Here is a 55,927-nt window from a genome sequence, read left to right as displayed (position 1 = left end):
GCAAGCCGGCTGCAAGCACCTCTTCATCCAGTGACAGTGCCGCTGCACCTGCAGCAGCTGCCCCTGCGCCCGCCAATTCCTGAGGCTTACCCACACTATGTCTGCATTGCGCAAGTGGCTGATTGCCGGTTTGCTGGTCATCGTTCCCCTGGTGATCACGCTGGGCGTGCTCAACTGGATCATCGGAACGCTGGATCAGACGCTGGCCATTCTTCCCGAAGCCTGGCAGCCCGACAGATTGCTGGGCATGCATATTCCGGGCTTTGGCGTTATTCTGACCTTGCTGATTCTGCTGCTCGTGGGCGGCATTGCCAGCAATTTCATCGGCCGCAAGCTGGTGGGCTGGGGTGATGCGCTGGTGCGTCGCATTCCCGTGGTGCGCTCCATCTATTCCAGCGTCAAGCAGGTCTCGGACACCGTGTTCTCCGACAGCGGCAACGCTTTTCGCACGGCGGTGCTGGTGCAGTGGCCGCGCGAGGGCGTATGGACCGTGGCTTTCGTCACAGGCCAGCCCAGCGGTGAAGTGGCGGCTTTGCTGCGCGATGAATATGTGAGCGTCTTCGTGCCCACCACGCCCAACCCCACCGGGGGTTACTTCGTGCTGGTGCGCAAGAGCGAATGCATCGAGCTGGAAATGAGTGTGGATGCGGCGCTCAAATACATTGTTTCGATGGGCGTGGTGGCTCCGCCAGACCTCGCCCTGATCGAAGAATCCAAACAAACAACCTTGTCGCACCCCTAAGGTGCAGGAAGAATTTTCATGGCAATGCGTTCTCAATACTGCGGTCTGGTGACCGAAGCCCAAATGGGCGAAACCGTGACCCTGTGCGGCTGGGTGAACCGCCGCCGTGACCATGGTGGCGTGATCTTCATCGACCTGCGCGACCGTGAAGGCTATGTGCAGGTGGTCTGCGACCCCGACCGCGCCGAGATGTTCAAGGTGGCCGAAGACGTGCGCAACGAGTTCTGCGTGCAGGTCAAGGGTGTGGTGCGTGCGCGTCCCGCCGGCACCACCAACGACAAGCTCAAGAGCGGTCAGATCGAAGTGCTGTGCCATGAGCTGAACGTGCTCAACGCTTCCGTCACGCCTCCTTTCCAGCTGGACGACGACAATCTGTCGGAAACCGTGCGCCTCACGAATCGCGTGATGGATCTGCGCCGTCCCGTGATGCAGCGCAATATGATGCTGCGTTACAAGACCGCCATCCAGGTGCGCAACTTCCTCGACAAGGAAGGCTTCATCGACATCGAGACTCCCATGCTGGGCAAGTCCACGCCCGAAGGCGCCCGTGACTACCTCGTGCCCTCGCGTGTGCATGACGGCGAATTCTTCGCGCTGCCCCAGTCGCCCCAGCTGTACAAGCAGATGCTGATGGTCTCGGGCTTCGACCGCTACTACCAGATCACCAAGTGCTTCCGCGACGAAGACCTGCGCGCTGATCGCCAGCCCGAATTCACGCAGATCGACTGCGAAACCTCTTTCCTGAACGAAGAGGAAATCCGCGCCATCTTCCAGCGCATGATCAAGGAAGTGTTCCAGACCCAGCTGAACGTGGATCTGGGCGAGTTCCCCATCATGACTTACCAGGACGCGGCCTTCCGCTTCGGTTCGGACAAGCCCGACCTGCGCGTCAAGCTGGAGTTCACCGAGCTGACCGACATCATGGGCGATGTGGACTTCAAGGTCTTCTCCACCCCCGCCACCACCAAGGGCGGCCGTGTCGTGGCCCTGCGCGTGCCCGGCGGCGCTGCCATCTCGCGTGGCGAGATCGACGGCTACACCGAGTTCGTCAAGATCTACGGTGCCAAGGGCCTGGCCTGGATCAAGGTCAACGAAGTGGCCAAGGGCCGTGAAGGCCTGCAGTCGCCCATCGTCAAGAACCTGCATGATGCTGCGCTGACCGAAATCCTCAAGCGCACCGGCGCCCAGGATGGCGACTTGCTGTTCTTCGGCGCCGACAAGGAAAAGATCGTCAACGACTCCATCGGCGCCCTGCGCCTGAAGGTCGGTCACAGCGAATTCGGCAAGAAGAGCGGCCTGTTCGAAGACAAGTGGGCGCCGCTGTGGGTGGTGGACTTCCCCATGTTCGAACATGACGAGGAATCCGGCCGCTGGGTGGCCGTGCACCACCCCTTCACATCGCCCAAGGACGGTCACGAAGACCTGATGGACACCGATCCCGGCAAGTGCATTGCCAAGGCCTACGACATGGTTCTGAACGGCTGGGAACTGGGCGGCGGCTCGGTGCGTATCCACCGCGCCGACGTGCAGGCCAAGGTGTTTGAAGCCCTGAACATCACGCCCGAGCAGCAACGTGCCAAGTTCGGCTATCTGCTGGACGCGCTGCAGTACGGTGCGCCTCCCCATGGCGGCCTGGCCTTCGGCCTGGATCGTCTGATCACGCTGATGACCGGCTCCGACTCCATCCGCGACGTGATTGCCTTCCCCAAGACACAGCGCGCCCAGGATCTGCTGACCCAGGCTCCCTCGCCCGTGGACGAGAAGCAGCTGCGCGAACTGCACATCAAGCTGCGCAACCCCATGGTGGTCACCACCGAGGCTTGATTGCCAAGCTCCCCGTGAACAGCGCCGGTCGCTGTTCACCGCCGGGCGCCAGTTCGCGAAAGCGGCTGGCGCTTTTTTGTTGCTTTGAAATTGGGAGCTGCTTGCGCCTGTCAATCTTGAAATTCAGATGGTTATCAGTCTGAATTCAATGAATGGAGAGCGGTTAAAGCTATGAATATTGATGGCTATCAAGCAGCAGGGCGACTCAGCCTGCTGTCATGCTGGCCGCGCTAATATGCTGCGATGGAAGTCAGGCCCTACAAGATTCCGCAGTCCGTGCTGGTCGTGATCTACCGTGAAGACGGGCAGGTGTTGCTGCTGCGTCGAAGCATTGCCGCGCCCGAGGGAGAGCCTTTCTGGCAATCCGTCACGGGCAGCAAGGACAGCCTGGACGAGGACTGGCATGAAACCGCCGTGCGCGAGGTGCTTGAGGAAACCGGCATCGATGCGCTGGCGCCGGACTGTTGCCTGACCGACTGGGAACTCGAGAACGTCTACGCCATCTATCCTCAATGGCTGCATCGTTACGCGCCGGGCGTCAGCCATAACCAGGAGCGTGTCTTCGGCCTCCGTGTGCCGCATCACATGACCGTGCACTTGAATCCCAGGGAGCACACCGCACATGATTGGCATGATTGGCGTGAGGCAGCCCAGCGCTGCTTTTCTTCTTCCAACGCAGAAGCTATTTTGCTGTTGCCGCGCTTCGAGCCGGCGCTGGTCGAGCGCCGCTGCAGGCAACAGCCTTGAAACCAACAGTGCCTATGTCTGAAGTTCAGTTGTTTACGCCGGCAGAGCCGCAGATCCTGCGCGTGGCCACCTACAACATTCACAAGGGTGTGCAGGGCCTGGGCCCTGCCAGGAGGCTGGAGATTCACAATCTGGGACTTGCGGTGGAGCAGCTCGATGCGGACATCGTCTGCCTTCAGGAGGTTCGCAAGATGAACCGCAAGGAGGAGCAGTATTTCGACCGCTGGCCCAATGTGCCGCAGGCCGAGTATCTGGCTCCCGAAGGCTACGAGTCCGTCTATCTGACCAATGCCTACACCCGGGACGGCGAGCACGGCAATGCGCTGCTCAGCCGCTGGCCCGTGATCGGCTACCAGCACGAGGACATTTCGGACCATCGCTTCGAGCAGCGCGGCCTGCTGCATGTGGAGCTGGACATCCACGGCAAGCGCGTGCACTCCATCGTCGTGCACCTGGGTCTGATTCCGGGCAGCCGCATTCGCCAGATTGCGTTGCTGCAGCGTTTCATCGAACGCGAGGTGCCGCCCAATGCGCCGCTGGTGGTGGCGGGCGACTTCAATGACTGGGGCAACCAGATCAAGCGCATGCTGGCGGGTTTCGGCCTGTTCGAGTACGAGGAAACGCAGGGCATTCTGACCTACCCTTCGCGGCTGCCGATTGCGCAGCTCGACCATATCTATGTGCGCGGCCTGACCCCGCTGGGGCTGCAGGTGCCCAAGGGGCGCATCTGGTGGCGCATGTCGGATCATCTGCCGCTGATCGCAGAGTTCAAGCTGTAGCAGCCCTGATCCCGGCCCCGCGCCTGCTGCTCGGGTGGGCGCGACAGCCTCGCCGCGCGGCGGCGCTTGCTCGCTGTCTCCGGTCGGGTGCATGCTTATTTTGAGATTACTCCTGAAACCATAGCTTCCAACGCCTTGTAAACATGCATCTGGACGGCAAATCCTTTGTAGCTTCGGGAAGTTGATTCACTGGTACCATTCTTGAATGTTCAGAGATCTCGCCGACATGAAAAAAGACAACTCAGCCGAAGGAACACCCGTTTCGGTCAAGATCCGCGAGCGGCTGCAGGCAGCTAAGAAACGTTTCCACGCCAACGACAACATTGCCGAATTCATCGAGCCCGGCGAGCTGGAGAAGCTGCTGGACGAGGTGCAGGAGAAGATGCAGGGCGTGCTCGACTCCATGGTCATCGACACCGTGCATGACCACAACACGCGCGCCACGGCCCGCCGTGTGGCCAAGATGTATGTGAATGAGGTGTTCCGCGGCCGTTATGTGCATCAGCCGGCCATCACTGAATTCCCCAACGCCGAACACTTGAACGAGCTGATGATCGTCGGCCCGATCACCGTGCGCAGCGCCTGCAGTCACCACCTGTGTCCCGTGATCGGCAAGATCTGGATCGGCGTGCTGCCCAACAAGAACACCAATGTGATCGGTCTGTCCAAGTACGCGCGTCTGGTGGACTGGATCATGGGTCGCCCACAGATCCAGGAAGAGGCCATCATCCAGCTGGCCGACCTGATCATGGACAAGACCCGACCCGACGGGCTGGCTGTGGTCATGGAGGCCTCGCATTTCTGCATGTCCTGGCGCGGCGTGCGCGAGATGGATTCCAAGATGCTGAACTCCGTCATGCGCGGCGCTTTCCTCACCAACTCCGAACTGCGCCGCGAATTCCTGTCGCTCATAGCAGCTAGAAAATAAATGCCCCCTGTGGCGCTTTGCGCCTTCCCCCGAAGGGGGACGACACCTTCGCCGCGAGGCGGCTCTTGCTCGGTGTCTCTGGCCTGGGGCACGCTAGTTTGTGGGTTGTGTTCTGTGTTGAAAACTGATCTTTGGAAGGGCTGCGCATCGCGCGGCCTTTTGCATTTCCGGCTCTCATGTCCCTGCAAGCGTTCACTCTCATCATTCTGGCCGGCCTGATCCATTCGGGCTGGAATATCGTGGCCAAGAAGGCGGGTGGAGATGCCCGTTTTTCGCTCTACACCGCTATCTGCAATGCCGTCATCTGGCTGCCGCTGGGCTGGTGGCTGGGCAAGGATGTGGTGCCGGGCTGGGGCTGGATGGAGTGGGCCTTCGTCACCGCCAGCGCCGTGCTGCATGTGGCTTATTTCGTGGTGCTGCTGCGCGGCTACCGCGTGGCCGATCTCACCGTGGTCTATCCGCTGGCGCGCGGCAGCGGGCCACTGATCTCATCGCTGGTTGCGGTGATGTTTTTGGGGGAACAGATTTCAACGCTGGGGGCTGCCGGCATTGCGGGCGTGGTGCTGGGTGTGTTCCTGATCGCGGGCGGTCCGCGCATGATCGTGGCCATTCGCGACGGACAGGACCTGGAGGCGCGTCAGCGTGTGCTCGCGGGCCTCTACTATGGTCTGCTGACGGGCTTGTTCATTGCCAGCTACACCGTGGTGGACAGCTATGCCGTCAAGATGCTGCTGATGTCGCCGATTCTGGTGGACTATATGGGCAATCTGATCCGGCTGGTGATTCTGGCGCCGCTGGCCGCCCGGGACTGGCCCGAGACCAAGCGCCTGTGGCGTCTGCAATGGCGTTACGCGGCAGTGGTGGCTTTCTTCAGCCCCATTGCCTATGTGCTGGTGCTCTATGCCGTGCAAAGCGCGCCCATCTCTCACGTCGCGCCGGCGCGCGAGGTGTCCATGTTGTTCGCAGCGCTGATCGGCGGCAGGTTGCTGGGCGAGGGCGACCGCGCCTTGCGCATTGCCGGGGCCGTGATGATTGCCCTGGGCGTGACGGCACTGGGGCTGGGTTGAAGTAAGTCGTTTGTCGAAAAGGCCTGTAGCCCTTGCCGATGAATCGCATATAGCTATTGTTTTTGAAGAGAGCTGAAAATGCCGACCTGGGAAGTCCTGATCACATTCTTTGGCGTGGCCTTGCTGCTGGGCCTGAGCCCCGGCCCCGACAACCTGTTTGTGCTGGTGCAATCGGCACAGCGCGGCTGGCGCGTAGGGCTTTGCGTGGTGCTGGGCCTGTGTCTGGGCATTGTCGGACATACGGCCGCCGTGGCACTGGGACTGGCGGCCGTGGTGGCCACATCGCCCATGCTGTTCACGGTGCTCAAGCTCTGCGGCGCTGCCTATCTGGCCTATCTGGCCTGGGGTGCATGGCATGCGCCGGTCAGCGTCGAAGAAAGTGCCAGGGCGCAGGAGCAGCGCGATGTGCTGACTCTGCGCTCCGCCATGGGCTGGGTGGGCAGAGGCGTGGTCATGAACCTGACCAACCCCAAGGTGCTGATCTTCTTTCTGGCCTTTTTGCCCCAGTTCGCCGACCCCGCTCGCGGCAGCGTGCCAGTGCAGATCATGGTGCTGGGCAGCGTCTTCATGGCAGCAGCTTGGCTGGTCTTTGGCTCTATCGCCTGTTTCTCGGGGCTCTTTGGCCAGATCCTGCAGCGCTCCGTGCGCGCCCAGCGCTGGCTGAACCGCATTGCTGCGACCGTTTTCGGTGCGCTCGCACTTCGCCTTGTGATGGTGCAACGTTAGAGGCAAACACTCTTAAAACTGGCGCGCCCCAGCAAAGGGGCAGCGAGCAAGGGCCTGTGCCGGCCGCGCCGCCCCGCAGCGAGGTTTTCGTCCCCTTCAGTCCCTCTCCGTCCCCCTCTCATAGTGTGCGAAGCACGTAGAGAGAGGGGCGCCCGGCTAGGGGGAAGGCGCGTAGCGCCTCAGGGAGAGCTTGTCGTTCTTATCCCCAGGATAGAGCAGACAAGTCATTGACAAACACCGGCATATCCTTCCACAGCCCGCGCAGCTTCTTGTTTGCCACGGTCACCCACTGCGGGGTGTAGAGAAAGCCGTGCACCGAATCATGCGCCAGCAGGCGCTGGGCGTCGCCAAGCAGGCGTGCGCGGTCGGCGGGGCGCGGTGTGTGCTTGATCTTGTCGAAAAGTTCGTTGAATTCCTGGGACTGGTAGCCCCAGTAGTAATCGGGCTTGGCAAAGTTGCCCAGATCAAACGGCTCCACATGCGAAATGATGGTCAGGTCGTAGTTCTTGTTGGTGTAGGTGCCCGACAGCCACTGTGCCCATTCCACATTCTGCAGCTTGAGCTGGATGCCGATCTTGGCCAGCTGGGCTGCAATCAGCTCGCCGCCTTGGCGCGCATAGGGCGCGGGCGGCAGCGTCATGGTCAGGGTCAGCGGGGTCTTGACGCCAGCTTCAGCCATCAGAGCCTTGGCTTTTTCCAGGTCAAAGGGGTTGACACCTGTGGTGTCCACATAGCCAAAGGCCGTGGGCACATAGTAGCTGCCGATGGGCACGCCATAGCCATCGGCGGCACCGGCAATCACGGCCTTGCGATCGATGGCGGCGGCAATGGCACGGCGCACGCGGATATCGCTGAGCGGCTTTCGCGCATTGTTGATGGCCAGAATGGTCTTGGCGCGCGAGTTGCTCACCACCACCTGAAAGCGGGCGTTGGCTTTGAACTGGGGCACGCTGCGCGGCGAGACGCGCGGGAAGGCATCGACATCGCCGGCCAGCAGGGCTGCAACCTGTGCTGCGGGATCGGGGATGAAGCGGAACACGGCGCGCTTGATGCGAATGCTCTGTGCCGAGCGATAGCCGGGCCAGGCGGTCAGCGTGACCGATGCACCCTTGGCCCAGGCCGCCAGCTTGTAGGGGCCGGTGCCCACGGGCTTGCTGGCGTTGGTGGTGGCGCTCTTGGGTTCGACAACGATGGAGGTTGCCTGACCCATCATGAACAGAAAGTCGGGATCGATCTCCTGGTTGGTCAGCACCACCGTATGCTCGTCGGCGACCTTGGTGCTCAGATTGGCAAAGGTGCGCTTGTCCTTGTTGGTGCTTTTGTCGGCGGCCGCGCGGTCGAACGAGAACTTGACGGCGGCAGCGTTGAAGGGCTCTCCGTTCTGGAACTTCACATCTTTGCGCAGGCGAAAGGTATAGGTCTTGAGATCGGACGAGACTTCCCAGCTTTCGGCCAGCAGAGGCGAGACGCTGCCGTCGGAGTTGATCTTGGTCAGCGTCTCAAACACGTTGTAGAGCACGACTTCGGCAATCGAGGAGGCAGCCCCGGCCGTGGGGTCCAGTCCTGGCGGCTCCAGCGTCATGGCCAGCGTGACACTGTCTTTCTTGGCCTGGGCCATGGCAGGCCAGGCAGCGAACAAGGGCAAGCTGGCAGCCGAGCTGGCCAGCAAGGAGCGGCGATTGAGCATCAACAAAGTCTCCGATGGGGGGGCTGGCCGCATGGGGCCATCAAAAGCGCTGCAAGTCATCGCGGGGAGCGGACTTGTTTCATATGCGTTTTTACACCAGTCGGAGCAGTCTTTGCAGTGGTCGCAGGCATATCGCTGCTGCGAGTGTGAACAACTGTTTGCCGGCCCGGTTCAGATGACTCGCGGTGCGGCCTTGACCAAGGCCTGGGTATAGGGGTGCTCGGGGGCGGAGAACAGCTTGCGCGGTGTGCCGCGCTCCACCACTTCACCCTGATGGAGCACTATGACCTGATCGCAGACATGCTGGACCACGGCCAGATCATGGCTGATGAACAGATAGGACAGGCCCAGCTCGCGCTGCAGGTCCTGCATGAGATTGAGCACCTGGGCCTGTACCGAGACATCGAGCGCGCTGACCGGCTCGTCGGCCACGATCAGGCGGGGGCGGGTTATCAGAGCGCGGGCAATGGCGATGCGCTGGCGTTGGCCGCCGGAGAACTCGTGCGGATATTTGTCGGCGTCCTGCGCGCGCAGACCGACCTGGTCGAGCACGCTCAGCACCTGCTGGCGCCTGGCAGGTCGACTGAGCTTCTCATGAGTCGTTCCCAAAGGCTCGCTGACGATGGCTTCCACTGTCATGCGCGGGTCCAGCGACCCATAGGGGTCCTGAAACACCATCTGGAAGTCGCGCCGCGCGGCGCGCAGTTCCTGTTCGGACAGCAGGTGCAGATTGCGGCCCAGCAGTTCCACCCTGCCTTCGCTGGGGCGGTCCAGAGCCATGACCAGACGTGCCAGCGTGGACTTGCCGGAGCCGGATTCGCCGACCACGCCCAGGCTTTGTCCGCCCTGCAGCTCGAAACTCACGCCGCGCAGCGCCTGCAGCGGCTCGGGCTTGTGCCACAGCGATGTACGGGAGCGTGAATATGCGCGTTTCAGGCCGCTAACCCTGAGCAAGATTGCGCTGCTGGTTCCAGCTTCAGAGGTTTCGGCTGGCTCGTTCATGTCCTTGCTCCTGCCGTCAGCACCTGTTCATACAGGCAGCGTGCCACATGGGGCTGGCGCCAGGAAGCGAGAGAGGCAGGTGCCGCCATGCTGGGCTGGTGCAGCGTGCGAGGCTGGGGGCGCTCCACATAGCACTCGTTCTGAGTATGGGCGCAGCGGCCCGCAAACGGGCAGCCTGCGGGCAGGTCCACGAGCTCCGGCACGGCTCCGGCAATGGTGGGCAGATGGACTGTACCTTCTGTGGCGTGGAGTTGCGGGCGTGCAGCAAACAGGCCGCGCGTATAGGGGTGGGCGCGCCTGGCGAACACCGCTTCCGTCATGCCGGATTCGACCACGGTGCCGCCATACATGACCAGCAGCTGCTCCGCATTCTGGGCAATCACACCCAGATCATGGCTGATGAGCACCAGCGCCATGGAATGCTCGGCCACCAGCTCCTGCAGCAGATCCAGAATGCGCTGCTGAACCGTCACATCCAGGGCTGTGGTGGGCTCGTCGGCCACCAGCAGATCGGGACCGCAGGCCAGAGCCATGGCAATCATGATGCGCTGGCGCTGGCCGCCGGAGAACTGGTGCGGATATTCATCGAGCCGCTGCGCAGCCTGTGCAATGCCCACTCTCTCCAGCAGCTCGGTGGCGCGGGCGCGGGCCTGGGCGCGGCTCATTCCCAGATGAAGCCGCAGCGGCTCTGCCACTTGGCGGCCGATGCTGTGCACGGGGTTGAGGGCACTCATGGGTTCCTGAAACACCATGGCCATGCGGTTGCCGCGCAGGGCGCAGAGCTGGCGCTCGCTCAGGCCCAGCAGTTCCTGGCCGTCCAGCTGGATGCTGCCTTCCACCTGTGCGTGTTCGGGCAGCAGGCCCATCAGCGCCAATGCCGTCAGCGATTTACCGCAGCCCGATTCGCCGATCAGGCCCAGTGTGGCACCGCGCTCCAGCGTAAAGCTCACATCGCGCACGGCCTGAGCCCGGCCGCGGTGGGTCTGCAGATTGATGGTGAGGTTGGAGACTTCAAGCAAAGCCATGGTGATTCAACGCTCGCGTGTCAGTCGGGGGTCCAGCAGGTCGCGCAGACCGTCGCCCAGCAGGTTCAGGCCCAGCACCGACAAGGCGATTGCCAGGCCGGGCCAGACGGCCAGCAGCGGCGCCTGGAACATCAGGGTCTGGGCTTCGCTGAGCATGCGTCCCCAGGATGGCTGGGGCGGCTGCGTGCCCAGGCCCAGATAGGATAGGGCGGCCTCGGCCAGAATGGCCAGTGCAAACTGAATGGTAGCCTGCACGACGAGTACGGCCGCAATATTGGGCAGCACATGCTGCAAAGTGATGGCACTTCGGCTTTTGCCGCAGGCGCGCGCGGCCAGCACGTAGTCGCGCGCCCAGATGGCATTGGCCGAGGCGCGGGTGATGCGCGCAAAGGTGGGGATGTTGAAGATGCCGATGGCAATGATGGCATTGACCATGCCGGCTCCAAACACGGCTGTGAGCATGATGGCCGAGAGCAGGGCTGGAAAGGCAAAGGTGAAGTCCGCCAGCCGCATGATGATTTCCTCCACCCAGCCGCGGCGTGCAGCGGCGACCAGGCCCAGCACCACGCCCAGCGTCAGACCTATACCCACGGCGATCAGGCCCACGGCAATCGATGCACGTGAGCCGACCAGAATCTGCGAGGCAATATCGCGCCCGAAGGCATCGGTGCCCAGCCAGTGTCGGCTGCTGCTGGCCTGCAGGGCTGCGTCCATATCCACTTCATAGGCCGAGCCGGGGGTCCAGGCAAAAGACAGCAGCGCGGCGACAATCAGCAAGGTCGTGAGCAGGGCGCCGAGCACAAAGCTGCGGTGCTGCAAGGCGCGTCGGCCAAAGCCTTGGGGCTGTGTGCGCGTGAAGGCGCGTGTCGGGTAGTCGCTCACGCTGGCGCGGGTATCGGTCTGCCTGCTCATATATCGCTGGCCTTGATGCGGGGGTCGATGGCGGCATAAAGCACGTCGACGACAAAATTCACCACCACCACCATGGCGGCCAGCAGCAGCACGCAGTTGCGCACCACGATCACATCTCGGTTGGAAATGGATTGAAAGATCAGCCGGCCCAGGCCCGGCAGATAGAACACGTTCTCCACCACGATGGTGCCTGCCAGAAGATTGGCGAACTGCAGGCCCATGACGGTGACGACGGGAATCATGGCGTTGCGCAGCACATGACGCCAGAGCGCCGCGCCGCGTGAAAGCCCCTTGGCGCGGGCCGTGCGCACAAAGTCCTCGCGCAGCACCTCCAGCACCGCAGAGCGGGTGATGCGTGCCAGGATGGCGGCCTGCACCACGGCCAGCGCAACGGCAGGCAGCAGCAGTGCCTGCAGTGCAGGCCAGAAGCCGCCGCCTGCCTCTTCGCTCCAACCCGGAAAGCCGCCGGCCGAGAACCATTGCAGCTTCACCGAGAACAGCAGGATCAGAAGAATCGCAAACCAGAAGTTGGGGATGGCAATGCCGATCTGGGCCAGGCCCATGAGGCCTGCATCGCCCCAGCGTTTGTGGTTGGCGGCCGCAAACACTCCCGCAGCAATGGCCAGCACGGCGGTGATGCACATGGCCATGACGGCCAGCGGCACGGTGACCGCAAGGCGTTCCCAGACCAGTTCGGCCACGGGCGAGCCATAGACGTAGCTGTCGCCCATGTCGCCGTGCAGCAAGCCGGCTATCCACTGCCAGTAGCGCGTCAGCGCGGGCTGGTCCAGGCCCAGTTGCTGAACCATGGCCGTCACGGTCTCGGGCTCGGCATCGGGGCCCATGAGCATCTGGGCTGCATCGCCGGGCAGGACTTCCAGCACGGCGAAAACCACGATGGAGGCACCGATCAATGTGGCGACCAGCGTAAGCAGGCGTTTGAGCAAGAAGATGCTCATGGCGTGGGGCGTTGTTTCATCGTGAAGTGGGCTCAGACGCGGTGTTTGCGTGCTGCGCAGCATAGTGGCAATTGTGCCGCGTCCGAGAGGGGGCAGCTTTGTCCTGGATGCTGCCATGTCTTGGGGAGCTTGGGATAATGTGGGCCGATACCGAGAACTGCACAGGAGCTGGCACATGGCATTGATGATTACCGATGAATGCATCAACTGTGATGTGTGCGAGCCCGAGTGCCCCAACGATGCCATCTATATGGGTGAGGAGTTCTACGAAATCGACCCGCACAAGTGCACCGAGTGCGTGGGCCACTTTGACGAGCCCCAGTGCGTGCAGATCTGCCCCGTGGCCTGCATACCGGTGAATCCGGAGTACATCGAAAGCCGTGAGGTTCTGTTCAAAAAATATGAGCAGCTTACGCAGGCCAAGAAAGAAAGTTAAGGCTTTTTTAGCCTGAATTACTTGTATATCAATCGCAAATAGCTCCTTATTTAGGAGCTATTTTTCATTCTGCCTCGGGTTCAGGCCTCGCCAGCTGCGGGCTGGGCAGCGTCGGGCGCAGGCTTGCGGGGCGGCTTGGGGCGTGGTGCCTTGGTGGTGTGAATCGCGAGAGTCGCCTTGTCCATCTGGCCGGCCACCATATCGGGCCAGGCCTTGAGCGAATGTGCGATGGCGTCTTCAATCAGCTTGAGCTGGTCGGGGGCCGGCTTTTTGAGTACCCAGCTGGCGACCTCGCCCTTGTGGCCGGGGTGGCCTATGCCTACGCGCAGACGCCAGTAATTGGGCGAGCCCAGCTGGGCATGGATATCGCGCAAGCCGTTGTGGCCGCCATGGCTGCCGCCGAGCTTGAGTTTGACCACGCCGGGCTCGAAGTCCAGCTCGTCATGCACGACCAGGATTTCCTCGGGCTGAATCTTGAAGAAGCGGGCCAGTGTGCCTACCGACTTGCCCGAGAGATTCATGAAGGTCTGCGGCTCCAGCAGCCAGATGCTCTGGCCGTGGATGCTGGTGCGGGCCATCAGTCCCCAGTAGCTGCGTTCGGGAACCAGGTTGACCTTGAGTTCGCGCGCCAGCGCATCAATCCACCAGAAGCCGGCATTGTGCCGGGTGTCTTCATATTCAGGGCCAGGATTGCCGAGGCCGACAAACAGTTTGATCATTGCTCGATTATCTTCTTGCCAGCAAAGCTGGGCGGGCGGGGGCTGTTGTGCATGGACCAAAGAAAAAGCCCACCGAGGTGGGCCTTTTCTTGAAGTACAGCGGCAGGCGCCGTACCGAAGACACAAGAATTACTTCTTGCCCTTCTTGGCGGGAGCAGCTGCGGGAGCAGGTGCGGCGCCTTCGGCAGGAGCCACTTCGGGCAGCTTGATGGAGATCAGCGAAGGGTTCTTGTTGGCGCCACGCACCACAGCCTTCACGCCGTTGGGCAGCTTCAGAGCTTGCAGGCCCAGCACGGACTTGGAAGTCAGGGCGCTCAGGTCCACCTTGATGAACTCGGGCAGGTTTGCGGGTTCGCAGATCACTTGCAGCTCGTGCATCAGAGGAGTCACGGTGCAGTTCTCGACCTTCACGGCGGGGGATTCAGCAGTGCCTTCGAAGTGCAGGGGCACGTTCATGTGCAGCTTGGTGTTGCCGTCCACGCGCTGGAAGTCGATGTGTTGCACCAGCTTCTTGTAGGGGTGGAACTGCACGTCGCGCAGCACGACCTTGGTCACTTGACCGTTGATTTCCATGTCCAGGATGCTGGAGTGGAAAGCTTCCTTGTGCACAGCGTGCCACAGGGCGTTGTGATCGATTTCGATCAGTTGGGCTTCACCAGCACCGTAGACGATACCGGGGGTCTTGCCCGACAGACGCAGACGGCGGCTCGCACCCGTACCTTGCTTGGCGCGCTCAGTAGCGACGAATTGCATAACTAACTCCTAGATGGGCGGACCGCGACCAGTCTCGCCCGATTGATAAAAGAATCTGCACCTTGCAGCAAGGCCGTGGATTCTTGCGGTGGCCTCGAAACGCTCAAACCTCCCGAAGGAGGTTTGCTTGGGCTCAAGGCCGAAAAACCAGAGATTTTAAGCGGTAAACAGACTGCTCACCGAATCACCTGTGGAAATGCGGTGAATTGTCTCGGCAAACAGGCCGGCCACGGACAGCTGGCGAATCTTGCCGCACTGCTGTGCTGCGGGGCTCAGAGGAATGGTGTTGGTCACAACCACTTCGTCCAGAGCGCTGCCGTTGCCGATGCGCTCCAGTGCCGGGCCCGAGAAGATGGGGTGCGAGCAGTAGGCGTACACGTTCTTGGCGCCGCGCTGCTTGAGCACTTCGGCTGCCTTCACCAGCGTGCCGGCAGTGTCGATCATGTCGTCCATGATCACGCAGTTGCGGCCGTCGATATCGCCGATCACGTGCATGACTTCGGACACGTTCGCCTTGGGGCGACGCTTGTCGATGATGGCCAGATCGCAACCCAGTTCCTTGGCCAGGGCGCGAGCACGCACCACACCGCCAACGTCGGGGGAGACGACGATCAGGTCTTCGTAGTTCTTCTGACGCAGGTCACCCAGCAGCACGGGGGTGGCGTAGATGTTGTCCACGGGGATGTCGAAGAAACCCTGAATCTGGTCGGCGTGCAGGTCCATGGTCAGCACGCGTTCGACACCTACGGCCTGCAGCATGTTGGCCACCACCTTGGCGGTGATGGGCACGCGGCTGGAGCGGGGGCGGCGGTCCTGACGGGCATAGCCGAAGTAGGGGATCACGGCGCAGATGCGCTCGGCTGATGCACGCTTGAGGGCATCGACCATGACCAGCAACTCCATCAGGTTGTCGTTGGTCGGAGCGCAGGTGGACTGCACCACGAAAACGTCGCGGGCGCGAACGTTCTGCTTGATCTCGACCGCGACTTCTCCATCGGAGAAGCGGCCAACGTCAGCAGCACCAAGAGAGGTGCCGAGGTGCTTAACAATCTCTTCGGCCATGCCAGCATTGGCATTGCCTGTGAAGACCATGAAATCAGAGTGATGTGAATGCATTGTGCGTCCCAGTGCTGTGGGTTGCTATGACGCAAGAAGATGTTTGGCAGGGGAAGAAGGATTCGAACCTTCGCATGCCGGAATCAAAATCCGGTGCCTTAACCAACTTGGCGACTCCCCTACACAGGCCTTCTGTCGAAAACAAAAAGCCTTATAACTTGTTCTCTGGAATCCAGCTATTAAGTGGGTGTTTTTCCAGATTTCTGCAAATCTTGATCTGCCATGTGCCAGGAGCACAGCTCAAATCAATGCTTTGCGTTATCGGTGCAAATACCGCACTTCCAGAGCCCGTCATTGTAGCATGCAATTTGAGTGATTCGAGCCAGCTTCTGACTTTCATTACCTCGGGCTGCAAGCCTTCAGCGACCGGCTGCAGGTCGTTTCGGCCAAAGCCGAAGTGATTCGCAGCGAAGTCCGCAACTATAGCAGGCTTTGTGTCGCGTTTCAGGAGCTCGCTGGAAAAAATCTTGCCCGTTTCCAGGCCTTGTTCGGGCTTGACCACCAGGAACTGCTGCTCCGGCAAGGCATTGCGGCCTGTCAGCGGGGTGATGATTTCGCCGATGCCGCTGACCCAGGCCGAGTGACCGCAGAGGAAAAAGGGGACATCGGCGCCGAGCTTCAAGCCTATGTTTTGCAGTTCCTGGCGCGAGAGCTTCAGATTCCAGAGGCGGTTCAATGCCATCAGCGTGCTGGCCGCATCGGATGAGCCGCCCCCCATGCCGGCTTGGGCGGGCAGGTGCTTTTCAATCCCTATGCGCACGCCTTGCGTGCAGCCTGTGGCTTGCTGCAGGGCTCGGGCCGCGCGTGTGATCAGATCATCGGCAGGCAGGGCAACGCCGTTGAGGTCTTCACGGCTGATCTGGCTGCTGACCGTGCGCTCGAGATGCAGCACATCATGCCAGTCGATGAGCATGAAGACGGATTCCAGCAGGTGATAGCCGTCAGGCCTGCGGCCGGTAATATGCAAAAAAAGGTTGAGCTTGGCCGGGGCCGGCACGTCATAGAGCGAGTGCATGGCGTGTATGTGTCAGTAAGAGAAAAACGGTGCAACGATAGCACCGGGCTGCCGGCCAGTCAGCGAGCGTCCTGATCGAGAACGATGCGCAAGGAAGCCTCGGGTGGCGGGCTGATGCGGTCGGCACGCAGGCGGCCATCGCTGATGCGCGAAAGATCTGTCTGCCAGCCGGTCACAGCCGTGTTCTTGCCTTGCAGCCAGTCGAACAGCGCGGTGACGGGAATCTCGCTGCCTGTCATGCGGGTGATGAGTTCAGGCAGGGAGTCTGACTGGGTGATCTGATCGCCCTGTTGCAAGGTGGCTCCGGCACGCGTCCATTGCAGGCGGGCCATGATGGATCCCAGCGGGTTGAAGACCAGCAGTGTTCCGCTCTCGGGCTGGCCTTGCAGCTCAAAACCGGCGCTGAAGGATTGCTGCCGGGCATCCTGGACCTGCAGCGCCATGCGGCCGGACCAGTGGTGACTGGCCGTCGCATCGAGCTGCAGCTGCCGTGCCGGTTGGGCGCAGCCGCCGAGCATGGCCACTCCCAGAGCCAGCCCTAGGGCTGGCAGAATTTTCAAGAAAGTCGGCCTGCGCTTCATGGCGTCACTTTGTGGCGTTTGAGGGTTTCCAGCAGAGTGTCATTGCTGCTGTCTGCCTTCATGCCCTGGCGCCAGATGAGTTGGGCGCGGTCTTGCTTGCCTTGGGCCCAGAGAACTTCCCCCAGGTGGGCGGCAATTTCCGCATCCTGGCGCGTGGCATAGGCCTGCTCCAGCAGTTTTTCGGCTTCGTCCAGATTGCCGCGGCGGAAATGCACCCAGGCCAGGCTGTCGGTGATGAATGGATCGCCGGGCTGCATGTCCAGAGCGGTCTGGATCAAGGTCTGAGCTTCTTCCAGCTTGATGCCGCGATCAGCGTAGGAGTACCCCAGTGCGTTGTACGCATGCTTGAAATCGGGTTTGCGCTTGATGATGTCGCGCAGCAGGCGCTCCATCTCGCTGAAGTTTCCGGCTCTTTCCGCGAGCAAGGCGGTGTCGTAGGCCAGCTCCACATCATCGGGTGCCTGGCTCAGCAGCTGAGCTTGCAGCGCATAGGCTTCCTTGTTCAGGCCTGCGTCGCGCAGTAGCTGCACCTCGGCAATCTGCTTGAGGCGCTTCTGGTTGGGACCGTTTGCAGGAATGGCCTGGATCAGGGCGCGAGCTTCCTTCACCTTGCCCTGGCGAGCCAGCAGATCGGCGCGCCGAGCCTGCACGCTGAGCAGGTTGGCGGCATCGGGAATGCGCTGCAGATAGATGTCGGCTTCGTCGTAGCGCTGACGCTTCTCGGCCAGATCGGCCCTGAGCAGATAGAGCTGGGATTCGCCAGCAGCGCGACCCACACCCTCAGGCAGCTTGGGCAGCAGAGCGCTGAACTGTGTCAGGGAAACGTCGGCAGCATCCAGCTCGCCATCCTGCAATTGCAAATTGGCGAGCATGACCCAGGCTTCCGGAAATTCGGGCGCCTCGCGCGTTATGAGCTGCAACTGGGTCTTGGCATCGGCGTTGCGTTTTTGTCCCAGCAGCACGCGGGCATAGGTCAGGCGCAGTTGTGGCGAATGATTCTTTTCAAGATAGCGCTTGACCAGCGGCTCCACTTCGGCGGAACCCGATTCCAGCAGTTCCATGGCCAGCAAGGCGACGGCACCCGATTCAGGACCCAGCTTGGCGCCGTTCTGCAGCGCCTGCAGGGCGGCAGGCTTTTGACCGGCGATCAGGCGCATATGGCCTATGGCGGCCCAGGCCATGGGGCCGTTCTTCGGGTCCTTTAAATCGATTTCCAGCGCTTGCTCGACCACATCGGCGGCCAGAGGCTTGTCCGAGGCATTGTTGTAGAGCTGGGTGATGGCCAGAAAAGTGGTGCTGCGATTGGCTTGAGGGGTCAGCTCGACCTCTCGACGCAGATAGCTGGCCGAGTCTGCAATGCGGTTCATCACCACCAGAATGCGCAGCACTGCGCGGTTGGCATCGCGTGATTCGGGGTAGGCCTCCAGCCAGGCGCGGGCATTGCGCAGTGCGCGGTCGCCCGAGCGGGACTGAATGGCAAGTTCGGTGGCGCGGCGATAGAGCTTTTCGTTGTTGCTGCTGCGCGCAGCCTCCATCATCAGGGCCTGGGCGTCCGTCAGGGCGCCTTCCTGAGCGGCCATCTCTCCCACCAGGATTTCGTAGAACAGCTCGGCAGAGAGGGCTGCTTGCTCATTCTCACGCTCCGCGGCCTGTTCGAGATCGGTGCTTTGCTCGATCTTGTCCTGCTGGGATGGCGGGTCAGCGGTCTGGGCGGATGCGATTGCCGATCCCATGGCCAGAACGGCGGCCACGGCGAGTCCCTGAAAACGTAGAGGATGAACCATCGGCTCATAATAATCCAAGCTTGTTGAACACTTGGCGAAGATGAGATTGCATGCCTGAGTTGCCCGAAGTCGAGGTTACGCGCCGCTCTTTTGCTGACCGCATTGCGGGTGCGCAGATTGAGAAAGCCACCTTGGGAAAGCCCCTGCGCTGGCCTCTGGGGCTGTTGCCGCAGGCACTGGTCGGCAGAGTCGTGCTGGGCGTGCGCAGACGCGGCAAGTATCTGCTGCTGGACCTGAGCGAGGGTCTGCTGCTCATGCACCTGGGCATGTCTGGCAGTCTGCGCTTTGCGGGCCGCGACGAGGAGCCGCTGGGTACTGGCGGAGCGCATGATCACTTCGACCTGCAGACATCGCGCGGCTTGCTGCGTCTGCATGATCCGCGCCGCTTCGGAGCCGTGATCTATGTTCCGGATGAAGGCGATGTCCTGGCGCGCAAGCTGCTTGACCATCTGGGTATGGAGCCGCTGAGCGACGGATTCACGCTGGACGCCTTTCAAGCCGGGCTGGCTGCCAGTCGCTCGCCCATCAAGCAGCTGCTGCTCAGCGGCAGCGTGGTCGTCGGTGTCGGCAATATCTATGCTTCCGAGGTGTTGTTTCTCTCGCGGATTCACCCGACAACACCGGCGCGCGATGTGGGCAGGCGCAAGGTCAAGGTTTTGTATGAGGCCATTCGCTCCGTGCTGGCCTTGGCGGTGGAGAAAGGCAGCACGACCTTGCGCGATTTTTCCGCGGCCAACGGCATGGAAGGGCACTTTCAGCTGGAGGCCCAGGTTTATGGCCGCGATGGCCTGCCGTGCTCGCATTGCGGCGCCGCCATCCAGCTCATGCGCCAGGGGCAGCGCAGCACCTATTACTGCGCCCGCTGCCAGAAGGCCGCGAAAACTCTCTGAATTTGATAGCTAATACCGCAGCTTGAGTATGCGTTCAGGCATGTTTTGACGTCACAATTTCATTTTGATGCTTGATATGCCTCAGAGGCGTCGCCAGTGCCCAGGCATTGGCGCTGTTCTGCGCCGTTGCGCGAAGATACTTGGCGGCTGGAGATATCAGGCCAGCCTCTGGAAGAGCCGTAGATGCTGTCAAGGGGCAATGCTATATATTGATCAGGCGGTCAGCCTTGGCTGACCCGGCGACTCAGACAAACAAGAGGGGTAGATGTGTCAGCTTCATTCAACGAGCAGTTTGGTCAGTATGGCGCATGGCGACGGGGTTTTGCCACCCAACTGCAGGAGCTGCGTGAATGGTTGATTGCCCAGGATCTGCTGGACGCCTCGGTGCAGGAGCGCTTGCAGAGACTGGAAGAGCAGATGCGCACCGACAAGGTCATGGTTGCCTTCGTGGCCGAGTTCTCGCGCGGCAAATCCGAGCTGATCAACGCTGTCTTCTTTGCCCATTACGGCCGCCGGCTGATGCCGGCCAGTGCAGGCCGCACCACCATGTGTCCGGCGGAGCTGGGCTGGGAGCCGGAGCTGCCGCCTTGTCTGCGTCTGCTGCCCATTGATACCAGAGAGTCGCCGGAGAGCCTCGGCCAGTGGCGCATGCGTCCCGACGCCTGGGTGCAGCAGCCGCTGGATATCGCCGATGCGCAGCAGATATCCGACACGCTGGCCAAGGTGGCGGAGGTGCGCAAGGTCTCCATCGATCAGGCCAGGGCCTGGGGCTTTTGGCATGACGACGAGGCTGCCGACAACCCCATGGTCGATGCCGACGGCTGGGTCGAAGTGCCGATGTGGCGCCATGCCTTGATCAATATGCCCCATCCTCTGCTCAAGCAGGGACTGGTGATTCTCGACACGCCTGGTCTGAATGCCGTGGGGGCCGAGCCGGAGCTGACCGTCAATCTGATACCCCAGGCACATGCCGTGGTCTTTGTGCTGGGCGCCGATACCGGCGTGACCAAGTCCGACCTTGCCATCTGGCGTGACCATGTGCTGCCGGCAGGAGCCGGCAAGGCGGGGGGCGATGATGCCCTGGCTGCATCGCGTCTGGTGGTGCTCAACAAGGTGGATACGCTGTGGGACAGTCTGAGTTCCGGCGCGCAGGTGCAGGCCCAGTTGCGCCGTCAGCAGCAGGACTCGGCACAGTTGCTGGGGGTGGCGCTGGAGCGCGTGCTGCCCATCTCCGCCCAGAAGGGGCTGGTCGCCAAGGTGGGGCGTAACGACAGCCTGCTTCAGGCCAGCGGTCTGCCCGCTTTTGAAGATCTTCTGGCCAATGGCATCATGGGGCAGCGCCAGAAAGTGCTGCAGGCCGCTGTGCGCACCAATGTGCAACAACTGCAGTCGCAGGTGGAGCGCGTCATCAATATGCGCCGCGGCGATCTCGACGACCAGTTGGCCGAGCTCTGCGGCCTGCGCGGCAAGAATGCGGCGGTGATTGCCGGCATGCGTGCCCGTATCGAGGCCGAGCACAAGGAATTCGACCAGAGTGCCAGCCGCATCCAGGCCATGCGCAACATCCATATGCGCATGCTCAAGGAGCTTTTCCTGCTTCTGAGCTCGAGCACTTTGAAGGCCGAACTGGCCGAGCTGAAAGAAGCGCTGGATCAGCGTGGGCTCAAACTTGGCCTGCGCAAGGTCTATGAGCAGACTTTCGAGCGCCTGCATGCCGTGGCTGCAAAGGCGCAGGACCAGGCCGATGAGATCCAGGCAATGATGAGCTCCTCGTTCAAGGAGCTCAATGCGGAGTTTGGCTTCTCCCTGCAGACACCGCCGCAACTGGTGCTGTCCGAGCTCAAGGACGACTTGCGCAGCATCGAAGGCAGTTACACCCAGTATCTGGGGCTTGGCAGTGTCATCAGGCTCGGCAGTGTCGACTTTTCGCAGCGCCTGATCAAAGCTCTGGCGCTGCGTCTGCGCACGGTGTTTGAAGCGGCATCGAACGACGTGGATATGTGGAGCAAATCACTGACTGCACCAGTCGATGCACAATTGCGCGAACGTAAACGCAGTTACACGCGCCGCCTGGAGGCTGTGGACCGGATCAGCGGTGCAGCCACTGAGCTGGAGGAGCGCATTGCAGACATGGAAAATGCACAAGCCCGCCTGGGCATGCTGCAGACGCAGCTGATCAGCGCATCGGCACAATTGCTGGATCCGATTGCGGCCGAGCGGCCGCAGGCCGCGTCCATGCCGTTGGACATCAACCTGGTAGCTTGAAATCTTGACTCTCCCTTCGATTGCCGCAGCCGTAGTGCAGTGGCAGGCCAGCCATGGCCGCAATCATCTGCCCTGGCAGCAAACCCGTGACCCTTACCGCGTCTGGCTGTCTGAAATCATGCTGCAGCAGACTCAGGTCAGCACCGTGCTGGGCTACTACCAGCGTTTCCTGGACGCTTTTCCGGATGTGGCCAGCCTGGCGGCTGCACCGCAGGATGCCGTGCTGGCGCTGTGGAGCGGCCTGGGCTACTACAGCCGCGCGCGCAATCTGCATAAATGCGCGCAGACCGTGATGGAGCAGTGGGGCGGGGCTTTTCCGCAAACGGCCGAAGAATTGGCGACCTTGCCAGGCATTGGTCGTTCCACGGCCGGCGCCATTTCATCGTTCTGCTTTTCCGAGCGGGTGCCGATTCTGGATGCCAATGTGCGACGTGTTCTCACAAGGGTGCTGGCGTTCGATGCGGATCTGGCTCAGTCCAGAAATGAAAAGCAGCTGTGGGAACACGCCCAGCAACTGTGCCCCACCGAGAATCTGCACGAAGCCATGCCGCGCTACACCCAGGGCATGATGGATCTGGGCGCCAGCGTCTGCACATCGCGCAAGCCCACCTGCCTGGTGTGCCCTCTGCACTCCGAATGCCGGGCGGCCCGCGCCGGCAACCCGGAGAACTATCCTGTGCGCACGCGCAAGATCAAGCGCAGCGCCGAGTCCTGGTGGCTGCTGCTGGCGGTGGATGCACAGCGTCGCGTATGGCTGCAAAAGCGCCCGCAAGCCGGTATCTGGGCCGGGCTTTACAGCCCGCCGGTCTTTGAAGACTATGCGGCACTGCAAAGCCATGCGCAGGCCGCATGGCCTCAGGACGGGACCCGGAGCTGGCAGGACCTTCCCGGCTTTCTGCATGTGCTGACCCACAAGGATCTGCACCTGCATCCGGTTCTTGTGCCCGTCGATCAGACGCATGCCGCCCTGGTCTCAGAGGCCGATGAATCCTGCTGGGCGGATGCCGCGGCCTGGGCGGAGCTGGGTCTGCCGGCCCCGATCCGCAAGCTGCTCGATGCCGAGCTGGCTTGAACGCCTGCCGCATGAATGAAAAAAGGTGACGGCAGGCGTCACCTTTTTTGATGGCTGAAGATTTCAGAAGCGCAATCTGGGCATCAGCATGGAGCAGCGCAGCCCCATCAAGGCCAGCCACAGGGCCCTGGCCTGAGGGTTGCCGCGCTGTGTCTGCAATTGCCGGCCCGCGGCCACCACCTGCTGGCGCAGGACTTGCTGCGCCTTGCGGTCGCCTTGGCTTTGTGCGCTCAGCCAGAGTTGCTGGTACTGCTGCACGCTGAGCTGGCAAGGCTCGCCAAGCAGATGGCGCGACGAAGTGTTCAGCAAGGCCTGAGCCTGCGGAGTGTGTCGTGACTGGTTCATGCTGCCTCCTCTTGTTTCGAAGACTTGCTTGGCGCTTCGCTCTCGCTGCGTCCAAAGGCGTACCAGTCCACATGACGGGTACAGATCATAACCAGGGCCAGCACGCCGAACAGGGCGATGGAGCCGACGACCAGAGCGGTCTGCTCCAGCTGCAGCAGCACATACAGCAGGCCGTACAGGGCCGAGATGGCAATCGCGAACGGCAGGCCGCGTCTGATGCTGCCCAGAATGTGGCTGGCATAAAAGGCCAGCAGAGCCACGCAGGAGCTGGCCGCAATCGCATAGGCCGTGGCAAAGCCCAGATGCTCGGACAGGCTGATCAGCAACAGGAAGAAGCTGCACAAGGCCGAGCCGACCAGCAGGTACTGCACGGGGTGAACGCGCAGCTTTTTCATGACTTCGAACAGGCCGACCGCGACAAAGGTCAGGATCACAAAAAGAATGCCGTACTTGGTGGCGCGCTCGCTCAGCGAATAGACATTGACGGGATTGACGAACTCCGTGTCCATGGTTTCGAGGCAGGGGCCGCTGTCGTCATGACTGCGGGCTGCGGAGGCGGCATAGGTTTCCGAGCTGCCCCAGTAGCCAGGGCTGCAAAGACGTTGCTGGCGGGTGAAGGCCGTGCTGGCAGAGGTGGCCAGCGAGGACAGCTCCCAGCTGGCGGTAAAGCCGCTGTCCGTCACTTCGCGTCGGCTGGGTAGAAAGCTGCCGCCAAACGAGGGATGAGGCCAGTCGGCCGTCAGCGTGACCTTGCTTTCCGTGGCGATGGGGCTGAAGGCGAGCTGCTCCGTGCCCAGCAACTGCAGCTTGAGGTCCAGATTCAGGGCTTGGCCTTTTTTCAGCAGGCTGGCGTCAATCTCCGCCTGGATGCCCTTGCCGTAGCGCTCCAGCGGAGTGCCGGATTCGACCGCCAGGTCCTGGCCGTTGGCCTGCAGCGTCGCGCTGCGGATGCCGCGGGGGTCGCTGAGCGCGAATGCCGCAAAGACTTTCTTGCAGCGCACCACGGCGTTGGGCTCGCTGGGTTTGGGCAGCTCCGCATACTGCGCGGCATTGGCAAAACCGGCCGATATCTGGTCGTGCAGCACATAGGTGTTGATGTGGTGCAGGCCGCGTGAGCGCTCTTCCATTTTTGCGTTGGCATCGTGGTTGAGCGTGTCGGGCAGCAGCATGCGCTGGAATTCGCGGGTGCTGTACTCGATTTTCTTGCCATTGGTAGTGCTGGTGGTTTCGGTGCAGTTCTGTACCAGGGCCGGGCCGATCAGCGTCTGCGTGCCGGCCAGGCTGGAGACCACGCTTTGCACGGCGTAGTCGCGGTTTCGGATGCGGTCTTTCACCACATCCTGAATCATGGACAGGCCGGCCATGAGCAAGGCCAGAACGATCAGCAGTGAGACTGTCTTGAACAGCAGTCGGTTTTTCATGCGTGCTCCTGAATGAGGGGTTTCAGGACGCAGTGTCGGCAGCGACTGTGTGGGCGCAATGAAGTCTGTGAAGCGGGCGTGAAGTCCTGCTCGAAAGCCTTGGCTGCTCAGCTTTGGGGAGCGAAATCCAGTGTCACGGCAAGGCCGGGGTGACGATTGCGGACATGCATGCTGCCGCCATGAAGATGCATGATGCGGGTGACGATGGACAGGCCCAGCCCGGTGCCGCTGCGCTCTCCGTTGGGTCTGGGGGTCGTGAAGAAGCGCTCGCCCAGGCGGGCCAGCAAGGGCTCGGCCACGCCCGGGCCCTGATCGCTGATGGTGATGCGGTGCGGGGCCAGCTCAAGCTCGATCACGCTGTTCTCTGCAGAGAAATCCAGGGCGTTCTGCAGCAGATTGCTGATCGCCAGAGTGACCAGGCCGGCCTCCCAGGGGCCGCTGCTGTCCACACCGCTCAGGCGCATGGCCATGCCGCGTTGCTCTGCATGGCTTTGCAGGGAGTCCATGGCTTGCCGGGCACATTCCATCAGGCTGCAGCCATGGCTGGTGTCCAGTTGCTGGCGCTGCTCGAGGCGGCTGAGCTGGAGCAGCTGGTCGATCAGGTTTTGCAGACGCAGGCTCTGGTCCACCACCTGTCCGGCAAACATGGCCCGGTCCTGGGGCGGCAGCTCTTCCTGCAGCAACTCGCCCGCGCCGCGTATGGCGGCCACCGGGCTTTTGAGTTCGTGGGTCAGGGCGCGTACATAGCCCTCGATATAGTCGCGCCCTTCCAGGCGCTTGCGCATATTGTCCATGGCCTGGGCCAGCTCGCCCAGCTCGCCGGGCATGTCGGGTATGGCCGCAGGAGCCGCGGCCTGTGCGGGGTGGGCAGACTCGTTGAGCGTGGGGGCCTGCACCTGTTGTGCATAGTTGCGCAGCCGGCGCACGTGAAGCACAAACCACCAGGTCACCCCACAGCCCACGGCGGCGGACAGCAGCACAAACAGCAGGCCGCCGCGCAGAATCTTCTGCTCCGCGCCATCGACGATTTTCTGTACCGAGCTGGAAGGCTTGGAGGTGGTCAGCACCCCGGCAATCTGGCCGTCCACCATGATGGGCGCGGAGACATACATGACGCTGCTGGATTCGTCCTCCTTGACGGCTCGCGTGGTGCGTGCGCCATATTCACCGCGCAGGGTCAGATAGACATCGCGCCAGCGCGAGTAGTCGGCGCCCTGGTCCCTGCCCTGGGAGTCGAACAGCACCATGCCCCGGGCGTCGGTGACGGTGATGCGCAGATCCAGCGTGGTCTTGCGCGTGTCCCAGATCCAGGCCTGTATCGGCTTTTGCGTGTAGCCCTGCAGCTGAGCGGCAAACGTGCTGTCCGCTCCGGCTTGCAGCCGGCCTTTCTCCATGTCGGCACTGGCCAGCGTGGCAAGCGCATAGGCGGTCTCCACCAGCGTATCCTCGGTTACCTTGCGCACGCTGGGCTTGATCTCCACCATGAAGACGCGCAGTACGAAAAAGGCGGCCAGGCCGTTGATCAGGAAGAAGGCGAAGAAGAGACGCAGGCCCAGACGCATACCGGCTATCCGGGCTGGTTCAGGCTATAGCCCAGACCGCGGTGGGTGACGATGAGCTCCTGATCGGGCAAACGCTCGCGCAGTTTGGCGCGCAGGGTCTTGATATGGGTATCCACCGTGCGGTCCGTGCTCTCGCTGTCCAGCCCCCAGATTTGCTCCAGCAAGGCGTCACGGCTCAGGATGCGGCCTGCCGCGTTGACCAGACTCTGCAGCAGCTGATATTCGCGCCTTGTCAGATCCAGCGCCTTGCTGTGGATCAGGGCACGCTGCCCTTGCTCATCTATTTGAAGTGCTCTTGCAGGCTGGGCGAGTGCTGCAGGCTGAAATTGCCTGGAGCGGCGCAGCAGGGCGCGGGTGCGCGCCAGCAGTTCGCGCGGGCTGAAGGGCTTGGTCAGATAGTCGTCTGCGCCCAGCTCCAGGCCCAGAACCTTGTCCATCTCCTCGCCTCTGGCGCTGAGCACCAGCACCGGAACAATGGAGCCGGCAGAGCGCAGCTCGCGACACCAGTCCAGGCCGTTGCCATCGGGCAGGCCTACGTCCATGAGCAGCACATCAAACCCTGTCCTGCTCCATTGCTGACGCGCATCGGCGATCAGCAGACTGTGGGTGACGGCAATGCCCTCGCGTTCCAGAGCGTAGCAAATCGTTCTTGCAATGGCCGGGTCGTCTTCGAGCAGCAGCACCTGCATGGCTGACGTCTGAGGGCTGAGCATGCGGGTCAGCTGATCGGGTGGATGGCGTCCGGGGCCAGAAACTGCTGAGAGACCTGGATGAATTTGTCGCGAAAATCCAGTGAGCGGTGGCGGCGTACGGTGGGCCACTGCTTCTCGAAGTGCCTGGCGAGAGCTTCGACGAGAAAGACCGAGCGGTGCTGCCCGCCCGTGCAACCTATGCCCACGGTGACATAGCTGCGGTGGTCTCTGGCCAGCAGCGGCAGCCAGCGTTCGAGGAACTGCTGTATATCCAGCTGCATCTGCTGCACCTCGGGCAAGGCGCCCAGATAGTCGGCAACCGGCTTGTCCAGGCCCGTCAAGGCACGCAGTTCCTTGTCGTAGAAGGGATTGGGCAGCATGCGCACATCAAACACATAGTCAGAGTCTGTGGGCATGCTGTGCTTGAACCCAAAGGACTGGAACATCAGCGTCATCTGCCCTGTGGGTGCTTCGATGATCTGCTTGATATAGCTTTGCAGCTGCGCCGACTTGAGGTCGCCGGTGTCGATGACGATGGAGCGGTCGCGCAGCAGGCCCAGCAGCTCGCGTTCCTTTTCGATATCGAGCTCCAGTGCCTGGCGCTCGTTCGTCAGGGAGCCGGGGGACAGAGGGTGGCGCCTGCGGGTTTCCGAAAAGCGCCTGATCAGGGTGCTGCTGTCGGCATCGAGAAAAATCATGCGTGGCATCAGCCCCTGCTTTTTGAGGCGATGCAGCTGATCAGGCAGCTGAGGTAGGCCCTTGGCGCTGCGTGCATCCATGGCAATGGCCACTTTCTCGTCCTGATGGTTGAGCTTGAGCTCCACAAAGGACTGCAGCAGTTCCGGGGGCAGGTTGTCGACGCAGTAGTAGCCAGCATCCTCCAGCGCATGCAGCGCAACGGATTTGCCCGATCCGGACATGCCGCTGATCAGAACAATCTCCATGGACATGATTTCAAACTCCTCTGACTTTGCCGCTTTTGCGTGCTGTAGTGCTGGCCTTGGCACTTCGGGCCTGGGTGCCCGATGGACGCTGGGCGCTGTTTGCGGCCTGCTTTGCAGGCAATCTTGCCATGGCCAGCATTTCTCTGGCATGGGCCATGGTTGCTTCGGACAGGTGCTCGCCGCCCAGCATGCGGGCCATTTCCATCTCGCGCTCCTCGCCAGTCAGCGGATCCACGCTGCTGATGGTGGTGTTGGACTTGGGGCGCTTGGTCACCCGGTAGTGCTGGTCTGCGTAGGCAGCGACCTGGGGCAGGTGAGTGACGGCCAGCACCTGGCGTGAATCGCCGAGCGAGTGCATGAGGCGGCCCACGGTTTCGGCCACGGCTCCGCCCACGCCGGAGTCCACCTCGTCAAAGATCAGGGTCCCGGCCTGGCCCAGCTCGCTGGTGGTCACGGCAATGGCCAGCGAGATGCGCGACAACTCGCCGCCCGATGCCACCTTGGCAACGGGTTTGGGCGTGGCGCCGGTATGGCCGGCCACGAGAAAGGTGATGCTGTCCGTGCCCGCAGGGCTGGCGGCATCGGCATGCTCCAGCTGTACTTCGAAACGGCCGCCCTTCATGCCCAGACTCTGCATGGACTGGGTGATGGCGCGTGACAGGCGCGGCGCAGCCAGGCTGCGCTGCTGCGAAATCTTGCGCGCCTCGGCCTGATATCTGAGCTGGGCAGCCTGCTCTTTGGCGCGCAGCCCCTCCACATCGACGGCAGCATCCAGCTGGTGCAGCTCCTGTTTCCAGCCTTCGAGCAGGGCGGGCAAGTCCTCGGGTGTGCGCTTGTAGCGGCGCGCCAGCTGCATCCACAGCGACAGGCGTTCATCGAGATCGGCCAGCAGCTCGGGATCCAGATCGGCGCGGCGCAGATAGGCCTGCAGCGAGTGACGGGCATCGTGCAACTGGGCCACACAGGAGCCCAGTACGTCGGCAATGCTCTGAAACTCAGGCTCAAGATGCTCCTGGTCCTGCAGCAGGTGGTGGGCCCTGCCCAATGGGGTGGCTGCTCCCGAATCGTCATCCTCCAGCAGTTGCAGGCAGGACTGGGCCGAGTCCATCAAGGTCTGCGCGTGTGACAGGCGTGTGTGCTGGGCATTGAGCTCATCCCACTCTTCGGCGCGCGGCGACAGCTTGTCCAGCTCGGAAATCTGCCATTGCAGGCGCTCCCGTTCGCGTTGCAGATTGTCCTGGGCCGATAGCGCCTGCTCCAGTGCCTGATGGTTCTGGCGCCAGTCCAGCCAAAGCGATTTGAGCTGGGCCGTTTCAATGCCTCCGTAGGTATCCAGCATGGCGCGTGCTGCATCCGGGCGGGTCAGGCTTTGCCAGGCATGCTGGCCGTGAATGTCGATCAGCTGATCGCCCAGATGGCGCAGTTGCGTGGCCGTGGCGGGAGAGCCGTTGATCCAGGCGCGGCTGCGGCCCAGACTGTCGATGACGCGGCGCAGCAGCAAATCCTGCTCCTGCGCAAAACCCGACTCTTCCAGCCATTCATGAAGATGGGGCGGGCAATCGAACTCTGCGCAAATATCGGCCTGAGGGCAGCCTTCGCGCACTACCTGTGCATCGGCTCGTGCGCCCAGCACCAGTTGCAGAGCGTCGAGCATGATGGATTTGCCGGCCCCGGTTTCGCCGGTAAGCACCGTGAAGCCGGTCTGCCAGTCCAGATCGAGTGACTGGACAATCACAAAGTCCCGCAGGACGATGCGCTTCAAGGCCATGGTCAGACGCCTCCCTCGTTCCAGCCCAGTTTTTTGCGCAGGGTGTCGAAGTAATTCCAGCCCTTGGGGTGCAGAAAGTGCACGCTGTGATCGGCGCGCGTCACCAGAATGCGGTCGCCATGCTGCAGCGATTTCAGTGACTGCATGTCGAAGTTCGCGCTGGCGTCGCCTCGGCCGCCCACCACCTCGATAGTCACTTCCTGAGCGTCGGAGAGCACGATGGGGCGGTTGGAGAGGTTGTGCGGCGCGATGGGCACCATCACCCAGGCCGGAATCGAAGGGTGCAGCATGGGGCCGCCGGCCGAGAGCGCGTAGGCGGTGGAGCCCGTGGGGGTGGCCACGATCAAGCCGTCCGCGCGCTGGTTGGAGACAAAGCTGCCGCCGACCTCGATGCGCAGCTCCACCATGCCCGAGGTCGAGCCACGGTTGACCACCACATCATTCATGGCCTGGGCTTCAAACACGCACTGGCCGTCGCGCATGACGCGAGCATTCATCAGGGTGCGTTCGTCTTCCTCGTACTCGCCCTGCAGTATGGGCGTGATGGAGGCTTCGAATTCATCCAGGGCGATATCGGTGACAAACCCCAGGCGGCCCTGGTTGATGCCGACCAGCGGCGTGCCATAGCGCGCCAGATGGCGGCACACGCCCAGCATGGTGCCGTCGCCGCCCACCACCAGGCCGAGGTCGCAATGCCTGCCCAGACCGTCAACGTCCATGCTCGGGTAATCGGGCAGGCCCGCATAGATGGCGGACTGGGTATCCAGAATCACCTCACAACCCAGGCTGCGCACGTAACCGGCAATCCGTTGCAGCGCTTCGCTGGCTGCATCGGACGGAACGCCTGCTGCGGGTGTGTGGTACTTGCCGATCAGGGCAATATGGTGGAACGTGGATGTCATCTGGGAAATTACATCATTAAAATGAAATCATGCTCGACGAACGTGCCAAGTTATTGCTCAAAGCGCTGATCGAGCGTTACATCGCTGACGGTCAACCAGTCGGCTCGCGCACTCTTTCACGTGCATCCGGGCTTGAATTGTCGCCTGCCACCATACGCAATGTGATGGCCGACCTGGAAGAGATGGGTCTGATCATCAGCCCTCACACATCGGCAGGCCGCGTGCCGACAGCCAGGGGATACCGCCTGTTTGTCGACACCATGCTGACTGTGGACCGCTGCGATCTTGTAACGCCCGGCCTGATGCCTGAACAGCCGCAGAAGGTAATTGCCAATGCGGCCAATCTGCTGTCCAACCTCTCCCAGTTCGTGGGTGTGGTCATGGTGCCGCGTCGCAGCTCCGTCTTCAAGCATATCGAGTTCGTGCGCCTGTCGGAGCGGCGCTTTCTGGTCATCATCGTCTCGCCCGAAGGCGATGTGCAAAACCGCGTGATCTTCACGGATGTGGATTACGAGTCCTCGCAACTGATAGAAGCCTCGAATTTCCTCAATCACCATTACGCCGGTTTGACAATGGAGGAGGTGCGCACGCGGCTGCAGACCGAGGTGGAGCAATTGCGGGGCCAGGTTGCCAGCCTCATGCAGGCAGCGGTGAATGTAGGCACTGAGGTCATGAGTAACCATGATCGCGAGGATGTGGTGATCGCCGGCGAGCGCAATCTGCTGTCCGTGAGCGATTTTTCCAGCGATATGGGCAATCTGCGCCGCGCTTTCGACCTGTTCGAGCAGAAAACGCAAATCCTTAGGTTGCTGGATTTCTCCAATCAGGCTGATGGCGTACGCATTTACATCGGCGGCGAGAGCCAGACCGTGCCGTTTGAAGATTTGTCTGTAGTGAGTGCTCCCTATGAGCTCGACGGCAAGGTGGTTGGCACCTTGGGGGTGATCGGCCCCACGCGCATGCACTACGACAAGATGATCCAGATTGTCGATATCACATCCAAACTGGTGAGCAATGCTCTGAGTCACAAGCGTTAGGCCCTACAATGGCGAAGTTTTTCTGGTGGCAGCCACGGCTGTTGTCAGTGTTGGGGCGTTAGCTCAGTTGGTTAGAGCAGAGGACTCATAATCCTTTGGTCGTCGGTTCAAGTCCGCCACGCCCTACCAATAATTTCAACGGGTTACGAGAAATCGTAGCCCGTTTTTCTTTTGGGCTGTCAACGAAGTGTCAACAGGAGCGCGTCCTCCTGTCTTGCTTGAGGTCATGTTTTCTTGCAGCTTTGCCTCTTGGTACCATCTTCCCTAGGAGGGGGTATGGCTAGGTCAAAAGACAATTTGCTTGTGCTCATCGATGGAGACTTGATTGGGGCGAACTTGGTTACAGCTTCAATTCCTGCTGACTCTGCCGGGCCTGCGCATAAAAAACACTACTATGCGCTTTCGAATGGTCAGCGCATGTGTTATGGGTGGACAAAGGCGGAAGCATGCAAGGTGCTTATTGATTGCGCCAATCAACTTGGTTGGATCGTGCTGCAGCCTCTGAGCCTGCCCTCAGAGGCCAGATAAAGGATTGAGCTTTATGACTTCACGCAGATGGTCTGGTGCCAGGTGTGCATAGCGCATCGTCATTGTTAAGTTTGCGTGTCCCAGGCTTCTTTGAAGAACCAAAATGTTGCCGCCCTTCATCATGAAGTGAGAGGCAAATGTGTGCCTGAGAACGTGTGTTAGTTGCCCTTCTTGCAAATCGATTTCGGCGCGATCAACAGCCTCTCGAAACGCCGAATAGCAAGGGGCGAAAAGCTGCTGGCCTGTTTCAAGTTTGTTGTGATGAGCTTGAATCTCATGTTCAAGTTCAGAGCTGATCGGCAGTATGCGCAGCTTTCCAGACTTCGTTCCGGCAAACTGAATCTGCCCATTTCTGACATGCCTGGCCTCTAGCTTCTCAGCTTCGCCCCATCTAGCACCAGTTGAGAGGCATATTTTTGCAACCAGAGGGGCGTGACGATTCCTTCCGTCCTGCAGAGCTGCTAGTAGTCGCTTTATCTGCTCTTTGGTTAGGTAAGAGAGTTCGCGCTCCTCTACCTTGAACTGCCTAAGCTCTGCCAGGGGGTTAGGTTTGTTCCACTGGCCCAAGCGCTTCAGTTCATTGAAAACTGAGCGTAAGTAGGCATGTTCGCGATTGACGCTATTTGGGGCAATGCCTGCTTCTAGCCTTTGGGTGCGATAAGTCGCAAATGTATTTACCGAAAACCTGTCTGCGACAGGGTTGCCCATTGCTGCGCAGGCAAGCTTTAAACGCCCGTATGTGTTGGCTGCAGCTTTGAGCCCCGATCCGTGATGTATGTACCAAAGCTCGATCAGCTCGCTCAACTTGCGAGTGTCACGGCGCTCTGGCTGCCAGTCGGCATCTTGGTTAACTTGAGTTTTTAGCCATGCCTCCCAGGCCTTCGCTTCAGCCTGCGTTTTGAAACTCTTGCGAAAACGCTTGCCACCTCGACCACCTGGCTGAACATCTACCAGCCAGCCAGAGTCAGTTTTCTTTATTGTCATTTCTTTGCACGGAAGAACAGCTCGAACATGGATTGGTGGGCGGTGCGGTCGTCGGAGCCCAACATAGGTGTGCGACGAGGTTCATCAGTCATGCTGTGCTTGCTAGCTGGTGTCGTTGCCTTCTGCAGCATTTCGGATCGATCTTGTTCACGTCGTTGCCATAGCTTCTGGAGTTTTTTGTATTCCGCTGATGTGGACAGCTCATAGGCTTTTTCAATCAGCGGACTTGCAATCCAGTGTGCAAGTGGATGTGTTCGCTCAACTGCATACATCCGCTGCTTTTCATCTTCGATATCAACATTCCCTTCTGCATACAGCTTGTCTGCAAGTCTCAGGGATTGAGTGAAATAGTCATTTGTCGCCTCTCCGTCTGAGTACAGGCGCTCGGGAAAGGTCAGTGCTGTTTGTGGCGCGACGTGTCCGTTCACTGCATCGGTGATTCCCGTTGCAAGCCAGAACGCGTACTTTGGGTAGAGCTTGCAGATGGCCGCAAACATGTCTGTTGTAGGCCGCTGCCTCCTCGCAAAAGCTTTTCTCCATCTTTGGGCAGATATGCCTGTCACTTCTTCGAGTGACTGCCAGTAGCCGTGGTGCTCTCCGTCTTCCTTCAGCAAAAGAATTAAGCGGTCTTCAATAGTTGTTGACATAGCGTTGCCTTAGCAATAGAGTCTCAAACTTACAAATCGTCCAAATTAGACGAATTGAAGGTTAAAGAATATGAGTCTCGATCAATCTTATCTGCCATCGGGTGCTGCTGTGTGTAGTCCCCTGATGACGCGTGAAGCTTTCGCTAATGCAATCGGTTTGCCTGTCGGTGTGCTCATTGCTCAGGCTGATCGTGGTTACTGGCCCCAGATGAAGGTAGGTCGTCGCGTCTTTATCAATGTTGAGGCCGTGCGCGTCCTGGCTGCTGCACGAGCACAAGAGGCAGTGCTGTGAGGGCCAGCGGTGTGACAAAGCGATCCTCTTTTTTCTCCCGCAAAGCGTGGCGGATAGGTGTTCAGTCAGCACAGGCGGATTTTTGGCCTGAGCTTCGCCACCGCTCCATGGTCGTGCTGAGTCGCATGCACGTTGCTGTGCCTGCCGATCTATCAGCTGCAATTCAGGCAGACGAGAAGCGCTCTGGCGTCTGCCCGCAGCGTAGCGAGGACAGCCGCCAGAGCGCTTCTCTGAATGCGCTTTCTGCTATCAATTTTGGTGGGTACTGCGGCGCGTATCCCTCTTCTGTCCCCGTAGGTAACACGGGGACAACTTCTACAGGGCTGGGCGTATGAGCAAGCGCCGAAATGACCTAGTGCTGGCCACTAACCATGAAATCAAAGTGCGTCTGCACGCGGCGAAGGTCGAAGAGTGGTCTTACATCCATATTGATTGGCTGCGCTTCACCATCAATCGCCGCCACGCGCCGATTCCAAGCGTTGAATTGCTATTTCCTGAACCTGATGGAGCCATTGATTATCAGGCCGCTCGCGATGGCTGGAGCCAGCACCAGATCGATGCAGCACATGGTGAAGTTCGAGCTCGCCGCCAGCGTGTTGTAAACCTGTTGCGTGATCTTCCAGACCCTGACTATCACGCTAGCTCGCAGGCCTTCACCCTGGCCGAAGAGGTCGCAGAAATCTTAGGCAAGGACTTCACAGCAGATACGCTGATTCAGAAGGGCAAGGACTTCTACCGCTTTCGCATTGACATCCTGCGCAAGGGTCATCCGGTCGGCTGGGTCGGATTCCTGGCATCTGGCAATGGCAAGCGCAAAGACAACCAGAACAACACGCTGCACGTGAATCTTGAAGGTATGGCGTGCACGTTTGCCCAGCGTGGTTGGAATGACGTGATGGCCAACTACATCGAAGAGCATCGTGGTGTCATCACTCGTATAGACCTTGCTGCAGACCTGATGGATGGCATGGATGACAAGGGTCATGGTGACGTGTTTCAACGTCTGTTTTGGGAATACGAGAACGGCTTGATGGATCACCTCGGTCATCGTCCAGATGACAACTTAGGTGGCGACCATCTCTCTAAAAAGAAAGGGCGCAGCTTTTATCTCGGTTCGAGGGCTGCTGGCAAGCTGACCAATATCTACGAAAAGGGCAAAGAGCTTTTCGGTAAAGAGGATGACTCGAAATGGATTCGTGTCGAGCTGCGTTACGGCAATCAAAAACGCCTGTTGCCCGTTGACATGCTTCGCCGCCCTGCTGACTTCTTTGCCGGTGCTAGTGAGTGGCATGCATCCATCTTGAGAGAGCTGGGGGCTCAGGCTGTACCCGAGCCGGTCAAGTGTGAAAAGCGTGTCCAGGTGCAAACCGTAGCTGCTGAAGTCACGCGCAACGTGCGTTGGTTCATGAATACAGCAGGTGCCTCTGCCGTCCTGGCGCTCAAGAACCTACCTATCAAGTTGCTTGACAGCCTCTGTGACGAATACGCCGCGAAGTTGCCCAACAGACTCAAAAAATTCTCTCTCGCAGAAATCGAACGTGAGTACCAAAACGTCTTTACCAAGCTGGCTAGCGGTGGGCGCGCTAGTCCGTCATTTGCCTAATGCCTGAACCAAGGAAAAAACATGCGATTTCAAGCACAAGGAATTCTCACCGGCATCAAGTCCAGCAAGGGGGACTATGAGGGCCGTGCTTTCGACTCCACAACCTTTCACCTGGCCGTTGATCTGCCCGACAGCCAAAGCGGTGAAAGCCTCGGCCAAGTGACGCGGCCATTCAAGATGGGTAGCTCTGCTGAGTTCGCCAAATGGAAGCATCTGAAAAAAAGCTGGCCAGCGGGTGGAGTGGCCGTGGACTGTGTTTTTGAGATGGCGGCAGGTACTGAGCAGTCTTCCAAGTTGATCTTGGTTGATATCCAGCCCAAAAGCACAGCTAAGGCCTAAGTCATGCCCCGCTACGTGATCCAGTCGGCATTTACCGGCGCTTTCTTATCTCCTGACCCAGATGACGGCCAGCCGCGCTGGGCGCTGCTCTTGCGTGATGCCTGCACTGTGGACGACATGGAAACCGCCGTCGAAATGATCGCAGACCACGTAGACCCGTTTCATCGCGCGCAGATCGTGGACTTGGAGGAAATCTGAGTGTCCATCTACATCCTCTATTGCGAAACGCCTTATGGCGTTGAGGCAGGGCTCAACGCTGGTCAATGCCCAGATGCTTACCGCAAGGAGGTCGCAGTTGATCTGCAAGCGCTTCTTCAGCTCAGCAGTGCAACTCCCCAGCTCGACCCCGTCGATGTGGCCCAAGTCTTTGGCGTCGGCTTCACCGTCGTCGTGCTTTTCTTCCTGGTCGGTCGGGGAGTTGGCGAAGTTTTGCGGCTTATCCGTCGTGGATAAGCCACCGTCGAGCGGGCGGCTCCCGTTCAACAAACCCAAGAAAGGACTTCGTATGAAGAATCAATTTAACTCCAAGCCCACGATTGCAGCGGCAGCAACGGCCCTGGCCCTTGTGCTGGCCAGCGGCACTGCTGCTGCCCAAAGTGCTATTGACCTGACTCCCATCACCGGCCAGTTCAAAGCCGAAGACGTGATCGTTGCAGTGCTGGCAGTGGCTGGTGTGTTGGCAGCCATCTACGCGACCATGACGGCAGCCAAGATGGCCCTGCGCTGGATTCGTGGCGGCTAAAGCAATCGCGAATTGAGTGAACCGGGCGGGCCTGATCACCCCGCTCGTTTGCTTTCTGCGTAGGGGTTTCTGATGGTTTCTCTTTGGTATTTGTTCATCTTCGCCTGGGGCATCGTCTGCGCCTGGGCACTCATCAAGGGGCTGGAATGAAGCTCTTCAAATTGTGGCTGATCGCCAAGCTATGTCTTTTGTTGGTAATGCCGTTTCCTGCTTGGTCGCAAGCACTGCCTAACCCTCAACCTGCACAAGTAAATCGTGCAATCTCCGGTGTGTTGCAGGATTCAATGCAAGCGCGAGGCTTTGCGGCCAATGATCCGCGTTTCGGCAATACGTTGGCTCGTGCAGCACCTCGTTTGTCTGTAGTCGCAGGGGGAGCGGTTTTAGTTACTGTTGGGGCTATTGCAGCTCCTGCTTGGGCTAGTACAGCACTAGCAATTGGCTTCACGGCGGCTATTGGTTACGCAGTCACGCTGGGTTTGGATGCACTGGTGAAATGGCTGTTCCGCGATAGCACGATTGATGAGTATTCCAACGCACTTTCCCCAGCCAATGTGCCGGGGACGCTAGTTGGCGATGAGGTGTGGTGTACGAATCAGGGCGGAGGCGGCTGTGCTACATCTGCTGAAGCCATGGCCACGCAGGCAGCTGCGAATCTAGGCCTGTCGGCAGTGTCTGGTAGCTATGACGCAAGTAGAGGCACCTACACACTCAAGACGAATACTGGCTTATCCATCTTTGTGAGCCGAGCGATTGGGGCGGTGAGTTGCCCAGGTGGGCATTACTACAAGGGCAGCCAGTGCTTGGCACTGACATTTCCTGGTGAGTCTGTGCGTACTGGATTGAGTCCCAATGAGGCTATCAAGGGTTTGCCGGAAAGTGACTTGAAAAAACAGCTCAATCCTGCGTTGATTGCTGCCCTGGCTAATCGTGCCTGGGAGCAAGCGGCCCAGCAGCCAGGCTATGACGGGTTGCCGTACCCGCAAAGCAATCCTATTACCGTGACCGAGGCTGCGCGTTGGGCACAAGCTAACCCTCAGTATTGGCCTACGGTCAGGGATTTTGTAAGTCCAAATCCAGCTACACCGACGAACCCCAATCCGTGGGCGTTGCCGTCGAGTCCCACGGCACCAGAGCTGACGCCAACACCGCAGCCAAACGAAGGCACAACTAACCCGGCAATAGATCAGCCGCAGGCTAATTTAGGGGCAGACCCTGCAATAGGAGCCCCAACGCTGGAGCAAATTCCCACAGCACAGCAAATTGCAGACCCCATTCTTCAGCTTGCTCCAGATCTGCGTCACTTTGAGGCTCAAGGGCATACCGGTATCTGCCCCAAGCCAACAATCGAACTGTATGGCACCCATGTGCTCGATGCCCACTGCAAGCTGATCGAGGACAACAAGCAGGTGCTGCAGCTCGCAATGGCGTTTGCCTGGGCAGCGATGGCCTTGTTCATCGTGCTGTCGGCATGATGGAGTGAACCATGTTTGGCATCCTACTTTCCGCCCTGAATTCCATGCTGGCTTGGGTGTTCCGCTCGCTGCTGGTTAAGTTCGCGCTGTTCTTTGCGCTGTACTTCATCACCAGCGAGTTCGTGGGCTTCATCTCTGCTTTGCTGCCCAATGCCAGCTTTATCAACGGCGCGCTGTCTGGCATCACCGCGGGCACCTGGTTCTTTCTCGATGCATTCCAGCTGCCCATGGGCATCTCGGCCATGGTGTCGGCCTACGCCACGCGCTTCATCATCCGCCGCATGCCGGTGATCGGATAGCCCATGCCCATCAACACCTACACGGGCCTGATGGGTTCCGGCAAATCCTATGAATGCGTGTCCTCGGTGATCGTGCCTGCCGTCAAGGCCGGCCGCCGCGTGGTCACTAATGTGGACGGAATCGACAGCGATGCGATCCGCGCCTACTGTCATGACAAATTCGGCGTGCCGATGGAGCAGCTCGGCGAGGTCGTGCATTGCACCAACGACGATGTGCCCAAGGCCAGCTTCCTGCCTCATGGTCAGGACGTGGATACCTTCTGCAAGCCTGGTGACATCATCTGCATTGACGAGGCTTGGCGCTTCTGGGGCACTGACTGCAAGCTGCTGCCTGAGCACAAGATATTCTTCCGCGAACACCGGCACTTCGTGCATCCCGATACCAAGGTCTGCTGCGACCTGGTGCTTATGGTGCAGGACATTACCGACCTGCACCGCACCTTGCGTGTGGTGGTCGAGGTCACGTTCCGCACAACCAAGATCAAGACCCTGGGCTGGAGCAAGACCTACCGCGTCGAAATGTGGGAAGGCTACAAGCTTACGGCCAAGGGCCGCGTATCGGTTCAGAACAAGCGTTACGACGATGAGATTTTTCCGCTGTACAGCAGCTACACCGGCGGCACGGGTAAGGAACTGCAGGTGGACAGCCGCCAGAACGTCTTGCGTAACCCAAAGCTGTGGTTTGTGGCTATGGGCGTGGTGCTGCTGTTTAGCTGGGGCGTCTACACCATCCTGGGCTTCTTCGATGGCTCTCGGGCCAAGGCGAACGTAGCCGCAGGCAAGCCATCAACATCGGCACCACAGGCAGTTCCTCCTGCAGCACCAGGCCAAACGCTCGCCACGGCTGCGCGCCTTGGAGTTTCCAGTTCCTGGCGGCTTGCCGGCACCTTCCAGGCCCAGGGCAAGCAATTCGTCATCCTCGAAGGCCAGGACGGCCGTGTGCGCCTGGAGCATCCTTCGGCCTTCATGCATGTCGGTGCAGCCATGGTTGGCGAGGTCGATGGTCAACGTGTCACCGTTTGGAGCGGCCCGCAACCCAGCGCAGGAGGCAAGCCATGAAACGCATACGCTCTTCCCTGGTAGCCTGCTGCCTGGCGATCAGCTTGGCACTGCCCACCCATGCAGCCAACCCAACAAGCCCTGCCGCCAGCTTTGATCTGCAGTCGGCCAACGTGGCCCAAGTGCTTCAGCTACTCTACGGTGAGGCCCTGAGCACGCCCTATGTGCTCGATCCCGAAGTTCTGAGCGACACGCGTACCGTGTCCTTCCGATACAAGAGCGGGCAAGGCGATCTGCTAGCCTTCCTGGATGGCTTTCTGGGCAGCCTGGGCTACATCGTGGAACGCAAGGGCGGCGTGGACTTTGTAAGTAAGCGCAAGACAGAAGAGATTGCGCAACCGGAAGCCCGTCTGCACCTATACCGGCCACAGTACCGCGATGTGGCTTACCTTGCCCGGGTCATGGCTCCGCTGTTCAAGGGCTCGTTCTCGGTCAATCGTAGCGTCCGGGCATCGGGCCAGGCTATGCCTGAAGGCAATGTTCCCAATGGCTCGGCTGCAGCACTGATTGATCAAGATGCAGATGTGCTGCTGTTCTCAGGTACCCCACAGGAGATCGAGAAACTGCAGCAACTGTTGCCCCAGGTTGATGTGGCAACCGGCGAGGTGCTGGTGCGTGGGGTGGTCTATGAGGTCAGCCGTACCGATAAATCCGGTTCTGCCTTCGGCCTGCTGGCGAACCTGCTCGGCGGCAAGCTCAACTTGGGGATCGGCTCGTCCGCGGGCAACCTGGGCAACTTCATCCAGCTCAAGAACACGGCGCTCGATGCCGTGTATTCCATTCTGGAGACGGATAGCCGGTTCAAGGTCGTTTCCTCGCCATCGCTGCGCATCCAGTCGGGCACACGCGGCGTGTTCAGCGTTGGCCAAGAAGTACCGGTGCTGGGAGCGCTGTCGTTCCCGCAAGGGGCTGGCCAGGCCGTGCAGTCGGTTGAATATCGCAGCTCGGGTGTGATCTTCGATATCCGGCCCACGGTGCGCGATGCGGTGATCGATCTAGCGATCAGCCAGCAGCTATCTGATTTCATCACCACCACCACGGGTGTTAACAACAGCCCCACGCTGACCAAGCGGGAGCTGAAAACCACAGTGGGCTTGCAAGATGGTGATGTGATCGTACTGGGGGGCTTGGCCGAGAATAAAGACACTCAAACGCGCGATGGGCCGTCCTTTCTGCCTGGCTTTTTGCACACCTCGGGCAAGGAGGTCAGCACCTCGGAAGTCCTTTTGGTGCTGCAAGTGCAGCGACTGTGATCAACGGCCCTTCGGGGCCTTTTTTATTGGTTGCTTTCTTTGGGGCGTTGTCAATCTTTGGGGCCAAGTTAGGGCCTTGCTAGACTGCGTGGATGAGCCAACCAAAGACTCCTCCTGTAGCAGATGACCTGCCCTTCAAGGATGTACCTATTCAGAGGGAGCCTGGTTGGCGTCCTAGAGCGCGCTTTCCGGCTCGAGAAGCAGTTGGTGAGCTGCCGATTCCGACGTTCATTTCGCTCGCTGATGCTGAAGAGAAGCCGAAGTGGCCTAAGCCATTCGTTGATTGAACTTCGCCAGTTTGACTTGTCTGGCTGCGTTGTGACTGATCAGGGGGAGCCGAGAGCGTGCCGGCAATTTCGCGAGACTGGAGATTGCATAGAGGAATGTTGGTCGATTCAGTGGTGTTACACGAGCAAAGAATGTTCCTCATGAGGTAGCAAATGTTGATGCCTTGCGTGCTATTGCGATGCTGCATCCGAAGAACTTTTTGATGATTGCAGGGCTATTCCTTGGATCTCTAAGAGGCTTTTGTGGGAAAATTTGGAAAAATTTGCTTTTGGAATCTATCTATGCTGCTGCGATTTGGTGTTGAGAACCACGGTTCTATTCTTTCATATCAAGAACTGCAGCTGACGGCTACGTCTCTCAAGGATGAGGACGCTTGTGTGATCAGCCTCGGTGGTGAGGGAGGACGAGCACTTCGTTTATTGCCTGTAGCAGGGATCTATGGTGCGAATGCTTCGGGTAAATCAACTTTATTGAAAGCATTTGAATTTTTTGTTGATGCCGTCACTCATTCTCATTCCGGTATTGCGAAAAGAAAAGGCACTCCATATCAACCCTATATCTTGGACTCTAATTATGAGGGGACTGCCTCAAGATATGATGTTGATATAGTTATTGATGATATTAGATATCATTATGGATTTTCTCTTGATGGTAAATATATTTTACAGGAGTGGCTTTATTCATTTGATTTAAATGCATCTCGGCAGGTTCGATCAGTTATGTTTGCTCGTGAGACTTCTTCTGATGGAGAAGTTGAGGTTGTCTTTCCAGGAAAAAGTTTAAAAGGGGAAAATAAGCAAATTGCTAAGCTTGTTCGTCCAAATAGCTTGTTTCTATCTGTTGCGGCTCAAAATTCACACCCGCAAATATCATCGATATTTGAGTTTTTTACCAAAATTGCAAATCGGTTAAATTCTAATATTTCCGAAATGGCGATTTCAGAGCAATTGACTGCATATTTCGGACTTGATGAACAGCGTAAGGCTGCTGCGCTTGAGTTTCTTAAAGCGGCGGATGTTGGGATATCTGATATTGATTTCTCGAGAATTCCATTTAAGGAACGAGAGATTCGTATGCTCAAGGATATTGAGCAGCTTCTTAAGCAACATATAGAAGTCGAAGTTTCAGATGGCGGGGCAGAGTCTCAGGATTTATTCGGGGAAAGCGGGTTTCTAAAAGATAAGTTGTCTATCAAGCTAATGCACTTTGGTAAGGGTGGAAAAACATATCCCGTAAAACTGAACTCCGAAAGTACTGGAACTCAGGCCCTTTTGCAATTGCTGGGGCCTGTTTTTGCAAGACTTCATGAGGGTGGTATTGTTTTGGTTGATGAGCTAAATACAGCACTACATCCTCTTGTATCCAGGGAACTTATACGTCTTTTCCAGAATCCTGTAACAAATCCTGGTCGAGCTCAGTTGATATTTACAACGCATGACACTAACTTGCTAAGTGGATCTCTCTTGCGAAGGGACCAAATATGGTTTGCTGAAAAAGACCCGGAAGGTGTTAGTCATATTTACTCTCTGAGTGATATCAAGGTTAGGTCGACAGATAATATCGAAAGGGGTTACTTGATGGGGAGATTTGGCGCGATACCTTTTGTTGGATGTGGGCTAGATGAATTCGCTGGAATTCTTGGTAAGACGCTGGAATAACGGGTTTTATGATGCAACTACCTTCAGCTCCATCAATTCAAAGAAAATCGAGCTTTATACAGCCAAAAGTTGAAATTGTTATCGCTTGTGAAGGAAAGGTAACTGAAAAGCATTATTTAAATAGCTGCAAAACCGCTTATGGTTCTGGAATGGTTCAAATACGTTGGTTGCCAATAACAGGAGTACCAATGACTGTGGTTAATGCGGCTGTTGAAGAACGAAAGGTTTTGCTTGAACGCGCTAGAAAAAGCGCAGATAGCTTTGATGTATTTCGGGTTTGGGCAGTCTTTGATCGTGACGAGCATCCCGAGGTTCCAGAGGCATTGGAGCTTGCAAGAGTAAATAAAATTGATGTTGCATTTTCAAATCCGTGTTTTGAAATATGGCCTCTCCTGCATTTGATTGATTATGGTGCGGTTCATGGTCGTCATAAAGTTCAGTCGATGCTGAATGAGGTAATGCCTAGCTATCATCATGATAAATCTCCAGTTGTAGACTTTGATATGATTAAAGATAATTTTGGCAGAGCATATGCTAAGGCAGATTATCTTAATAGAAGCAGATCTGATGACTGTGACCCTTTTGGATGTCCTATGACTACAGTTGGTGTGCTAGTTAAGAAAATAATTGAAAATGGGAAAGGTGCATTTTCTCGTGGAGCTAAAGTAGCAAATACTACTTATTCACAAAGTGCGCGCAGGTGATTTCAGCAGCCAGTTCAGTTTGCTTCATGTATCCAGCAGCTTTTCAAAACGGATGTCCAGTTTGCCAAAGCCAGCGATCGATCTACGTGTGCTCTCGATCTGTCGGCGATATTTGTCCGGTTTCTTCCTGAACTCGAAAGTTCACGATACATCTGGGATTCCATGTACCGTTTCCGAGGTGGGCATGAAAGTGGTGCAGTCGTAGCTTTGTGCACCTGCTATTCACCGGTCGCTCGCTTGCTTCCCCTTGAGTGGTCAAGCTGAAGCTCCCACTTATCCCTGTGTAAACATTCGATGCAGCAGATTTTTTGGCCTGGAGTTACCTCCGGTGACTGAGTGCTGCCTGCTCTTCATACGTTATGGCGGAACGATGCAGGAGAGTGGCCAAGACCTTGGGGGCAGGCAGCAGCTTTCTTTGCCATAGCCATAAGCCCTCTCGGGGTTGGGTGTTGTTGAGGACGCTCTAGATGTGGCCAAGCCAAGATGTGAGGGGATAAAGATCAATGTCGAAATGCAGCTTTGAGCCAAGTAGCTAAGAGCTCTTTTGGGGTGTCAACGGATTGTCTACAGAGTAGCGGCTTAATGCATGCCCAATGCAGTCTCTGGGCCTAGTAAGCTATTGTTTTTACGGATAAAGAGGTCTAGTGCAGGAGTTTTGCACTGACTCATAATCCTTTGGTCGTCGGTTCAAGTCCGCCACGCCCTACCAAGCTGCATGAAAGCCTGCCGTCTTCATCGATGGCAGGCTTTTTCTTTGCATGAACGCGAAAAAGTTGTCGATTTGGTCCGAGAGCCGTTTTTGCACTGCTAGAATACAACCCTGTTGCGGCTGTAGCTCAGCTGGATAGAGTACTTGGCTACGAACCAAGGGGTCGTGGGTTCGATTCCTGCCAGCCGCACCACAAAACGTCAAGCCTCAGAACTGAAAAGTTCTGAGGCTTTTTCGTTTCTGGGCTCAGGCTTTGGGTATCAGCAGGGTGAAGCTGCTGCCTTGGCCCAGCTGGCTGCTTATCTGCAGGCTGCCGCCATGACGCTGTGCCACGGTGCGCGTGAAGGCCAGGCCCAGGCCCACGCCATCCATGCGCTGGTGTTGCTGGAGGCGCTCGAACGGCTGGCTGAGTCTGGCCAGCGATGCCTCGTCCATGCCGGAGCCATGATCGCGCACGGCGATGCCCCATTGGCTGTCTTGCTCGACAACGGTGACTTCCACTTGGGCGCTGCCATCCCCAGTCTGTGGCTTGCCGTATTTGATGGCATTGCTCAGCAGGTTGATGACGGAGCGGTGCAGCAGGCCGGGGTCGCCATGCACGCAGGCTTCGGCATTCGGCAGCTGGAATACCAGTTGCATGTTCTGCTGCTGGGCAAGGGTCCAGCAATCCGAGACGGCCTGATCCGCCAGCAGACCCAGATCCACGACTTCGCTGCGGTATTGCTGCTGCTGGGCTCTGGCCAGATGCACAAAATCGTCTGCCAGCTGAAGAGACGACTGGGCATAGCCCTCAATGCGGTCAAACAGTGCATCTTGCGACTCGATGCGCTTGCCTGTGCGCTGCATCTCCAGCAAGGTGATGATGGAGCCTATCGGTGCACGGATATCGTGAGAGATGAACTGCATGGCCTGGTCGCGCTGGGCCTGTGCGCTGCGCAGGTCGCTGATATCGACCAGGGTGATGAGCCAGCCCGAGGTGGGTGGTGCCTCGAAGCTCTGGCTCAGCAGCATCAGATGGCGGCCCTGGGTGTCGCGCCCTTCGCTCTGGCGTGACAGAGTGGCTTGCTGCAATGCACTGTGCGTGAGCAGTGGCGTGCTGCTGGCAGTGCGGCCGCCGTCGCTGCTGGCGCTGTTCAGGCCGTGGAGCAGGGCGACCAGATCGTCACCTTGCTGGAGTTTGTGCTCCAGGCTTTCGATATAGCGGTGCGCGGCCGTGTTGGCAAGCAGCAGCAGCCCTTCGCGGTCGCAGACAAAAGTGGCCGAGGGCAGTTGGCGCAGGCTTTCGCTGACGAAGTGATGCAATGCGCGCAGCTGGCGCGAGGCTTGCTCCACAGCGTCGATCCGCTGATCGAGGGCATCGCTCTTGAGCGAGGGCGCGGGCAGGCCCTGGCCCTGCAGATCGCGCAGCTCCAGCGCCAGAAAGCGTGTGGCGGCGCGCAGGCGCAGCCAGCTCCAGAGCGGGTAGGCAAGCGACAGGCTCAGCAGTGCCGCAGCGGGGGCTGTCTGTACATGACCCCAACGCGGCGCCAAACCGGCTATCGACAGACTGAGCAAGGCCAGCAGGATGCTGGAAATCAGCCCGCCAGAAGGGCCGAGCCAGGCCAGAGCCAGCAGGCCCAGCAGTACGGGCAGCACATTGAGGCTGCGGTTGAGCGTGGCAGTGGCTGGCTCCAGATGTGTGCCCTCAAGGATGCCGTTGAGCACATGGCCCAGCATCTCCACATTCGAGATCAGGCGCGCATCAAAGCCGATGGGGGCTGTGAATTTTTCGCCAAGACCTGCGGCAGTGGCTCCAATCAGCACGTATTTGCCGCGAAAAGCGACCGCTGGGATATTGCCGCGCAGGATGTCGATATAGGAGTAGGTGGTGAACGGCGAGCCCGGGCTGTTCTGGCGGTCCCGCGAAGCCCGGGCAAAAGCGATGAACTGGGGCTGCAGCTTTTGCCAGGAGTTGGCTGCAACCGAGTCTGCTGGAGGTGGGGCAGATGGTTGGCAGGGTTGGGTGGTCTGGCCCACGCAGTGCAGGCTCAGCGCCATATGCCACCAGAGCTGACCGGCCTTGCCTTCCTGCGCATAAAAGCGTCGCACCACACCGTCGGCATCCACAGGCATCTGGGTATGCCCTAGAGCCGCAGCCTCGCTGGCAAGGCTCTGTAAAGGGGTGGTGGCGGCGCTTTGCGCGGCGCGCGTGACGGGCAGCACTACGTTGCCGCTTTTTTGCAGTGCTCGTTGCAGCAGCAGATCGTCGCCAGGGTAGTCCCAGTCTTCCTCGCTGAAGACCACATCCATGCCGATGGCGCGGGGCTGCCCTTGAGTGATGCGCTCCAGCACGGCGGCGTGCAGCGCGCGGCGCCAGGGCCAGCGGCCTATGCTGTCGATACTGTCATCGTCGATGGCCACGATGACAACATCGGGCGAGGCTGGACGCTGATGAAGCCAGGCCGAGGTGTCCTGAATAATGCCGTTGAAACGTGCCAGCTGCCCCGGGCCGCTGAGCCACCAGGTCATGCCGAGCAGGAAAGCGCTGAGCAGCAGCCAGCTCAGGCGCAGGTCCTGCAAGCGGTTTTTACGCAGGTTAGGCGCTTCAACCATGTGGGTGACCCGGTGAGAAGCTCATAAAACAATAGCTTCCAGCGCTTGTCATATAAGCGATCAAGATATGAATCCTATGAAGCTTCATGGAATTCAAGCGCTAGCAGCTATGGTTTTTACTGGCGCATCAGGCGTGAACCGTCGCCGGAAGTCAGCGCCTGCCCCTCGGACGAGGTCACCCAGTTGCCGGTCTGGAATTGGCGCGCGACAGAGAGATTGCTGCGCAGGCCGTTGGCATCCTCGACCTGCATCTGCAGATAGTAGGTGCCAGGAGGCAGATCCTGCGTGCTCCACTGAGGCTGGGTTATCCAGGTGTCGATCAGGGGCGCAGTGAAACCGGCGTCGCTGGCCACCACGATACGGTAGCGTTGACCCTCTTCACCTGCCCAGTGAATATGGCTGCTGCCTTCGCCGGGCGCGCCGCCGATCTGCAGCTCGGGCGATTTGGGTGCCAGGGCCAGTTTCATCTTTTGCGGGGCGGCGAAAGGACCCGCATCCGGCTGGCCGTTGCCGAGCTTACGGATGCTGCCTACGCGCCACATATATTCGCCGACAGGCAGCTTGGCCAGCGTGCTGGCAGGCAGGGCACAGTCCTTGAGGTCGTTGGCGTCGATCAGCGGCTGGGCAAAGCTGCCGTCGGCGGTGGTTACCTGGATGCGGTAGGCCGAGGCTTCCGCCACCTGGGTGCATTGCAGGCCGTGCTGGCCCTGTCCGATGGTGGCTTCAGGTGCTGGAGACTCATAGAGCGGCGGCACCGGATGGGCTTTGACGCGCAACACTTGCAGGCTGCGTTTGCCAGGAATGCCGTTGGCGTCAATGGCGCGAATGGCCGCAATGTAGCTGCCGTCTTCGACACCCGTCAGGCGTGCAGGCGACCTTGTGAACATGCCGCCGCGCACGATCTGGGTCAGCTCCTTGTCCTGAGCGAGCAGCACTTGGTAGCGCACGGCACCAGCCATGGCTGGCAGGGGCAGGCTGACCCAGTTGGCGTCTTCGACAAGAGCGGGCCAGGCCGCAATATCGGGAGCCCCCAGCATGGCTGTGGGCTTGCCGATCTGGCCGTTTGCGGAGACGGACAGACCTTGACCTGGCCTGAGCAAGGCTGAGGGCTGGCCCGTCTGCACGGCGACCGAGCCTTCGTCGACGGCAGCAGCCGTGCGGCCCTCGTCATCACTCATCACCAGAAACTGGGTGCCGCGCACGCTGGTCGAGGCCGCCGGGGTACGCACCTCGAAGCGGCGCTCGCCATTGGCTTGCCTGGACACTTTTGCTTCAATTGCGCCCTCGCGCAGATCGATGACGGACTGCAGACTGCCGGCTCGGCCTTTGCGGCGCATCTGGCGCAGCTCGACATCGGATTCGGACTGCACGCGCACCAGTGAGCCATCTGCCAGGCGCACGGAGACAAAGGCGTTGGCCGGAACCTGGAGCGAATCGCCTTCCTGCAGCAGCTGGCCTTTTTGCACGGGCTGAGGCGGCGCGTTGACGGAGTCTGCGAGATGGCTCGCAGAGCGTGTGCTTTGCACATCGCCTTGTACAAACACCACCGAAGCCATCGCGGCGCGCAACAGGCGTGTGGGAATTTCCAGCACCGAACCAGGGCGCAGGCGCAGGGGGTTTTCCACCTTGTTGTGACTTTGCAGCGCTGTCCAGCGCTTGTGGTCGCCCAGATAGCGTGCTGCCAGCATCTCCAGCGTATCTCCAGTCACCACGCGGTGGGCAATGACATCGTTGCCGCGAGGAGTGATCTGGGCATGGGCCAGACCTGTTGCCGTCATCCCTCCAAACGCCACCCACAGCATGCCTGCGCCCAGAATGGGCATCGGGGAGTGGACGGAAAAGAGGTTTTGACGTAAATCAGGCATTTTTAAAGCTAGGTTATGGGGGCTGCCGAACTCAGGCAGCTGGGGCTGCGGGCTGCGCAGCTTCGGGGGCATCCAGGCGGTAACCATAGCCATAAACGGCTGAAATGGCATAGGGCTGACCGGCGCGCAGGTTCAACAGATTGCGCAGGCGCGAGACATGGGTGTCCAGCGAGCGCGACTGCACCTCGGCGTTGTGGCCCCAGACGACTTCGCGCAGATGATCGCGCGAGAGCAAACGGCCTTGGTTCTGGAACAGCGTCAATGCCAGAGTGTATTCACGGTGCGTAACCTCCACGGGCTGGCCGTCCATCTCTATGCCATTGGTGGTGGTGAGAAAGCGGTAGGGGCCGAAGTCCAGCACGCTTTGTGCCGTCAGCGGATAGGCGCGGCGCAGCAGGGCAGCGATGCGAGCACGCAGCTCGCCCGCGCGGATGGGCTTGATCATGAAGTCATCGGCGCCGCTGGCTAGGCCTTCGACAATGTCGGCCTCTTCGCTGCGGTGGGTCACGAAGATGACCGGCACTTCCTTGCTGATCTGCTCGCGCACCCAGCGCACGATATCCGGCCCGCTGCTATCGGGCAGCTCCCAGTCAATCAGCAGCAAATCGAAGCTTTCGCGGCGCAGGGCTTGCTGCAGGGCGGCCCCCTTGAGGTAAGAGTGACAGCTATGCCCGGCTTCCGTCGCGACTTGTTGCAACAGTTCCAGTTGTAGCGGATCGTCATCCAGAGCAGCAATACGCATCGGTAGTTCCTTTAGTGCGAAGGATTACATCCACGCTGTCCTTTGAATGCGAAGGCAGCGTCCATCGGGCAGCGAGGAGCTATTGCTCGGCCGCCTCACGCAGTTGTTCCAGAGCCTGGATCACCAGGTCATCGCTGACACCGTCCAGTGTCTGCAGACACGGCTTGATGGCGGCCAGAGCCGTCGCGCCTTCGCGCTGCAATCGGGCGATGTTCTGCCCCGCTTCCTTGGGGGCGGCAAAGCCCAGGCTTTGCAGCAGCAACTGGCCGTCGGCGGCCACCAGCTTGAAGTAGAACTGGCCATCGGATTCGCGATACTGCTTGAACTGGGGCAGTGCAGTCTTGGCAGCCTTGGTCTTGGCCTTGCTGGCTTGCGCCAGGTTGCGGATGCCCACGGCGCCGCGCAGTTGCTGCAGCAAAGGAGTCGCCAGCTTGCGTGCCTTGACGGCACCGGCCTGAAGAATCTCTTCCAGCTCTGCCGGGTGGGCAATCAGGTATTCATAACGCTCGCGCATGGGGGCGATTTCACGGTCGATGCGCTCGAACAGGATCTGCTTGGCATCGCCCCAGGCAATGCCTTCGGCATATTGCTGGCGCAGGGCGGCGCTTTCCTCTTCGCTGGCAAAGCCTTGATAGATCTGGAACAGGGCCGAGCCTTCGACTTCCTTGGCCTCGCCGGGGGCACGCGAGTCGGTGGTGATGCTGTTGATGAGCTTCCTGAGTTGTTCACGTGGCGCAAACAGCGGAATCGTGTTGTTGTAGCTCTTGCTCATCTTGCGGCCGTCAAGGCCGGGCAGGGTGGCGACGGACTCTTCCACCACGGCCTCAGGCAGCGTGAAGTACTCGCCGCCGTAGATGTGGTTGAAGCTCGACGCCATGTCGCGCGCCATCTCCAGGTGTTGCACCTGATCGCGGCCCACGGGAACCTTGTTGGCGTTGAAGATCAGAATGTCGGCACCCATGAGCACGGGATACATGAAAAGACCGGCGGTCACGCCGTCGTCAGGTTCGGTGCCGGATGCATTGTTCTTGTCCACCGCCGCCTTGTAGGCGTGGGCGCGGTTGAGCAGGCCCTTGCCGGTCACGCAGGTCAGGAACCAGGTCAGCTCCGGAATCTCGGGGATGTCCGACTGGCGGTAGAAGGTCACATGCTCGGGGTCGAGACCAGCGGCCAGCCAACTGGCGGCGATTTCGATGGTCGAGCGCTGCACGCGCTCGGGGTCCTGGCACTTGATGAGCGCGTGGTAGTCGGCCAGAAAGTAGAAGTTCTCCACATTCTTGTCGCGACTGGCTTCGATGGCGGGGCGCATCATGCCTGCGTAGTTGCCCAGGTGTGGGGTACCGCTGGGGGTGATGCCGGTCAGAAAACGGGTGGTGCTCATAGGGATCAACAACAGATATCAGTAGCAGACCAGGCGCTGGGTTCAGCGCAGCAAGGCCATGAAGGGGTAGAGGATCAGATCGATGGCCGAGTAGCCCAGGCTCATCAACGGGCGCAGCCAGTAGCTGCCGACCACGCCGGCAATCACCAGTGCCATGACGATGAAAAAGCCATAGGGCTCGACACGCGCCACCAGTTGCGCCTGTTTCCAGGGCAGCAGACCGACCAGAATACGGCCGCCGTCCAGAGGCGGCAGCGGAAAGAGATTGAAAGCCCACATCACCAGGTTGACCAGAATGCCGGCGCGGCACATCTCGAGGAAAAAGCGCTCGTGCAGGCCTGTGCCTACCAAGACGATCAGCAGCAGGCCCCAGAACACGGCCTGCACGAAATTGGAGGCAGGACCGGCCAGCGCTACCCAGATCATGTCGCGCTTGGGGTGGCGCAGATGGTCAAAGCGCACGGGCACGGGCTTGGCATAGCCGAAAAGAAACGCGCCCGAGGTAGCGAAATACAGCAGCAGCGGCATCAAGATGGTGCCGATGGGGTCGATATGCTTGATGGGGTTGAGCGTGATGCGACCCATCATGGCTGCGGTGTTGTCGCCAAAGTGGCGCGCAGCATAGCCGTGCGCCGCCTCATGAATGGTGATGGCGAACAGCACGGGCAGTGCGTAAATCAGTACGGTTTGTATGAGTTCGGTGAGTTCCACGCACTGATTGTCTCAGACGCCGCGCCAAGCTGCTGTCTTGTACCGGGACAAGCCGTTTGCTGTTGCAGAAATACGGGTTGCACATAGTTGTGTGGTAAACCAGATGTTGCAAAATGCAACTCGCGCAAATCCGTGGCTGCTGCCTGCACAGCGGAACAGGTTTTGTGCGGGTTGACGAAATCAATACATAACACGGCGTTCGGCAGGACAGGGCAAGGGGATCAATATGACGGTAAGCAAGCGACTGGTGATTGCATTTGTCAGCATCAGTGTTTTTGTCCTGGCTTTGATGGGAATTGCCTGGTCAGCGATGTCCGATGTGCTGGAGGTGCTCAAGGCGGGATCGCTCACGGCGCAGCAGTCGCAGAGCTTGATGGCGGAAGTCGAGCGTTCGCGCTGGTGGCTGCTGGCACTGGGCGCCTGGGTCTGCATTTCCTGCGCCTGGTCCTGGATCAGCCTGCGCCGCCGCATCGTGGCGCCCTTGCAGGAAGCCATCCTGATTGCCGAGACCGTGGCGGCAGGTGATTTGAGCAAGGAGTTCTCTTCGAATGCCGAAGGCGAGTTCGGTCGTCTTCTGACTGCGCTGAGCACCATGGAAGACACGCTGACCGAGTTGGTGGGGCGCATCAAGCAGTCCACCGATTCACTGGCCGTTTCGGCCTATGAAATCGATGCGGGCAACATCAACCTCTCCAGCCGCACCGAGCAGCAGGTCAGCGCGCTGACCGAAACCGCAGCCAGCATGGAGCAGCTCACCGTCACCGTGCGTCAGAACGCAGAGCGCGCTCATTCGGCCAGCTCTCTGGCAGTCACTGCATCGGCCACGGCCGGACGTGGCGGTGATGTGGTGGACCAGGTCGTTCACACCATGGATGCCATCAGCGGCAGCTCGCGCAAGATTGTGGACATCATTCAAGTCATTGAAGGCATCGCCTTCCAGACCAATATCCTGGCCCTCAATGCGGCCGTGGAAGCGGCCCGCGCCGGAGAGCAGGGGCGTGGCTTTGCCGTGGTGGCCAGCGAGGTGCGCTCGCTGGCGCAGCGCAGTGCCGAAGCGGCCAAACAGATCAAGGAGCTGATCACGGCCAGCGTGACTCAGGTGGAAAGCGGCTCTGGCCTGGTGGGCCAGGCCGGCAGCACCATGAAGGAAATCATGCAGTCCGTAGGTCAGGTCACAGGTCTGCTGAGCGAAATCTCCGGTGCGCTGCAGCAGCAAAGCGAGGGCATCGCCCATGTGAATACGGCCGTGGCTCACATGGACAGCACCAATCAGGAAAACGCCGCCCTGGTCATGCAGGCCACGCAAGCCGCTGCTGCGCTCAATGCGCGCACGCAGGATCTGCAGCAGGCGGTGGGGGCCTTCAAACTCGATGAAGATGAGTCACCTTGTCTGGCTCCTTCTGCCATGCCGGCTCCGCGCGGAGCCGGGGCCGCGCAGGCGCGTCCAGCTCGTGCCCGCGAGCTGGCCTATGAAGAGCTTTGATTCAGCGAGCTTCGTGCAGATAGCCGTAAATGGCCACGGCGGTAAAGCCGAAATGGAGGCAGATAGCAGTTCCCAGCAGGACTCTGCGGCGCAGTATGGAGTCATCGGCCTGTGCCGACAGCCCTGGTGAGACATGGAATGACTTGCCTCCGGCATAAGCCCGAATCGTCCATGCCGTCCAGAGGGTGGCCAGGGCATAGATCAGCCATGCCTGAGACGCCTGCCAGAACAGCACCGCCACCATCACCGAGTACGCGCACAAAGAGACGATGAGCCAGGGCCAGTGGCGCTGAACAAAGTCTTGCGGCAGCTGCTTTTCCTGCATGAGGCCGCGCCTATTCGGGCTGAAGGCCTATGTCTTTCAGGCCACCCATGCCCTGGCGCACCACGACGGGGGGATTGTTCAAGGCCATGGGCGTGAGGTCCAGCACCGTGGTGGGTTGCTGCGGACAGGCGCCTGAGTCGACCACGGCGTCCAGCTCATGGGGGAAGCGCTCCAGAATCGACTCGGCATCATTGAGCGGCTCGGTCTCGCCGGGCGCGATCAAGGTGGTGGCCAGCAAGGGCTCGCCCAGTTCTTCCAGCAGCAGTTGCAGACCTTTGCGATCCGGCACGCGCAGGCCGATGGTCTTGCGCGAAGGGTGGCTCAGGCGCTTGGGCACTTCCTTGCTGGCTTCAAGAATAAAGGTGTAGGGGCCTGGCGTTGCCAGCTTGAGCAAGCGGTACTGGCGGTTGTCCACGCGGGCATAGTTGGCCAGCTCGGACAGGTCGCGGCACAGCAGCGTGAGGTGGTGCTTGTCGTTGATCTGCCGGATGCGGCGCATGCGGTCCACGGCGTTCTTGTCGTCCAGGTGGCAGACCAGGGCATAGCTGGAATCGGTGGGTACGGCAAGAATGGCACCCTTGCGCAGCATGTCCGCAGCCTGCTTGATGATGCGGGGTTGCGGGTTCTCTGGATAGACTTCAAAAACGATGGTCATGCAATCTCTCTCTGTGATTTATGCACGCTGTATGCGGTCCTGCAGCAGCTCCCAGACGGGAGTGAGCTGGCTGGGCAGATAGGGCAGCTGCCCCAGGTCTATCTGCGATTCATCGGGGCTGTGAAAGTCGCTGCCGCGTGATGCGGTCAGGCCGAATTCCAGGGCCAGATCGGCATAGATCGCATATTCGTGCGGACGGTGGCTGCCGGTCACGACCTCCACGCCCTGGCCGCCGAGTTCCTTGAACTTGGAAAACAGCGCATATTCCTCGTTATGGCTCAAGTCGTAACGTGCCGGGTGGGCAATCACGGCCACGCCGCCGGCATCCACGATCCAGCGCACGGCGTCCTCCAGATTCGCCCAGACATGGGCGACATAACCGGGCTTGCCTTCTGTCAGATAGCGTTTGAAGACCTCATAGGTGTCGCTGCAGACTCCGCTCTCCACGAGAAAGCGCGCAAAGTGGGTGCGCGAGATCAGCTCGGGGTTGCCTGCATGGCGCAGTGCTCCTTCATAGGCGCCGGGAATGCCGGCCAGTTCCAGCTGCCTGGCCATTTCACGGGCGCGTGGGCCGCGACCGTTGCGAGTGTCGTACAGGCCTTGGGTCAGAGCTGCGTTATCGGCGTCAAAGCCCAGGCCCACGATATGTACACCGCTGCCCGAGAAGCTGACGGAAATTTCAGTGCCTGTCAGGTAGTCCAGCCCTGCTGACCTGGCTGCGGCTGCTGCCCGGTGCTGGCCGCCGACCTCGTCGTGATCGGTGAGCGCCCAGAGCTCCACCCCTCGCTCGGCGGCACGCAGAGCCAGTTGCTCGGGCGTCAAAGTGCCGTCGGAGACGACGGAGTGGCAGTGCAGATCGGCGTTCAGATAGGTTTTGGGCACGGCTTGATTGTAGGCGGCTGTACGCAATCATGATTTGTGTCATAGCACGAGCGCTATTGCGGTCGAAGCTTGTAACAAAGCTCAAATCTCCCGCCAGTATGCCGATTAAGGATTGGCTACAGCGCTTGTGAGTTTCTGAATTCGTTAAGGCTGCCACGGTGTTGCTTGATCTATTGAGATGGATAAAAAATGAAATTGAATCAGTTCTCTGTGTCACAAAAGCTGTGGGCTTTGGTGATTGGCTTGCTGGCGGGCTTGCTGCTGGTGTCTGCAGGCAGCCTGATCTATCTGGATCGCGTGTACGTGAGTATCTCCAAGGAGGCCACGCGTACCCGAATGGCAGCCAACATTGCCAGCGAGTGGCGTCATCTGACCGAGCAAAGTGTGGATCGCTCCATCGTCGCGGCCATTTCCTCCGAGGAAAACCTGGTGGAGCAGCAGCGCAAGCTGATGAGTGACGGGATTGCGCATATCACTGAGCTGCAGAAAAAGCTCAACGAACTGGTCACTGACGATGAATCGCGCAAGGTGCTGGACGAGGTCGCCGAGCGCAGGCGCGCGACGCTGGAGAGCAATGCAGCCGTGCAGGCCGCGCGCAAGGACAATGATTTTGCGGCGGCCTTCGATCTGGTTGAGAAAAAGCTGCGTCCCAACGCCAAGGTCTACCTGGATGCGCAGCGCAAGTTTGTGCAGTTGCAGGAGCAACGCAGCCAACGTGCGGTTGCCGATGGCGAAGCAAGCCAGTCTCAGGCCTATGTGGCTATCGGTCTGGTCTGCGGCCTGATCGTTCTGCTGGGGCTGGCGATGGCGGCTCTGATCCTGCGCTCGATCATCGCTCCGTTGAATGAGGCGGTAACTCTGGCCGACTCCATCGCTGCCGGCGACTTGACGGCAACGGTACGCAATGACCGTCATGACGAACTGGGCCGTCTGCTCAAGTCCCTGAACGCCATGGCCGAGCGCCTGCGCTCCGTCGTCGGCCAGGTGCGCTCGGGCGTGGAATCCGTCTCTTCG

General features: G+C 59.7%; 55 protein-coding genes and 3 tRNA genes (1 of these 58 cut by a window edge). 29 read left to right on the top strand and 29 right to left on the bottom strand.

Annotation, left to right across the window (positions count from 1 at the left end; all coding sequences use genetic code 11):
- The 8 genes from JAO85_RS08145 to JAO85_RS08110 all read left to right on the top strand — a co-directional run.
- Positions 1-83, top strand: partial view of an FmdB family zinc ribbon protein gene (locus JAO85_RS08145; protein WP_039049629.1) — the 3' portion only. Its footprint begins 187 nt before the window's first position; 83 of the gene's 270 nt are visible here — the last part of the coding sequence; its start codon lies off the left edge, out of view; its stop codon occupies positions 81-83.
- A 14-nt stretch (positions 84-97) separates the two neighbouring features.
- On the top strand, positions 98-742 hold the full coding sequence (locus JAO85_RS08140; RefSeq protein ID WP_003058473.1) for a DUF502 domain-containing protein: 645 nt from the start codon (positions 98-100) through the stop codon (positions 740-742).
- A gap of 18 nt (positions 743-760) precedes the next feature.
- Positions 761-2,566 (top strand): aspartate--tRNA ligase, encoded by a 1,806-nt coding sequence (gene aspS / locus JAO85_RS08135; RefSeq protein WP_039049630.1) that lies wholly within the window; start codon positions 761-763, stop codon positions 2,564-2,566.
- Positions 2,567-2,809: 243 nt separating this feature from the next.
- Positions 2,810-3,313, top strand: coding sequence for a dihydroneopterin triphosphate diphosphatase (nudB, locus tag JAO85_RS08130; RefSeq protein WP_057091572.1), 504 nt, complete (start codon positions 2,810-2,812; stop codon positions 3,311-3,313).
- A 14-nt stretch (positions 3,314-3,327) separates the two neighbouring features.
- Positions 3,328-4,092, top strand: a complete 765-nt coding sequence (locus JAO85_RS08125; protein WP_202787865.1) for an endonuclease/exonuclease/phosphatase family protein — start codon at positions 3,328-3,330, stop codon at positions 4,090-4,092.
- A 205-nt stretch (positions 4,093-4,297) separates the two neighbouring features.
- Positions 4,298-5,020, top strand: a complete 723-nt coding sequence (folE, locus tag JAO85_RS08120) for a GTP cyclohydrolase I (RefSeq protein WP_003073932.1) — start codon at positions 4,298-4,300, stop codon at positions 5,018-5,020.
- A 176-nt stretch (positions 5,021-5,196) separates the two neighbouring features.
- Complete coding sequence (locus JAO85_RS08115) at positions 5,197-6,087, top strand: DMT family transporter (protein ID WP_003066016.1); 891 nt, start codon at positions 5,197-5,199, stop codon at positions 6,085-6,087.
- Between the two features lie 78 nt (positions 6,088-6,165).
- Entirely contained in the window at positions 6,166-6,813 is a 648-nt protein-coding gene (locus tag JAO85_RS08110) for a LysE family translocator (RefSeq protein ID WP_003066017.1), read from the top strand.
- A gap of 199 nt (positions 6,814-7,012) precedes the next feature.
- Here the strand turns inward: JAO85_RS08110 and JAO85_RS08105 are convergent, their stop codons facing one another.
- From JAO85_RS08105 to JAO85_RS08085, 5 genes are all read right to left on the bottom strand, one after another.
- A complete protein-coding gene (locus JAO85_RS08105) occupies positions 7,013-8,500 on the bottom strand; it encodes an ABC transporter substrate-binding protein (RefSeq protein ID WP_003066019.1) in 1,488 nt (495 codons plus the stop codon).
- A 171-nt stretch (positions 8,501-8,671) separates the two neighbouring features.
- Positions 8,672-9,502 (bottom strand): ATP-binding cassette domain-containing protein, encoded by an 831-nt coding sequence (locus JAO85_RS08100; protein WP_202787864.1) that lies wholly within the window; start codon positions 9,500-9,502, stop codon positions 8,672-8,674.
- Positions 9,499-10,527 (bottom strand): ABC transporter ATP-binding protein, encoded by a 1,029-nt coding sequence (locus tag JAO85_RS08095; protein WP_202787863.1) that lies wholly within the window; start codon positions 10,525-10,527, stop codon positions 9,499-9,501. The genes JAO85_RS08100 and JAO85_RS08095 overlap by 4 nt, the downstream gene beginning before the upstream one ends.
- A gap of 6 nt (positions 10,528-10,533) precedes the next feature.
- Positions 10,534-11,439 (bottom strand): ABC transporter permease, encoded by a 906-nt coding sequence (locus tag JAO85_RS08090; protein WP_202787862.1) that lies wholly within the window; start codon positions 11,437-11,439, stop codon positions 10,534-10,536.
- Positions 11,436-12,398 carry an ABC transporter permease gene (locus JAO85_RS08085; protein ID WP_039049635.1) on the bottom strand — a complete coding sequence of 321 codons (963 nt, stop codon included), beginning with the start codon at positions 12,396-12,398 and terminating at the stop codon, positions 11,436-11,438. Before JAO85_RS08085 ends, JAO85_RS08090 begins: the two co-directional genes overlap by 4 nt.
- Positions 12,399-12,573: 175 nt before the next feature.
- Between JAO85_RS08085 and JAO85_RS08080 the strand changes: the two genes are divergently transcribed.
- Positions 12,574-12,834: a YfhL family 4Fe-4S dicluster ferredoxin gene (locus JAO85_RS08080; protein WP_003073919.1), complete on the top strand. Its 261-nt coding sequence runs from the start codon at positions 12,574-12,576 to the stop codon at positions 12,832-12,834.
- Positions 12,835-12,914: 80 nt separating this feature from the next.
- Here JAO85_RS08080 and pth read toward each other — a convergent pair whose 3' ends face one another.
- The 7 genes from pth to JAO85_RS08045 all read right to left on the bottom strand — a co-directional run bounded on the left by pth (position 12,915) and on the right by JAO85_RS08045 (position 18,802).
- A complete protein-coding gene (gene pth, locus JAO85_RS08075) occupies positions 12,915-13,553 on the bottom strand; it encodes an aminoacyl-tRNA hydrolase (RefSeq protein WP_039049636.1) in 639 nt (212 codons plus the stop codon).
- Between the two features lie 129 nt (positions 13,554-13,682).
- A complete protein-coding gene (locus JAO85_RS08070; RefSeq protein ID WP_012837137.1) occupies positions 13,683-14,306 on the bottom strand; it encodes a 50S ribosomal protein L25/general stress protein Ctc in 624 nt (207 codons plus the stop codon).
- 156 nt (positions 14,307-14,462) lie between these two features.
- The gene (locus JAO85_RS08065) at positions 14,463-15,422 is read right to left on the bottom strand and encodes a ribose-phosphate pyrophosphokinase (RefSeq protein WP_003066035.1); all 960 of its coding nucleotides are present in this window, start codon (positions 15,420-15,422) and stop codon (positions 14,463-14,465) included.
- A gap of 44 nt (positions 15,423-15,466) precedes the next feature.
- Positions 15,467-15,543 (bottom strand) — tRNA-Gln (locus JAO85_RS08060).
- A gap of 30 nt (positions 15,544-15,573) precedes the next feature.
- Positions 15,574-16,437: a 4-(cytidine 5'-diphospho)-2-C-methyl-D-erythritol kinase gene (gene ispE, locus JAO85_RS08055; RefSeq protein WP_039049637.1), complete on the bottom strand. Its 864-nt coding sequence runs from the start codon at positions 16,435-16,437 to the stop codon at positions 15,574-15,576.
- 59 nt (positions 16,438-16,496) lie between these two features.
- The gene (locus JAO85_RS08050) at positions 16,497-17,018 is read right to left on the bottom strand and encodes a lipoprotein insertase outer membrane protein LolB (protein ID WP_039049638.1); all 522 of its coding nucleotides are present in this window, start codon (positions 17,016-17,018) and stop codon (positions 16,497-16,499) included.
- Entirely contained in the window at positions 17,015-18,802 is a 1,788-nt protein-coding gene (locus tag JAO85_RS08045; protein WP_003066042.1) for a tetratricopeptide repeat protein, read from the bottom strand. The genes JAO85_RS08050 and JAO85_RS08045 overlap by 4 nt, the downstream gene beginning before the upstream one ends.
- 50 nt (positions 18,803-18,852) lie before the next feature.
- On the opposite strand from JAO85_RS08045, the gene mutM reads away from it, so the two are divergent.
- The 3 genes from mutM to mutY all read left to right on the top strand — a co-directional run bounded on the left by mutM (position 18,853) and on the right by mutY (position 23,029).
- Positions 18,853-19,692, top strand: coding sequence for a bifunctional DNA-formamidopyrimidine glycosylase/DNA-(apurinic or apyrimidinic site) lyase (gene mutM / locus JAO85_RS08040; RefSeq protein WP_202787861.1), 840 nt, complete (start codon positions 18,853-18,855; stop codon positions 19,690-19,692).
- A gap of 267 nt (positions 19,693-19,959) precedes the next feature.
- The gene (locus tag JAO85_RS08035; protein ID WP_012837141.1) at positions 19,960-21,957 is read left to right on the top strand and encodes a dynamin family protein; all 1,998 of its coding nucleotides are present in this window, start codon (positions 19,960-19,962) and stop codon (positions 21,955-21,957) included.
- Positions 21,958-21,961: 4 nt separating this feature from the next.
- Positions 21,962-23,029, top strand: coding sequence for an A/G-specific adenine glycosylase (gene mutY / locus JAO85_RS08030; protein WP_012837142.1), 1,068 nt, complete (start codon positions 21,962-21,964; stop codon positions 23,027-23,029).
- Positions 23,030-23,092: 63 nt separating this feature from the next.
- On the opposite strand, the gene JAO85_RS08025 is transcribed toward mutY, so the two are convergent.
- From JAO85_RS08025 to JAO85_RS07995, 7 genes are all read right to left on the bottom strand, one after another.
- A complete protein-coding gene (locus JAO85_RS08025; RefSeq protein ID WP_012837143.1) occupies positions 23,093-23,374 on the bottom strand; it encodes a hypothetical protein in 282 nt (93 codons plus the stop codon).
- Positions 23,371-24,795: a cell envelope integrity protein CreD gene (gene creD, locus JAO85_RS08020; protein ID WP_054073493.1), complete on the bottom strand. Its 1,425-nt coding sequence runs from the start codon at positions 24,793-24,795 to the stop codon at positions 23,371-23,373. Before creD ends, JAO85_RS08025 begins: the two co-directional genes overlap by 4 nt.
- A 107-nt stretch (positions 24,796-24,902) precedes the next feature.
- Positions 24,903-26,357, bottom strand: a complete 1,455-nt coding sequence (gene creC / locus JAO85_RS08015) for a two-component system sensor histidine kinase CreC (protein ID WP_039049641.1) — start codon at positions 26,355-26,357, stop codon at positions 24,903-24,905.
- Between the two features lie 5 nt (positions 26,358-26,362).
- Complete coding sequence (locus JAO85_RS08010; RefSeq protein ID WP_039049642.1) at positions 26,363-27,046, bottom strand: winged helix-turn-helix domain-containing protein; 684 nt, start codon at positions 27,044-27,046, stop codon at positions 26,363-26,365.
- A gap of 29 nt (positions 27,047-27,075) precedes the next feature.
- The gene (gene rapZ / locus JAO85_RS08005; protein WP_034357618.1) at positions 27,076-27,999 is read right to left on the bottom strand and encodes an RNase adapter RapZ; all 924 of its coding nucleotides are present in this window, start codon (positions 27,997-27,999) and stop codon (positions 27,076-27,078) included.
- 4 nt (positions 28,000-28,003) lie between these two features.
- Positions 28,004-29,761, bottom strand: a complete 1,758-nt coding sequence (recN, locus tag JAO85_RS08000; protein WP_039049643.1) for a DNA repair protein RecN — start codon at positions 29,759-29,761, stop codon at positions 28,004-28,006.
- A 2-nt stretch (positions 29,762-29,763) separates the two neighbouring features.
- On the bottom strand, positions 29,764-30,663 hold the full coding sequence (locus JAO85_RS07995; protein ID WP_003066061.1) for an NAD kinase: 900 nt from the start codon (positions 30,661-30,663) through the stop codon (positions 29,764-29,766).
- A 29-nt stretch (positions 30,664-30,692) separates the two neighbouring features.
- On the opposite strand from JAO85_RS07995, the gene hrcA reads away from it, so the two are divergent.
- Together hrcA and JAO85_RS07985 are read left to right on the top strand one after the other, a co-directional pair.
- Entirely contained in the window at positions 30,693-31,700 is a 1,008-nt protein-coding gene (hrcA, locus tag JAO85_RS07990) for a heat-inducible transcriptional repressor HrcA (protein WP_003066063.1), read from the top strand.
- Between the two features lie 52 nt (positions 31,701-31,752).
- Positions 31,753-31,829 (top strand) — tRNA-Ile (locus JAO85_RS07985).
- A 384-nt stretch (positions 31,830-32,213) separates the two neighbouring features.
- On the opposite strand, the gene JAO85_RS07980 is transcribed toward JAO85_RS07985, so the two are convergent.
- Positions 32,214-33,212, bottom strand: a complete 999-nt coding sequence (locus JAO85_RS07980) for a tyrosine-type recombinase/integrase (protein ID WP_202787860.1) — start codon at positions 33,210-33,212, stop codon at positions 32,214-32,216.
- Entirely contained in the window at positions 33,209-33,859 is a 651-nt protein-coding gene (locus JAO85_RS07975; protein WP_202787859.1) for a hypothetical protein, read from the bottom strand. The genes JAO85_RS07980 and JAO85_RS07975 overlap by 4 nt, the downstream gene beginning before the upstream one ends.
- Before the next feature lie 70 nt (positions 33,860-33,929).
- Between JAO85_RS07975 and JAO85_RS07970 the strand changes: the two genes are divergently transcribed.
- From JAO85_RS07970 to JAO85_RS07910, 13 genes are all read left to right on the top strand, one after another.
- The gene (locus JAO85_RS07970; protein ID WP_202787985.1) at positions 33,930-34,151 is read left to right on the top strand and encodes a hypothetical protein; all 222 of its coding nucleotides are present in this window, start codon (positions 33,930-33,932) and stop codon (positions 34,149-34,151) included.
- A 331-nt stretch (positions 34,152-34,482) separates the two neighbouring features.
- Positions 34,483-35,754, top strand: a complete 1,272-nt coding sequence (locus JAO85_RS07965; RefSeq protein ID WP_202787858.1) for a replication initiation factor domain-containing protein — start codon at positions 34,483-34,485, stop codon at positions 35,752-35,754.
- A 21-nt stretch (positions 35,755-35,775) separates the two neighbouring features.
- Positions 35,776-36,093 carry a hypothetical protein gene (locus tag JAO85_RS07960; protein WP_202787857.1) on the top strand — a complete coding sequence of 106 codons (318 nt, stop codon included), beginning with the start codon at positions 35,776-35,778 and terminating at the stop codon, positions 36,091-36,093.
- Between the two features lie 3 nt (positions 36,094-36,096).
- Positions 36,097-36,291 (top strand): hypothetical protein, encoded by a 195-nt coding sequence (locus tag JAO85_RS07955; protein WP_202787856.1) that lies wholly within the window; start codon positions 36,097-36,099, stop codon positions 36,289-36,291.
- The gene (locus JAO85_RS07950) at positions 36,292-36,546 is read left to right on the top strand and encodes a hypothetical protein (protein ID WP_202787855.1); all 255 of its coding nucleotides are present in this window, start codon (positions 36,292-36,294) and stop codon (positions 36,544-36,546) included. It abuts the gene before it with no gap.
- Positions 36,547-36,598: 52 nt separating this feature from the next.
- Positions 36,599-36,835, top strand: a complete 237-nt coding sequence (locus tag JAO85_RS07945) for a hypothetical protein (RefSeq protein ID WP_202787854.1) — start codon at positions 36,599-36,601, stop codon at positions 36,833-36,835.
- A 146-nt stretch (positions 36,836-36,981) separates the two neighbouring features.
- Entirely contained in the window at positions 36,982-38,307 is a 1,326-nt protein-coding gene (locus JAO85_RS07940) for a hypothetical protein (protein WP_202787853.1), read from the top strand.
- An 11-nt stretch (positions 38,308-38,318) separates the two neighbouring features.
- On the top strand, positions 38,319-38,606 hold the full coding sequence (locus tag JAO85_RS07935; protein ID WP_202787852.1) for a DUF2523 family protein: 288 nt from the start codon (positions 38,319-38,321) through the stop codon (positions 38,604-38,606).
- A 3-nt stretch (positions 38,607-38,609) separates the two neighbouring features.
- Positions 38,610-39,665: a zonular occludens toxin domain-containing protein gene (locus tag JAO85_RS07930; RefSeq protein ID WP_202787851.1), complete on the top strand. Its 1,056-nt coding sequence runs from the start codon at positions 38,610-38,612 to the stop codon at positions 39,663-39,665.
- Complete coding sequence (locus JAO85_RS07925; RefSeq protein WP_202787850.1) at positions 39,662-40,918, top strand: type II secretion system protein GspD; 1,257 nt, start codon at positions 39,662-39,664, stop codon at positions 40,916-40,918. The genes JAO85_RS07930 and JAO85_RS07925 overlap by 4 nt, the downstream gene beginning before the upstream one ends.
- Positions 40,919-41,487: 569 nt before the next feature.
- Positions 41,488-42,864, top strand: coding sequence for an ATP/GTP-binding protein (locus tag JAO85_RS07920; RefSeq protein WP_202787849.1), 1,377 nt, complete (start codon positions 41,488-41,490; stop codon positions 42,862-42,864).
- 8 nt (positions 42,865-42,872) lie between these two features.
- Positions 42,873-43,568 carry an RloB family protein gene (locus tag JAO85_RS07915; protein ID WP_202787848.1) on the top strand — a complete coding sequence of 232 codons (696 nt, stop codon included), beginning with the start codon at positions 42,873-42,875 and terminating at the stop codon, positions 43,566-43,568.
- 825 nt (positions 43,569-44,393) lie between these two features.
- Positions 44,394-44,470: transfer RNA gene (locus JAO85_RS07910), tRNA-Arg, on the top strand.
- Positions 44,471-44,523: 53 nt separating this feature from the next.
- On the opposite strand, the gene JAO85_RS07905 is transcribed toward JAO85_RS07910, so the two are convergent.
- The 5 genes from JAO85_RS07905 to JAO85_RS07885 all read right to left on the bottom strand — a co-directional run bounded on the left by JAO85_RS07905 (position 44,524) and on the right by JAO85_RS07885 (position 51,568).
- Entirely contained in the window at positions 44,524-46,869 is a 2,346-nt protein-coding gene (locus tag JAO85_RS07905) for a CHASE2 domain-containing protein (RefSeq protein ID WP_202787847.1), read from the bottom strand.
- Between the two features lie 116 nt (positions 46,870-46,985).
- Positions 46,986-48,692 (bottom strand): FecR domain-containing protein, encoded by a 1,707-nt coding sequence (locus tag JAO85_RS07900; protein WP_202787974.1) that lies wholly within the window; start codon positions 48,690-48,692, stop codon positions 46,986-46,988.
- A 73-nt stretch (positions 48,693-48,765) separates the two neighbouring features.
- Positions 48,766-49,476 (bottom strand): response regulator transcription factor, encoded by a 711-nt coding sequence (locus JAO85_RS07895; RefSeq protein WP_003066085.1) that lies wholly within the window; start codon positions 49,474-49,476, stop codon positions 48,766-48,768.
- A gap of 79 nt (positions 49,477-49,555) precedes the next feature.
- Positions 49,556-50,857 (bottom strand): tryptophan--tRNA ligase, encoded by a 1,302-nt coding sequence (locus tag JAO85_RS07890; protein WP_012837151.1) that lies wholly within the window; start codon positions 50,855-50,857, stop codon positions 49,556-49,558.
- 42 nt (positions 50,858-50,899) lie between these two features.
- Positions 50,900-51,568, bottom strand: coding sequence for a site-2 protease family protein (locus JAO85_RS07885; RefSeq protein ID WP_003066089.1), 669 nt, complete (start codon positions 51,566-51,568; stop codon positions 50,900-50,902).
- Positions 51,569-51,794: 226 nt separating this feature from the next.
- Between JAO85_RS07885 and JAO85_RS07880 the strand changes: the two genes are divergently transcribed.
- A complete protein-coding gene (locus JAO85_RS07880; RefSeq protein WP_202787846.1) occupies positions 51,795-53,051 on the top strand; it encodes a methyl-accepting chemotaxis protein in 1,257 nt (418 codons plus the stop codon).
- A gap of 1 nt (position 53,052) precedes the next feature.
- On the opposite strand, the gene JAO85_RS07875 is transcribed toward JAO85_RS07880, so the two are convergent.
- The 3 genes from JAO85_RS07875 to JAO85_RS07865 are packed head-to-tail and all read right to left on the bottom strand — an operon-like array spanning position 53,053 to position 54,913.
- A complete protein-coding gene (locus tag JAO85_RS07875; protein ID WP_202787845.1) occupies positions 53,053-53,376 on the bottom strand; it encodes a hypothetical protein in 324 nt (107 codons plus the stop codon).
- A 10-nt stretch (positions 53,377-53,386) separates the two neighbouring features.
- Entirely contained in the window at positions 53,387-54,031 is a 645-nt protein-coding gene (locus tag JAO85_RS07870; protein ID WP_012837154.1) for an L-threonylcarbamoyladenylate synthase, read from the bottom strand.
- 18 nt (positions 54,032-54,049) lie between these two features.
- Positions 54,050-54,913 (bottom strand): 3',5'-nucleoside bisphosphate phosphatase, encoded by an 864-nt coding sequence (locus JAO85_RS07865; protein ID WP_012837155.1) that lies wholly within the window; start codon positions 54,911-54,913, stop codon positions 54,050-54,052.
- 189 nt (positions 54,914-55,102) lie between these two features.
- Between JAO85_RS07865 and JAO85_RS07860 the strand changes: the two genes are divergently transcribed.
- A partial coding sequence (locus JAO85_RS07860; protein ID WP_202787844.1) for a HAMP domain-containing protein occupies positions 55,103-55,927 on the top strand: 825 nt, incomplete at its 3' end.

Source organism: Comamonas sp. NyZ500 (assembly GCF_016772095.1).
GTDB lineage: Bacteria > Pseudomonadota > Gammaproteobacteria > Burkholderiales > Burkholderiaceae_C > Comamonas > Comamonas thiooxydans.
This window is presented reverse-complemented; position numbering and strand designations above follow the sequence as displayed.

Coding starts and splice junctions, on each gene's coding strand:
- JAO85_RS08065 (WP_003066035.1), bottom strand. CDS start 15,422: ATGCATTCACATCACTCTGATTTCATGGTCTTCACAGGCAATGCCAAT.
- JAO85_RS07925 (WP_202787850.1), top strand. CDS start 39,662: ATGAAACGCATACGCTCTTCCCTGGTAGCCTGCTGCCTGGCGATCAGC.
- ispE (WP_039049637.1), bottom strand. CDS start 16,437: ATGCACTCGCTCTATGACGTGCCGGCCCCGGCCAAGCTCAACCTTTTT.
- JAO85_RS07970 (WP_202787985.1), top strand. CDS start 33,930: ATGAGTCTCGATCAATCTTATCTGCCATCGGGTGCTGCTGTGTGTAGT.
- JAO85_RS08140 (WP_003058473.1), top strand. CDS start 98: ATGTCTGCATTGCGCAAGTGGCTGATTGCCGGTTTGCTGGTCATCGTT.
- JAO85_RS08095 (WP_202787863.1), bottom strand. CDS start 10,527: ATGGCTTTGCTTGAAGTCTCCAACCTCACCATCAATCTGCAGACCCAC.
- nudB (WP_057091572.1), top strand. CDS start 2,810: ATGGAAGTCAGGCCCTACAAGATTCCGCAGTCCGTGCTGGTCGTGATC.
- JAO85_RS07980 (WP_202787860.1), bottom strand. CDS start 33,212: ATGACAATAAAGAAAACTGACTCTGGCTGGCTGGTAGATGTTCAGCCA.
- JAO85_RS08105 (WP_003066019.1), bottom strand. CDS start 8,500: ATGCTCAATCGCCGCTCCTTGCTGGCCAGCTCGGCTGCCAGCTTGCCC.
- JAO85_RS08100 (WP_202787864.1), bottom strand. CDS start 9,502: ATGAACGAGCCAGCCGAAACCTCTGAAGCTGGAACCAGCAGCGCAATC.
- creD (WP_054073493.1), bottom strand. CDS start 24,795: ATGAAAAACCGACTGCTGTTCAAGACAGTCTCACTGCTGATCGTTCTG.
- JAO85_RS08085 (WP_039049635.1), bottom strand. CDS start 12,398: ATGAGCATCTTCTTGCTCAAACGCCTGCTTACGCTGGTCGCCACATTG.
- recN (WP_039049643.1), bottom strand. CDS start 29,761: ATGGCCTTGAAGCGCATCGTCCTGCGGGACTTTGTGATTGTCCAGTCA.
- JAO85_RS07995 (WP_003066061.1), bottom strand. CDS start 30,663: ATGACATCCACGTTCCACCATATTGCCCTGATCGGCAAGTACCACACA.
- JAO85_RS07880 (WP_202787846.1), top strand. CDS start 51,795: ATGACGGTAAGCAAGCGACTGGTGATTGCATTTGTCAGCATCAGTGTT.
- JAO85_RS07900 (WP_202787974.1), bottom strand. CDS start 48,692: ATGCCCATTCTGGGCGCAGGCATGCTGTGGGTGGCGTTTGGAGGGATG.
- JAO85_RS08045 (WP_003066042.1), bottom strand. CDS start 18,802: ATGGTTCATCCTCTACGTTTTCAGGGACTCGCCGTGGCCGCCGTTCTG.
- JAO85_RS07920 (WP_202787849.1), top strand. CDS start 41,488: ATGCTGCTGCGATTTGGTGTTGAGAACCACGGTTCTATTCTTTCATAT.
- JAO85_RS07890 (WP_012837151.1), bottom strand. CDS start 50,857: ATGAGCACCACCCGTTTTCTGACCGGCATCACCCCCAGCGGTACCCCA.
- JAO85_RS07955 (WP_202787856.1), top strand. CDS start 36,097: ATGCCCCGCTACGTGATCCAGTCGGCATTTACCGGCGCTTTCTTATCT.
- JAO85_RS07945 (WP_202787854.1), top strand. CDS start 36,599: ATGAAGAATCAATTTAACTCCAAGCCCACGATTGCAGCGGCAGCAACG.
- JAO85_RS07965 (WP_202787858.1), top strand. CDS start 34,483: ATGAGCAAGCGCCGAAATGACCTAGTGCTGGCCACTAACCATGAAATC.
- JAO85_RS08010 (WP_039049642.1), bottom strand. CDS start 27,046: ATGCAGGTGCTGCTGCTCGAAGACGACCCGGCCATTGCAAGAACGATT.
- aspS (WP_039049630.1), top strand. CDS start 761: ATGGCAATGCGTTCTCAATACTGCGGTCTGGTGACCGAAGCCCAAATG.
- pth (WP_039049636.1), bottom strand. CDS start 13,553: ATGATCAAACTGTTTGTCGGCCTCGGCAATCCTGGCCCTGAATATGAA.
- rapZ (WP_034357618.1), bottom strand. CDS start 27,999: ATGTCCATGGAGATTGTTCTGATCAGCGGCATGTCCGGATCGGGCAAA.
- JAO85_RS08090 (WP_202787862.1), bottom strand. CDS start 11,439: ATGAGCAGGCAGACCGATACCCGCGCCAGCGTGAGCGACTACCCGACA.
- JAO85_RS07930 (WP_202787851.1), top strand. CDS start 38,610: ATGCCCATCAACACCTACACGGGCCTGATGGGTTCCGGCAAATCCTAT.
- JAO85_RS07915 (WP_202787848.1), top strand. CDS start 42,873: ATGATGCAACTACCTTCAGCTCCATCAATTCAAAGAAAATCGAGCTTT.
- JAO85_RS07895 (WP_003066085.1), bottom strand. CDS start 49,476: ATGCGTATTGCTGCTCTGGATGACGATCCGCTACAACTGGAACTGTTG.
- JAO85_RS07960 (WP_202787857.1), top strand. CDS start 35,776: ATGCGATTTCAAGCACAAGGAATTCTCACCGGCATCAAGTCCAGCAAG.
- JAO85_RS08110 (WP_003066017.1), top strand. CDS start 6,166: ATGCCGACCTGGGAAGTCCTGATCACATTCTTTGGCGTGGCCTTGCTG.
- JAO85_RS07905 (WP_202787847.1), bottom strand. CDS start 46,869: ATGGTTGAAGCGCCTAACCTGCGTAAAAACCGCTTGCAGGACCTGCGC.
- JAO85_RS08070 (WP_012837137.1), bottom strand. CDS start 14,306: ATGCAATTCGTCGCTACTGAGCGCGCCAAGCAAGGTACGGGTGCGAGC.
- JAO85_RS07875 (WP_202787845.1), bottom strand. CDS start 53,376: ATGCAGGAAAAGCAGCTGCCGCAAGACTTTGTTCAGCGCCACTGGCCC.
- mutM (WP_202787861.1), top strand. CDS start 18,853: ATGCCTGAGTTGCCCGAAGTCGAGGTTACGCGCCGCTCTTTTGCTGAC.
- JAO85_RS08050 (WP_039049638.1), bottom strand. CDS start 17,018: ATGAAGCGCAGGCCGACTTTCTTGAAAATTCTGCCAGCCCTAGGGCTG.
- JAO85_RS07870 (WP_012837154.1), bottom strand. CDS start 54,031: ATGACCATCGTTTTTGAAGTCTATCCAGAGAACCCGCAACCCCGCATC.
- JAO85_RS08115 (WP_003066016.1), top strand. CDS start 5,197: ATGTCCCTGCAAGCGTTCACTCTCATCATTCTGGCCGGCCTGATCCAT.
- JAO85_RS07940 (WP_202787853.1), top strand. CDS start 36,982: ATGAAGCTCTTCAAATTGTGGCTGATCGCCAAGCTATGTCTTTTGTTG.
- creC (WP_039049641.1), bottom strand. CDS start 26,357: ATGCGTCTGGGCCTGCGTCTCTTCTTCGCCTTCTTCCTGATCAACGGC.
- JAO85_RS07975 (WP_202787859.1), bottom strand. CDS start 33,859: ATGTCAACAACTATTGAAGACCGCTTAATTCTTTTGCTGAAGGAAGAC.
- folE (WP_003073932.1), top strand. CDS start 4,298: ATGTTCAGAGATCTCGCCGACATGAAAAAAGACAACTCAGCCGAAGGA.
- JAO85_RS08080 (WP_003073919.1), top strand. CDS start 12,574: ATGGCATTGATGATTACCGATGAATGCATCAACTGTGATGTGTGCGAG.
- JAO85_RS08025 (WP_012837143.1), bottom strand. CDS start 23,374: ATGAACCAGTCACGACACACTCCGCAGGCTCAGGCCTTGCTGAACACT.
- hrcA (WP_003066063.1), top strand. CDS start 30,693: ATGCTCGACGAACGTGCCAAGTTATTGCTCAAAGCGCTGATCGAGCGT.
- JAO85_RS08125 (WP_202787865.1), top strand. CDS start 3,328: ATGTCTGAAGTTCAGTTGTTTACGCCGGCAGAGCCGCAGATCCTGCGC.
- JAO85_RS07935 (WP_202787852.1), top strand. CDS start 38,319: ATGTTTGGCATCCTACTTTCCGCCCTGAATTCCATGCTGGCTTGGGTG.